The following is a 54,682-nucleotide window of genomic DNA, read 5'->3' on the forward strand; positions in this document are numbered from 1 at the left end:
CCCATGCTCTCCATGATGGACATCCTCCCGGGGCAGAACCCCTGATCTCGAATGTCCGTCAAAGCGAATCAAGCCCAACGTCAACCGGAGCCGGGCTGGCTCGAAGCCTCACTTCATCACCGATAGGCACAGCACCCCACTCTCGGTTCCTGCTGACCGGCGGCAACCACAACGACGTCACCCAGCTGCTGCCTCTGCTCGACGCGATCCCGCCGGTCCGCGGTCGGGTTGGCTGTCCCCGCTGCAAGTCCGATTCGCTCTTCGCCGACCGTGGCTACGATCACACAGCTACCGCCACCAAGCCCCTAATCTAGGCATCGTGCTCGCAATCGCCCGTCGCGGCACACGCCATGGCGCGGGCCTGGTGAGGGGCCCCAACAACGCGTGGTCCACCTCTGACCTATGGGCCACAACAGCACAGCCAGCAGGGCCACGCCGTGCATGGCGGCTGAAGCAGCCAGGGCAGTCGGCCGCGGCTTCCACAACGGCTCACGGCTGCCCTACGTCATCATGACCCGTGCCCGCCACCAAGCACGCCTCGTCGTCCCGGGCAACTCCCACCTCTGTGGGCACCCCTCGTCGCCGCCCTGAAGTAGCCTTCCCCCGCAAACAGGCCCTCCCCGCTGCCGCACCCCAGCCGCGTGGCCAGCGCGCCGGATAGGCGCAGCAGCTTGTACAGCCAGGCCGACGCGCAGAGGAAGAGGAGAGGGACAGCGTGCACAACGACCCCGACTCCGTCGCGTCGTTGCTGCGAGCGAGGTACAGGCGACGACTGCCCTCCCGTCTCGCCGAGCTGACCGGACCGGAGCGCGGGAGGGTGGAGCTGCCGCTGCACATCGCGTGGTCGGGACTGCGGACCCTCGATCTGGACCTGTCCCGCCAGCGTATGAGCCTGTACCGGACCGTGCTCGCCGAAGGCATGCGGGACGGCCTGTGCCGCTTCCTCAATCGGGACATCCTGCTTGAGCTGTGGCCGGTGATCCACAGGCTCATCGGCAGGACCGTCAAGGACGTCTGGGAGGAGGCATTCCCCGAACTGCGGCCGTAGTCGCCGTAGTCGATGTTCCCCGGCTGCGCGGTGGCGCTCCTCGGCCGTCGGCTTGCGCTCCAGCCGGTGCTGGCCGTCGTCTGGCGCCGGTCGCGCCAGCCTGCATCCCCTGACGGGTTGTCACTATGCTGCGACTAGAGGGGACCGGCCCACAGAGGGGATCATCGGGGGATGCAGGATCCAGGCTGTCTTCCGGCGCCTGACGACACGGGCTCGGCGACCGAGGAGCGTTTCACCTACCAGGCGCAGGCCACGCTCCGTGGGGTGTTGGACATGCTGGCGGGTGGCGAGGTGCTCCATGTGACGTGCGAGCATTTAGAGGATGTCCTGGTCGCCCGGACCGGCAGCACGGTGGCGGGCGGCGTGGAGCTGTGGGACTTCCAGCAGATCAAGTCCCGTGAGAAGCAGGATAGTTGGACCTTGTCCAAGGTGCTCCGGAGCAAGGCTCTGGCAAGCCTTCTGCGCACCCATCGGGCCCTGCGGGGGCACAGGGACCTGCCGTACGTCCTGACGGTCGGGGTGGAGGGTCTGCTGAGTTCCGAGGCCGATGTGCGGGCAGTCGCGCAGGGACGGGGAGGCGACAGCACAGAGCGGCTGGGCAGGATCGCCAAGTACCTCGATGCGGACACTGCCGAGACTGCGGAGTTCCTGCGGCTGGTACGCATCGAGGAACTGCCGGACCGTTACGAGCTGGAGCGCCGCAACCGCGATGTGCTCTTCGAGCTGGCCCCGCATCTACGGGTCGGGGAAGTCGAGGCCATACACACGGATCTCCTCAACCGGGTCAGGCTCGCGATGGGCGGGCGCCTGGGGCCACGTTGGCAGGCGCTGGTGACACAGCTTGATGTGCCGGAGACGGTCCTGCGCAAGCGCCTGACGCCGCAGAAGCTCCGCGATGTTGCGCTGCGTCTGACCCTCCCGGATCTGGCCGACTACGTGCGCGCGAGCCGGCTCGCGGCACAGACACATCCTTATCCCGAGGCCGGGCAGGCGGGCATGCCGTCGCTGAGTTCCGTCTACGTGCCGCAGCGCCTGCACCTAATCACCTCGCAGAACGGGCAACAGCACGGCAGTCCCGTAGATCAGTCTCCCGGCGATGTTGCCGATGCCTCCGCGGTTTTGGGACGCGCACCCGTGTGTCTGGTGCTTGCCGGCCCGGGCGGTGGGAAGTCCAGCCTCCTGCGCGCGGTGCAGGCCGGCTCGGCCGAACGCTGGCTGGCCCGCGAGGACCAGCGGCTGCTCGGGGTGACCGTGGCCGCCACAGCGCTGCTCGGCTCTCCCCTGCCAAGTGCTCTTGCGGCAGCGGCAACCAGACAGCTGGCCGCTTTCGCACTGCAGCGGACGCTGTCCGACGAACTCTTCCTCCACAGGCCCGCCCCGGGCGTCTGCTGGCTCGTGCTGGTCGACGGACTCGATGAGATCACCGACCGGGACGACAGGCAGAGCCTCCTGCGCACCCTGGCCACCTTCGCCGCCGGGCCCGACCCCCTGTACCGGTTCGTCGTGGCCACCCGGCCGCTTCCCGGGAAGGATCTCCGCATCCTGGGTCATGACGTGCCCCGCTACCAGGTGGCGCCCTTCTCCCGCAGTGAACTGTCCAGCGCGGCCCAGCGCATCCTGGACGGCCTGGGTGTGCCCGATTCCCGGGAGGCGGCGGGCCGGTTCGTCCGCGTGCTGGACGAGGCGCACCTGACCGGTTTCGCCCGTACTCCGCTCATGGCGACGATGTTGTGCCAGCTGTATGCCGCCGATCCCGGACAGTCGCTGCCGGCCACGCGGGGGGCTCTGTACGCGAGGTTCACCGACCTGCTGCACCGCCGGATGAGCGGCAGGGGCCTGTCGGGGGTGCGGAGCCAGGCCGAAGCCGCCCTTGCGCGTTTCGGCCCCACGGCCGTGTCACGGGCCCATGACCTGCTCGATCAACTGCCGGACATGATCGACAGCCTAGCGTTCGGACATCGCAGCGGCAGCGTAACGTCCTGGGTCGATGCGCTGGCCGCCCTGGACAGCGCGCGGCGCCCCCGCGCCGTTCCGGAGGACGACTGGAACGGTTTCCTGGCCTCGGTCCTGGGGCGCAGCGGGCTGCTCACCCGCTCCGGGGACGGTTTCGCCTTCCTCCACCAGACCCTTCAGGAGTACTGCGCTGCCCGCCACCTCGCGCGCACCCCTTCTGCCCATGCCCGTGAGCTCAACCGGCTGCTCGGCCCGTGGGAGGAGGACTGGGGGTCGACCCCGTGGGGTGCGCCGTTGGACACCGCCTCCTACATCGGGTTCCTCATCGACCCCGGGACCGCCCCGCCCACCGATCCCGCCACCTCCCTTGAGGCCTTGGCGATGCGCGACAACATCCGCGGATGCCTGCTGATCGCCACCCAGCTGTCTCTGGGCACCCTGCTCGCCGACACGTGGCAACCCCTGGTCCAGACGGCCGCACAGGCCATGGCAACAGCGAGCGCAGATCCCGACAGCGACGCCACCTCACGTGTCTGGGCGGCGAGCGTGCTGGCGGAACTGGACCTCCAGGAGGGCACCACCGCACTCGAAACACTGGTGGACGATCGGCTCCTGGACGAGGAGTTCAACGAGGACCCTCACAGCCCGGACTTCAGCGACCGTCTCCTGGCTGCCAGGTCCTTGCTGGAACTGGACCCGGTGCGTGGGAAAGACGCCTGCCACCGGCTCGTCCGCGACTCCCACCTGTACGACTCCGTCCGGGTACGAGCCGCTGAAGTACTCCTGACTGCCGGGGACGAACGCGCCCGCCCGGCCCTGGAGTACCTCGCCGAAGCGGACATCCATTTCGACGACCGCCTCGACGCGGCGAACCGGCTCGCCCCCCTGGATCCTGATGCGGCAGTTCGCGCACTGCACTCACTGATCGGCGACTACCGGGGCGACCCGGACTGGCTCGACTGGTGCAAGACTGCCGCCCAAGCATTGGCCGATCTGGGCGACCCGCGCGGCCAGCAGATCGCCGGAGAGCTCTCAACCGGCCTCTGACACCCGCACCGGCTCCGAGAGCACCTCCTGCCAGGAGAGTTCGTGTTCGTCCATGTCCAGGACGTCGACGTGTACGAGGGTGGACAGCCTCATTCTGCGTGAGGTGAGGGAGTGTCAGGTACCGCTCGAATCGGGAATGCGCACCCCGGCGCTCAAGGAGGAATCGAACAGCTCCGGTACCGACCGTGATGACGTCCCGGTAAGTACCGGCGCCGGAGGCGGGGCACCGCCTGCCAACGAGTCTCGTCGGCGCCGCCTGCAGAGCCTGTGACGCGTTGCCCGATCCGGGGCCTTCCCCGTTCACGAGGCACAGGGCTGGGGCCGGGCTGTCGGCTTCTGGTTGGACGAAGGATCAGAGGTGGACGGTCGACGCGGCGATCCCTCGAGGGCTGCCGAAGACAATGGTTGGCTGGCTGCCCTGACCGTGGGCGTCGGGCGGGAGCACCGCGAGTGCACTGATGGGGGCTGCGGTGATCAGCCGCAGTATCTCTTCGCCGGTCTGGCAGTCCCATGCCCGGATGGTGGTGTCGTCCGTGCTGGCGCTGAGCAGCAGGGGCTGGGAGTGGGCCGGGTGGTGCAGGACGGTCAGGGCGGTCACTTTCCCTCGGTGGCCTTGCAGAACAGGCAGAGCTTCCCTGCGTGGTGTGGCGGGGTTCCACAGTCTGATGACGCCGTCGGCGCCGCCGGTTGCAAGGAACGGGTGTGGTGCGGCGGGGAGGGTGATGAAGGCCAGGCTGTGCGTACCGCCGATGCGCTGGGGCAGGCGGGCGTGGGCTGGTTGGCCGGGGTGCAGCAGGCGGACGGTGCGGGTGGCCACCGCCAGTAGGGGTGATTCGCCGGCGGGTGCTGCGGCCAGGGCACGGATAGTGCCGTCGGTGTGCAGTGTGTCCCTGTATGGGGCGTACTCGTCGTCGAGGGTGTAGTAGACGAGACAGGAGTTGCTGAACCCCGCGGCCAGGACAGGGGGTTGGGACGGTGCGGTCGGCAGGAAGAGCAGGGTGCGTGCATGGCTGCGGCGGGTGGGGTCGAACGGTGTCTGCAGGACATGGTGGTCGCCCTCTTCGGTGAGGATGCGAAGGCTTCCGTCGCTGTAGCCGACGGCAAGGGGCGTGGGGCGGTGGCGGGAGGCGTTCTCCGGGGCGGCCAGGGCGGTGATGTGGTGGCCGGGTCGGTCGGGGCCGTCGTGCGGGTAGGACGTCGTGCGCCCGGTTGTGGGAGAGATCTCTGTGAGGGTGTTCGCGTCGTAGCCGGTGATGAGGCGGGGCGGGCCGGTCTGTTGCGGGAGGAGGGCGACATGGTCGGCGTGCCGGTCGGCGCTCCGGTTGTCGTGGGTGTCGTCGCGGGCGGGATCCCAGAGCCGGATGGTTCCGTCCATGGAACCGGATACGACGAATGGTTCCCTGCCCACCCGCAGGACGGCCAGGCCCCGGATGGCCTTGGTGTGTTCGGCGGGCAGTGTGTAGAGCTGTTCTCCGTCGTCGGGGTCGACCAGGGTGATGCTTCCGTCGACACCGCTGCCGAGGAGCAGCAGCCCGTTGTAGGCGAGGTCGGGGAAGTGGGCCATCGAGGCCACGGACCGGCGGATGGGGGCATGGGGTTGTGGTCGTCTGGTGACCGGGTCGAAGATCCGCACGCCTTTGCCGGAACGGGAGGCGATGGCAAGACGAGGCTGGCCGTGCCGGTCGGTGAATGCCTGCAGCGCCGAGGTGCCCATGCCCATGCCGGGCAGCTGGCCGGCGCTCTCGAGGTTGTATGCGTCCAGCAGCGGGATGTGTGAGCCGTCTTCTCCGATGGCCAGCAGCGTCTGGCCGTCGGGCAGCGTGATGGTCTCCAGGGCGTGGACGGTGGCGGGACGGCGTTCAAGCGTGCGAGGGCGTTCGCGCACGATGGCTCCGGTGTAGGGGTCCATCGTGAGCACGCCCTGCGGCGTCGCAACGGCCAGCACGGTGCCCCGGTCCGGTCCGGTGAAGGATGCGATGGCTCTGATGCGGCCGTCCAGCAGGCTCCAGATGCGTCCGGTCTCCGGGTCACACCGCCACAGGCCGGCATCGCTGCCCACCACAAGGAGCGGGGTTTTCCTCCGGCGTGTGCTCAGGACGGTCATGGCGCGGACATAGGGGCCGAGGTTGGTGAAGGGTGCACCGAAGGGGACTCCGGTGCGGGCATCCCACATGGTGACGGAGCCGTCGACGTGACCGGCGGCCACGATGGTCGATCGGTCCGCGCTGCGGAAGGTGACGAGCTGGCAGACGCCGCTGGGGGTGCCCGCGAGGATGTTGTTGGGCGGGCGGAGCCGGTTCCAGCGGGGTACCAGTGACGGCGGCCGGGGCAGGGTGTCGGGGCGCGGCACGGGTTGAGCACTGTCCGCCTGTTCGGCCAGTGCCAGGCTGTCGGCCCGTGCGGCGGGCGGGGCGTCGGCCAGGAACGGCTCGATGCGGGACCATGCGGCCAGGCGCCGAGTGCCGGCCTGAGCGGTGACGGGAAGTCCCAGGGCGCCGCGGATGCGGCCGTGGGATTCGAAGGGCAGGAACGAGGCGGGGATGTGCGCGTCGTCGAGGACACCGCCCGCCTCGGCGTGGGCGATCAGGTGACGGCGCAGGTAGGGATGCGGCGGCTGCTGGGGTGCGGCCGCGAGGAGACGGGAAAAGGCCAGGGTCAGATGGGCGTGTACCTGGGTGCTGCCGGTGTCGGGGGTATCGTCGAAACCGGGCAGGGTCTGCTCGATGAGCAGGGTCTGGGGGGGCGGTGCGCAGGGTTTCGCTGACGCGTTCGTGGATGGGCCGGTAGACGGTTCGGCCGTCTTCGACGGCGGTCGTCAGGTATCCGGTGAGGCGGCTGTTGCGTACCAGCCGGATCGTCGCTTCCGGGCTGTCGCAGCCGGGTTCGATGCCGTGGACGGCGGCCGGCCACACGGTCGCCCAGGGCAGTCCGGCGCCCAGTGCGAACGCCGTGGCGCGCAGGACGGCCAGGAGGTCCTCGGGCCTGGTGCGGGTGTGCTGGGCGACGTCCGCGAGGTCCTGCCGCAGCAGTTCCTGGGTGCCCTCGCGCAGTTGGCGGCGCCATGGGGCGTCGGACGGCGCGGGCAGGAAGGCGCGGGCGTGCAGTTGCTGGGCGGCCAGCCGGGCGTCCAGGAAGGAAGGGGTGACTTCCTGTGCGACGGCGGCGGCGACGGCGGCAATGGGCTGGTTGCTGCGGTGGACCAGCCGGGATCCCGTGGCGGGTTCGGCGTGCAGCAGGGCTGCGGTGTAGGCGGCGATGTCCTCTTGCGCACTGTCATCGTCGGTGCGCAGTGGGGCGGTTGCGTCGGTGGCCTGCCGGAGCAGGTCGAGGAGGCCCCGTTCGGCGTGTGTGTCCCTGACCGGCAGGGTGTGGCGGGAGGGGGGTGGTGAGCTGCGGATGCCGAGGATGAGGCGGACCGCGTTTTGGCCGTCGCCGCGCAGGGCGGCGAGGGGGCCCAGGACGTCGGTGATGATGCGGCGGGGGGTCTTCGCTTCGTCAATACCGTCGACGACCACGGTGAGCGGCCGGCCGGTGCGGGCCAGCGTGGTGCGGGCATGGCCGCGCAGCAGCTCGGAGGCGTCCGTGCTGGCCGGCACGGGCTGGCCGGTGAGTGCCCGGTAGAGCGCGGCGGACAGTTCCTGCGGGTCGGTGTTGCGGGCCAGCACCGCGGCGTCGATGGCGCCGATGGGCACCCGCAGTTCCTCTGGGATCGCTGCCAGGTAGGGGCGGTAGACGGGGTTGTCGCAGAAGCGTGGGTCGCTGAGGGTGACCAGGCGGGCGAGCAGCGCGCTTTTGCCGGAGCCAGCCTGCCCGGTGACGATGAGCGTGCTGTCGCTGCCGGAGAGAAAGGCATTCATGCGGGTGACGAGTGCGGTGCGGCCGGTGAAGTACCAGCCCGCGTCGCCGGACATCTGGCCGCTGGCCCTGGTGATCCAGTAGTCGTCGACGTCGGGCCGTGTCCATCCCAGTTGGCTGCGGGCGTCTTCCAGCAGGGTGGTATCGGTGTGGCCGGGGTTGGGCAGGCAGGGGCTCAGCTCACGGGCGGCGAGACGGCGGCTGACGCTGCGAGGCGGCCACAGGACGTGAATGTCGGCCATCTGCGCTGGATCCCACACCGTGTCCAGGATGGTGTGGAAGTCTTCCCAGCTCAGATGGGAGCGGGCGTAGCCGTTGGCCTCGTCGGCGCAATGGGCGTGGACGGCCGCCAGGGCTGAGGCGAAGGCGCGCAGGCGGGGGGTGCTGTCTTCGTTGCCTGCGGCCAGGACGACCAGCGAGCTCAGGGCATGCCGGTCGGGGTGCAAGGCCTTGAGGGTGCGGTCGAGTTCTTCGGCGAGGCGACCGGAGAAGCAGGAGTCGACCATGACCAGCACGTGCTCGGCCGGAGAGTCGAGGGCCGCGGCGATGAGTTCGGCTGTAGGGAACGCGGTAGCCAGGGGCCGGTCGGTGTGGGTGTCGGGCAGACGGAGGAAGTGCTGCGGTCCCGCAGGGGCCAGGCCGTGGCCGGTGAGGTAGATGACGAGGGCTTCGTCATCCGCTGCGCCGATGAGGTCCTTGTCGATGAGGAACGTTCTCAGGTCATGAACGCTTTGCAGTGGTTTGGGCGGGTGGGAGGGTGTGAAGCGGCGCTGGTCGTCCAGGCGAGAGCTGTTCCACCAGTCCTCGACGACGGCGACCTGGGCGTCGATCCCCTCGCGGAAGGCCCTGCGTTTGGCCGGGGTGCCGTCGTCGTAGTCGCTGACGGCGATCACGAGGAGGCGGCGCTCGGAGGTGGCGGGGGCGTGCTCGTCGGTCATGACCAGGTGGCGGTGACGGCGCGGGCGACGGGGAGGGTGCGCAGGTACTTGACGGCGGCATGCGGATCGAGGCGGCCGTTGTCGACCTCGATGTCCCTGACCTGGTCCGCCGACAGGGCCAGGCCCGCGGCGCCGGTGACGGCATCGTCCGGGTCGAACACGTTGATCCACCGCAGGTGGGGTGCGATCTGCGTCAGCCGCCCGTCGGTGATGCCCATGCCCCGCTGGACGGTGGGGATGGCCAGGGGCGAGCCGCAGGTGACGAAGGTGTGCACGGCCGCACCCGCCGTGCCGGGCGCAGCGATCTCACCGTGGCGGAGGAGGTCGTAGGCGATCACGCTGCCCAGGGAGTGGCCGATCAGGACCGTGGTGTGCCCGTCGGCGCTCTCCAGGACGTGTTTGCGGACCAGGCCGGCCAGGTCCGGTTCGGTCAGGTAGGTGTGGACCTCGCGCAGGGACAGAATGAGTTTGCTGGCCCGGCCGCCGGGCTTGCGCCGGTCGTAGGCGATCGCACGCCGGGTGATGCTCGGCGGCACCTTGGGCAGTCCGAGGGTCGTGGGGTCGACCTGCGCGGCGTAGGCGCGTTCCTGCGGGGTGAGCAGGTCGTCCAAGGCCTGGACGATGAAAGCCTCCTCGTCCGCGGTGAACGGCGTCACCTCGTCAGGGAATGCTTCCCTCGTGCTCAGCCCGCCCCCGTCATCGACCAGGAGGGCCGACCAGTGCGGCACCTTCAGCACCGGCGCCAGCATGCCCTCCGCCATGGGCGTCGCGCCGCCGTGGAGAAGTTTCACACCGCGATCGAGGGCACCGCGCCAGCTCTTGGTCAGCTCCCGCTGTGATGTCTTGCCCTGCCCGATCCCGTGCACCCCGAGCACATGCTGCTGCCCCACCCGCTCCCCCACCCTCTCCCCGTGGCCTACTGTGCCGAGAGGACACTCTACGGGTGCGACCGCATCCCAACCGGAGCACCAGCCCCTCCCGCATGGGGAGTTAAAGCACGCGCGGCTTCGTAGAGTGTGTAGTCCTCCCCCGCCAACGAGCCCCACGCGCCGACTACCACCCCCAGCCGGCGGACCAGCGCACAGGTCCGGCGCACCCACTCGTGTAAACCCAGAGCCGGCGCACCAAGGAAGATGAACCCTGTACACGACGACCCCAGCTCCATCGCAGCGCTGCTGCGAGCGAGGTGTCGACGACGTCTACCCGCCAGCCTGAACGAGCTGGTCGGACCCGAGCACGGGATGGTGGACCTGCCGCTGCACATCGCGTGGTCCGGACTGCGCACCCTCGATCTCGACCTGCCGCGCCAGCGCATGAGCCTGCACAGAACGTCCTCGCCGAAGGCACGCGTGACGACCTCTGCCGCTTCCTCACCGGGACATCCTGCTTGAGCTGTGGCCAGTGCTCCACAGGCTCATCAGCAGGGCCGTCAAGGACGTCTGGGAGGAGACATTCCCTGAACCGCGTCCATGATCACCTTCCGGGGCGCTCCCCCAGCACGCCGCAGTAGGCGTTCTCACCACAACTGCGGCAGGCGCACCCAACCTGCAGGACCACAGGTCAAACAGCTCGAGCAAGGTCCAGAAACCGTCGCAGTCCATCTGCGGCACCGCAGGATCAACGGCGCAACAACGGTGCGACCTCACAACGCTGCGCTTCGCGCGGGGCCGGTCCCTTCGCCTCTGCCCCGGGTCCGCGGCCGCCACTGCTTCCGCACTCGCGGCGATGGACCTCGCACCCTCTCCCGCACTCGCGGCGTAGTGCCACGTCCACGTCCGTCTCATCCCGGAACGGCGTGCAGACCTGTTCCCCGCGCTTACGTCATGCCCCTTACCGCCTGACACGGGCCGTACGTTGAGGAACGGCCGCCTTGGCAGGGTGATGGTCGTGCCGGTCGGCCCTCGTTGTTCCGCGTGTCGCTCGCACGAGGCCGTCTAGCGAAGGAGGGCCGCCTTCACGGCGAGTGCCCTGGACAGGATCTCCAGCGTGTGTCCGTCCGCGGCCTGATCCGGTCGGCCGAACACCTGGATCGCCTCGTCGACGGCCGTCAGCGCTCGCTCGGTGTCGGTTCTCGCGGTAGCGCGGATCACCGCGAACACGTACTGGGCCCAGGCGTGCGGCACCAGGTCGCCGCGGGCGGCCAGCGCGCCCAGCGCCATCGCGGCCTCTTCACTGTATGTCAGGGCGTCGTCGACGCGGCCCAGTGCCTGTTCGAGGGGTGCCATGCGGGCAAGGGCCGTCGCGTGCTGCCGGAGCAGGCGGCAGGTCATCGCGGTGCTGAGCGGGAGGCGTCCTTCTGTGGCGGCCGACAGCAGTCGCCGGTGGCCCGCGGCGTGTTCCTCGTAGAGGACGGCGGCCTCCTCCAGGCGGCCGTCGCGAACCAGGGCGGCCGCCTGCCGGTCGACGAGCAAGGCCGCGAGGTCCACCACTTCGCCGGGCTGCGGAGACAAGGCCGGGATGCCCAGGTCCATGGCGGCCGCCACCAGGGGATGGACGCCTCCCGGCCCGGACCCCGTTTCGGGTTCGGGCTCGGGCTCGGACGGAGGTGGCGGAGCCTGGCGGGCTTGGCCGAGCCGCCACCATCGGTGGGCGTCGGTGAGCCGACCGTGCCGCATCCGATGGTCCGCCAGGGACCTGGGGGCCTCGGCGTGTCCGGCCTCGGCTGCGCGTTCGAAACAGGCTCCGGCCTCATCGGACCGGCCCTGCTCCTCCAGCAGCAGCCCCAGCCGGTGATCGCCGTCAGGATCGCCTGCCTCGGCCGCGGTGCGGAACCAGTGTTCGGCGGCGGTCAGATCGCCGTCGCTCCACAGGGTCGCGCCCAGGGACGTCATGGCGTTCGTCGCGCCGGCCTCGGCGCCCCGGCGGAACCAGGAGCGCGCCATGTCCCGGTCACCCTGCTTCCAGTGCAGTACGCCCAGATTGAGGCAACCCTCCACGTTGCCGGCGGCGACGGCTCTGGTCCACCAGGTCCTGGCGTCAGCCGTCCTCCCGTCCTGCCAGCACATGTTCCCGAGGTTGAACATGGCCTGGGGCAGCCCTGCCTCGGCCGCGCGCCGATAGCGTTCCTCCGCCTTCGCGGTGTGCCCGGCCCTGGCCAGGCGGACTCCTTCGTTGTAGGAGTCCACTGCCTCGGTGCCGGGTTCGCTCCAGGGTTCGGCGGCGGTGTCCGGCCGGTCCCTGTCAGCGAGGACCTGGAGGTTGTGCCTGGCCGTGTGCAGAGCCGTCCGGTGCCCGTCATCGGTCAGGACCAGATGCTCGTAGAGCGCGATGGCCTCGCGCAGGGATGCCGCGGCGTCGTCCCGGTGCGCGAGCGCGAGGACTGCTCCCTGGCTCGCCAGCGTGTTCGCCAGCAGGGCCTCGTGGGCGACGCGGTCGGCCCGCCACAGCCGCCTGGCCAGTTTCACGGCCTCTTCGGCCCCGGTGACCGCCTCCTCGTACTCGTCGACGTCGGCCAGTCGGCCCGCGTAGTTCAGCAAAGAGGTGGCGAGGTCGGCGGTGTGCGCCCGCGGATTGAGCGCGACCAGGTCGCGGCGGATCCGTACGGCCTCCTCGGCGGCCCGGACTGCCTCACTGCTGTGCCCGAGGCGCTGCCTCGCGGTTCCCAGATTGGTGAGGGCGCGCGCCAGGCCGGGCAGGTGCGTCTGCGGAGCAGCAGCCACGAGTTCGCGGTAGGCGGCCACGCTTTCGTTGAGTTCCCGCGACGCGGCCTCGTTCCAGCCGACCGCCAGCAGCCGGGTGCCCAGGCCGCAGAGCGCGAACGCGAGACGCGGCGGGTCCGCCAGATCGCCTCCCGCCAGCTCGTGGTAGCGCGCGACGGACTCCTCGGCGGCCTCCACCGCGTCGCCGCGTTGCCCGGTGTTCTGCAACTGGTTGCCGTAGTTGGCCAGCGCCAAGGCCAGCTGAGGACGGGCCGCACGCCGCTCTTGCGCAACCTGCTCGCGCAGCAGTTCGGTGGCCCGCCGGGTGAAGCCGACGGCCTCCTTGTGCCGTCCGAGGTCCGACAGGTAGCCGCCGATGTCCATCAGACACAGCGCCACATCGGTCCCGTAGGTCTGCGGGTCGAGTTCGTTGAGCCGGTGCAGGGCGGCGAGAGCCTTGTGGTTGCTGCGGACGGCCTCTTCCTTGCGGCCGGAGCGGGCCAGCCGCACGCCGAGCCGGGCGTACCAGGACGCGGCGTCCTGCAGACGGGTCGTGTCGTCCACCCGTTCGCGCACCAGCCGGTCGGTCAACGCCGCCGCGCCGACGTCGAGGCCGACCTGGCGCTGTTCGGGCAGCCGCATCTCGACGTCGAGCAGCGCGTCGGTGTCGATGTACGTGGCGTGGCTGAGCGCGACCAGCGCCGCGCTGCCGGCCGTGACGGCGATCTCCGGCCGCGCCCGGATGAGGCTGCCGAGTTCCGCGCCGACGTGCGGCCAGCGGTCGGCGGCCGAGGCGAGCACCGTGACCGCCCGGTCCGCGAACGCGGGGACCGGCGCGTCAGGACGGTCGGCGCCGAGAAGAACACGTGCCACGGAGGCGGCCCACGGGTCCGGGTCGTAGCCGGAGATGTCGTGGCCGGGCATCAGTAGGGCGACGAAGTCCTCGGCCAGCCGGTCGGGACGGAGCGGCTCGAGGACCTTGGTGCGGTCCAGCGGCGGGTAACAGAACCGGTGGTCCGTCACGACCCTGTCCGCCGTCCCCAGCCCGAGGCGGCCCAGCCGTTCGACGCCCTCGACGTAGGAGGCCGTGCCGCTGAGCACCGCGGTGAACACGGCGCGGGCCATCACCGTGGGCGGGGTGTCGAACTCCTCGCCCGCCAGCCGCGCCCCGTACAGCCGCCGCCAACCCATGCGCTCGCGGTCCAGCAGGTACGCGGCGATGCCCTCGACGCTGTCCGGTACCGGGCTGCCGGGCCGGCCGACGGCAAGCGCCGTGACCAGAGCGGCCATGTGCAGCGTCAGTACCTGCCCGTAAGGCGGCTCCTGGAGCCCCGGCACGACGCCGGTGATCGGCCCGCTCACTCCCAGAACGGCACCGAACCGGTCACGTGCGGTCACGAACGCACGCTCACGGTCCTGCACACCGGCGGCGAACGCACCCAGCGGCAGATCCGTGACCGCGGCGCCGACCGACCGCAGCTCTCCGCGTACGGCGGCCCACCACTGCACGGTCCGGCCGATCAGCAGCACCCGCACGGCCGGATCGGCCAGCAGCGGGTCGCGCAGCAGTTCGACCAGTTCCGGGTGTGCCCAGCGGTCGGCGTAGTCGACGACGACCAGCAGCCTCTGGCTTTCGATGCCGGCGGGCTCCCGCTGAGGGCGATCGGGGCTGTCGCGGTGGCATGCCTGGACCACCTGCCACCCGGCCCCGGCGGACAGTTCCGCGAACCGCGCCGCGAGTCGTGTCTTGCCCTCCCCGCCGGGGCCGTGGAGCAGCAGGGCGGACATCGACGCGGTCGTGGCGTCGCGCCATTCGGCCAGCGCGGCCAGTTCCTCGTCCCGGCCGCTGAACGGGACGATCTGACTGCGCGCGTCGAGCAACTGGCTGGGCTGGTCGGCGAACCCGCCGGTGAACGCCTCGGCGTCCACCACCGGCGCGAAGGAGTATCTTTCGAGCCGGTAAGGGGGTCTGGAGCCGATGACGATCTGGGAGTCGATGATCGGGCCGGTGCTGGCCAGGCCGCCGGGGCCCGCATGGGCGCTCCCCGTCTCCGTCACGTGCACCGGGCCGGAGGTGCCGTCCCCTGCCGGTCCGCTGTATCCGGTGTTCGCGGTGGCATGTGGCCCGGCCGCCGTGGCGTCCCCGGTGCCAGTGACACTGACACTGACCGTCGTATCGGCCCCGGTTCCGGTTGCGGTGTCCTTGCGACGCTTCCCCGATCTGAACACGCGGCTCTCCTCCCCCTGGTCCCAGAGCGTCAGGCTGCGGCCGTCCGCCGGTCAGGAGGTGTACTCGATGCCGCTCACGGCCCGACTGCCGGCTCCGTCCGCCGTCGCGCTTCCCGTATTCCGTACCCGGGCCGAGCCGCCGCCTCGCCCCAACAGGCGCCTGATGCCCGACACGGCCGTTCCCCCGCCGGTCGCCCTCGCCTCACCGGTTCCTTCCGCTTGGTCTTCCGTCCGGCCCTCCGGGGACTGGAACAGGGCCCACACCAGGGCTGCGACACCGACCGCGGCCTGAACCGAGGCCCCTACCGCCTCTCCCCCGTCCGGACCGTTCAGTAACCAGACCAACGGCGTCGAAACGATCCCGGCCGCACCCAGCACGAGGACTGTGATCTTCCACCCCTGTGTCATACGACCCTCCCCCTCATCAACCGCTCGGCCTCCCTCAGAGGCTCCGCCGCGGAATGATGAAGTGACAGTACAAGCCTCGATCTGACGCATCAACGGCAAGGCATGATCTGGTCGTTTCCTGTCTCTGGCCGCTCACCGGCGACCGCGGCCGCCCCGCCGACGACCGAGGGCCGAGGGGCCAAGAAGCACGCGGGGCATGCCTCGGCTCGGCTCACGCCCACGCCCACGCCCACGCGGAATTGCTGCCGTCGCAGGCCAGTGACGCAGCGCCCAGCTGTCGACCCCGGCTTCCCACTCGTCGGCGCAGTACGTGGTCACTGAAGAGATGTCGGCTCCGGTCGAGCAGTTCACCCGCCTTCGGGTCGCCGACCCGTCCGTCCGGTGACGGAAGCCGGCGCCGCACTGATCGTCCGGCCCAGACGCGCAGCTTGACATCCGGGCCCACGAGCAGACCAATTGCCGCGTAGCGCCACGACGCCACCGCGCGTGTCGAGCAGCCGGAATGCGCCGACGCGGACGTGTCGCGGCCGCCGGCCGGACTCGGCCGGCGACCTGCGGGCCGCGTACGGGGAGCGGTTCCGGCCCGGCCACCTCGACGTCACCGACCTGCCCAAGGTCCGCGAGGTCGTGGACGCTGCCTTCACCGACCTCGGCCGGACCGACGTGGCAGTGAACAGTGCGGGCTACGGACTGTCCGGCGCCGCCGGGGAACTCAGCGACGGCCAAGTCCTGCACGGGATCAGTACCAACTTCCCGGACTCCGTCCGGATCGCCCGGGCCGCACTGGCGCACCTGCGCGCCCAGGGCGGGCGGCGGCCGGGTTATCGACAGCACAACGCAGCACCCCGCACCCTCAGGGGCGTACTCGGCAGCGACGCCTACCAGGCAGCCACCGCCGCCCGGACGGACGCCACCGACTGACCGCGCAGAACGAACCGCCGGGCTACTCCCTTCGTACCGGACAGCACCGGCGGCCCCAGCGCACCTCGATGCGTCCTCAGTCCTGCTGCTCGGCGGCACTCTTCAGCACGCTCGTCGCCGCCATGCTGTTGGGCCGGCCGGAGCAGACCGCCAAGTGCAGCAGGGCTGAGGCCATCACCATGCTGACCGGTTTCTGTACTGCGGCCAGGTAAGTCGCGGTGTTGTTGTCCGGTGGCCTCACCGGCCCAGTGAGCAGTTCCTCCGCCGTGAACGCCTCCCCGTACAGGCCCGCCCACGTAGCAATGACGCACCCGGCCACGCTCTCGCCGCCTCGGCTTCCGCCAAGGCGGCGAGAGCGTCGAAGACCATGTGGAGCGCGGGCCTGTCACAGGGCGTCCGGGATCGTGGAGCCTGACCAGGTTCAGCCGCCCTCGTCCGGGCTGCGCGCGGTCGCGGGGGATCTGCCGGCGCACGTACGGGGGGGGCGAGGCTGTGCCCGGCGACAGCGCGGCCTTCGGTGAGGACACCGTCGTTCACCGCGTGGGTGCCGGTGGACGCGGTGCGGAAGCTGCACTTCGTGGCAGGAGGCAGTGACGCCCCCGGTGGTCATGGCGACCGTGGCAGGGCCAGTTCTGACGACATTGGCCGGAAGTGCCGTTGATGGCATTGGTGCCGCACCACAACCCTGATGGCGATCCCTATGCCGGGACGTCGAACCGAGGGGGAAAGAACGTGCGCAAGACCGCGACAATCACCGCAGCCCTTGCCCTGGCCGTGGGCGGTGGACTGGCCATGGCGCCCAACGCCACCGCGGCCACCGCCTGTCCGTCCGGAGCCGTCTGCATCCGCGAGACGGACGGCAGCATCCTCAGCAAGAACATCTTCTACAGCTACGGCGCCCACAACCTGTCGAACGTGACCGGTTACCGCGTCATCGTGAACAGCCAGACCGGTGGTGCCGGCTTCCAGGTCTGCTACGAGTACAACGGCGGCAACTGCTCCGGCGTGGCCCGTGCCACGGGTGAGTACGCGCCGTACAACATGACGCCGATCAACTCCGTGGTCCTGGTGCCCTGACCAGAACCGGGCACACGTCGCCGGCGATCGCCGTCGCGCAGGAGGCGGCGGCCCGCAGTGCGGTCGCTGGGGCCGGTCCGGGATGTCTGGGTCGGGGTGAAGCACAGCTCGGTCCTGTTCCAGGCGGCCCCGGCTCAGACGCCGTCGCTTTGGTGAGTCGGTGGTGGCGGGTGAGGAGCGCGGGAACGTTCCTCACCGGGCGCCAGGATAGGGTGCACTCGTGGAACGGATCTTGGTGGTGGGTGTCACCGGTGCAGGCAAATCCACACTCGCTCACGCCTTGAGCAGTCATCTGGGCCTGTCGTACCACGAGATGGACGCACTCTACTTCAACGGCCCCAACTGGGCCATCAACGACAAGTTGACCGAAGACGTATCAAGACTCACCGCCGCGCCTCGCTGGATCATCGACTCTCTTGGTTATCCGGAAGTCCGTGACCTGCTGTGGGACCGGGCCGACACCGTGATTTGGCTTGACTATCCCAAACGCGTCATCATGCCCCGCGTACTGCGCCGGTCCATCCGGCGCACCGTCACACGCGAGGTCCTCTTCGGCGGCAACAGGGAAACCTGGACGGACTGGCTGAGCCGGGAACACCCCGTTTGGTGGGCCTGGTCCCAACACGGGGCCCGCAGCCGCGAAGTCGGGCGCCGTGTCCGCGATCCCCGCTTCGCGCCCCTCAGCACCTTCCGCTTCTGCCATCCCCGCGACACGGCGGCCTGGCTGGCATCCCTCTGACCCGGCGGGCCAAGCGCCTGAGCCCTGCTTCATCGACGGGCTGGCATCCTGCCGAACGGCGTTGATCTCGATCGTCACCCGGCGAGTCGGCGGTAGCAGATGAGGGCTGCGGCGATGCCGGTGAAGCGAGTAAGTGCTCGGACTTGTGCTCATAGCGCCGGTGCAGGCGGCGGAAGGCGCCCAGCCAGCTCACGGTGCGCTCGATGGTCCGCAGGTGTCGCCCCAGACGGGCCGAAGACTCGATGCCCCTGCGTGCGATGCACGGCACGATGCCTCGAGAACGAAGCCGACGACGCAGATGGTCGTAGTCGTAAGCATCAGAAGGTGGAGCGCGGCCCAGACCCGGGCCGCGCTCGCTCCACGACGCGAAACGCCGGTACACCGTCGTCCACGACGGGCCAAAGACCTCAGGGGTCTGCCACCAGGTACACCCGGAAGTGGCCACGAACAAGATGGCGGCCAGCGCCTCCCGGTCCCCGTACCGTCGCCTGCCCCCCTGCGGGCGGGGCGGCGCCGCCGGCACCACCCGCTGGAATGACACCCAGAACCTGTCCGGCACTAGGTGTATTTCCTTGTGAGGTTGGGGACGCGGCTGGCGGGTGGTTGGCCTTTCAGCGCGGTGTGTCCGCAGTGGTGATTGTAGGTGTGCAGCCATTGCGGGAACGCTTCGCGGCGCTCGGTTTCTGACCGGTAGGGGCGGGCGTAGGCCCATTCGTCCAGGAGGGTGCGGTTGAAGCGTTCGACCTTGCCGTTGGTCTGCGGCCGGTAGGGCCGGGTTCGTTTGTGGGTGATGCCGGCAGCTTCCAGCAGGTCGCGCCAGTCGCGTGAGCGGTAGCAGGAGCCGTTGTCGGTCAGTACGCGCTCGACGGTGATCCCGGCCTGGGCGTAGAACGCCTGGGCGCGGGCCCAGAAGGCGGTTTCGGTCTCTTTCTTCTCGCCTGCGTGGATCTCACTGTAGGCGAGGCGGGAGTGGTCGTCGACGGCGGTGTGGAGGTAGCTGTAGCCGGCGCCTGCGCGGGTCTTGCGTCCGGCCTGGCGGCCCAGCATTTTGTGTCCGCCGCCGTCGGGGATGTTGCCGAGCTTTTTGATGTCGACGTGGACCAGTTCGCCGGGACGTTCGCGTTCGTAGCGGCGTATGGTCCGGCCGGTGGCCCGGTCCAGGTGGGTGAGGCGGGCGAGCCGGTAGCGGGTCAGCACGCGGTGCACGGTGGAGGGCACCAGGTGCAGCAGGTGGGCGATGCGGGCGGGTCCCCAGCGGCGCAGGACGCGGACCTTGATGATCCGGCGTTCGGTGCGGGTCGGGGTGCGGCGCGGGCTGGTACGCGGACGGCTGGAGCGGTCGCGCATGCCGGCCTCGTCGGACTGTCGGTAGCGGCCCGCCCAGCGCTGGGCCGTGGTCGGCGAGACCTGGAAGCGTTCGGCGGCCCGTCGAAGGGGCCAGTTGCCCTCGACCACGCAGCGGGCCAGGCGCAGCCGTCCGGTCTCGGTCAGGGGTGCATTACGGTGGGGCACGAGGGCCTTTCTGTCAGGTGTAGATGTCGCAATCCACACCGAACCGGAAGGCCCTCACCCGTTCAAGATCCCTCAGTCGAGATCTGGCTCACCCGTCCACAACCTCCCGAGACAGAACAACTAGGGCGCGTATCGAGTCGTGATCGATCCGCGGGATTCGCCCTCCCAGCGAACGCTGATCACGGGGCAACGGGCAGTCGTACTGGATGCGCATGCCGGTCAGCCTGTGGGCAGACCGATCTGGTCGCGTTCGAGTACAGAGCGCAACTCCGAGAAGATCTGTGCGGCGGCCGGCCCCGAGGGACCGCCCAGGACGTCTGCGGTCAGCTCGGCCAGTGTTTTGGTGAAGGTCGCCTCCGCCGCCTCGACGAGTTGCAGGCCTCCGGCGGTCAGGTCCAGCAGTGACGAGCGGCGATCCGATGGATTGGTTCGCCGTACGACCCAGGCCTGCTTCTCCAGGCGGTCGATGCTTTTGCTGGTCGCGCCGATTCCGATGGCGAATTCGGTGGCGAGGTCCGCGACCCGGGACCCGGGGTGGTCGCGCAGGAAGCGCAGGAACTCGAACTGCGAGGTGACGATCCCGTGCCGCTCGCGAAGGCGGTCGTTCAGCGCGTTGTAGAGGCGTGTCTCGCAGCGGACGAGATCGGCGAAGAATCCCGGGAGGTCGATCGGGACGCGGCTTGACTTAGATGCCATGGCATATATCCTAACCTAGATGCCCAGGCATATAATTCTCTGGCATGCACTTGTGATGGAGGCGGCAATGAGCAGGCAGCAGCGCGCGGAAATCGACGCGATGATCCGACAGCCTCGGCCGGATGGTCCTCGGTCGGTGGAGGAGCTCCGCGCCGGGTTCAGGGCGATGATGGAGGCAATGATCGTCCCGGCTGGGATACGCACCCGGACTGCGACGCTCGGTGATCGGCCCGCGCTGCTCGTCGAGCCGACCGGCACTCCGATGGCCGGGACGATTCTCTACTTCCACGGCGGCTCTTACGTGGTCGGTTCACCGGAGACGGCGATGTCACTGACGGGGAACCTGGTGACCAAAACAGGGTTCAGGGCGTTCTCCCTGGATTACCGGCTTGCCCCTGAGTATCCGTTCCCAGCCGCGATCGAGGACGGACTGAGCGCCTACCGCGCACTTCTCGACAGCGGCGAAGACCCTTCGGCGATCGTGTTCGCCGGGGACTCCGCCGGTGGTGGCCTCACCGTCACCACCTGCCTCGCCGCCCGCGACGCGAGCCTGCCCATGCCCGCCGCAATCGTGGCGTTCTCCCCCGGACTCGACATGACCCGGACCGGCGAGAGCATGGACACCAAGGCGGGCATCGACCCGTTCTTCACGCGTGAGGGCCTGGAAAACACCGGGGCCATGTACCTTGCGGGACAGGATCTGCATCAGCCCATGCTCAGCCCCGCCACCCTCGCCGACCTGACCGGCTTCCCTCCGATGCTGCTGCAGGCGGGCACCAACGAAATACTCCTGGACGACTCCACACGCATGGCCACGCGCGCGAGGGAAGCCGGAGTGGACGTCATCCTGGACATCACCGCTGACGTTCCACATGTCTTCCAGGCGTTCGCCGGCGTCCTGGACGAAGCCGACGAGGCACTGGACCGCGCCGCTCTCTTCCTCAGTCAGCACATCCGCACCAGGGGCACTGCACGCACGTCGGCAGGCTGAAGCCCGCAGGCGGTCTCATGCGGACCACGGTCCGAATCCCAGGCACTGGCTCGCCGTTCCTATTCCTGCCGGCCGGCGCCCCACCTCGCCCCGAGGGCCGTTCAAGACCCCGGGAGCGCGTTCTCCGTGGGCAGTGGCTCACACCGGGATGCCAGATCTTCTTACGTGACGCGAGTGCAACTGACCAACGGGAATGGGAGTTCGTCGAGCTGTATCTGCCGATCGGCGGGTACGGCCCGTACCCCGAGCGGCTGCGACAACAGTTCGAGGGCGTGATCTGGCGGCGTCTTCGAAGCCCTGCTGGACGGACTGATCACAGAGGCCGTGAAGCGGGGCGAGGTGGACCTGTTCCTGGTCAGCGTCGACTCCATCACCGTGCGCGCTCACCACGACGCTGCCGGGATGCATGTGGGCCAGGACGTCATCACCGCACTGGACTCCGAAGGACAAAATGGACAGGAGGCCGGGATCGGACCCGAGCGGGAAGAGCGGCGACGCGTCCGACGGCGGCAGAAACTCCGCCTGAAGGCCGCGCTCCTTGGACGCTTCAGGGGCGAGCAGACCACCAAGGTCCACCTCGTCGCCGACCGGAAATTGCCGCCTTCTGGTGTTCGTCCCGGCCGCAGGCCAGGCCGCGGACAGCCCGCAGTTCATCCCCGTGCTCAAGAAAGCTACGGGGCCGCGGGCCCATCGGCCGCCCCCGCACCCGGCCGGGCGCTGTCGCCGGCGATAAGGCCTACTCGTCGCGCGGTAACCAGGCTCACCTGCGCAAACGCCACATCAAGGCCGTCATCCCGGAGAAGAAGGACCAGGCCGCCAACCAGAAGAAGAAGGGCTCCCGTGGTGGTCGGCCCGTCAGCCTCGCCGCGAACCTGTACAAGGAGCGCAACACTGTCGAGCGTCTGATCAACAAGCTCAAGGCCTGGCGAGGCATCGCCACTCGGTACGACAAGACCCCGGACAGCTACCTCACCGGCTTCACCTGCGCGTCTCGATGATCTGGATCAAAGACCTCACCCGGACCACCCATTGATCACGACTCGATACGCGTCCTTAAACGGTCCACGACGCTCACGGCAGAACACTACCGATCACACCAAATGCGATGACGTCTTATGCCCGAGGCACGTCGCCGATGCCCGGCCCAGGCTGGAGATCGGGGTGTCCGCGCGTGCTGGTGTCAGCCGCTGGACGGCCTCGGCTGTTTGCGCACGTGGAAGCGGAGCATCGTGACGGCGCCCGACCGGGTGGTGCTGAAAGGCTCCAGGTCGATCCTGCCTAGGCCCGGGGGCGAGAAGCGGACACCGTCGCCGAGCAGCACCGGCAGGACATACACCAGGATCTCGTCGACAAGCCCGCGCCGCAGGCACTGGGCGGCCACGTCGGCACCGAGGATCTCCACATTCCTGCCGCCCGCCGCGCTGCGTGCCGTGGCAACGGCTTCGTCGAGGTCACAGGTGAGGAACGTGACGGCAGGGTCCGGCTCGTCGGGAGGCATGTGGGTGAGGACGAACTGTGCTCCTCCGTCGTAGGTGGTGTCCTGGTCGGCCATACGCCCTGCGACGTCGTAGGTGCCGCGGCCGATGAGTATGGCGCCCGTGGCCGCCATGACCTCCGGGAACGTGTCCGCAGTCAGATACTCGAAGATCCATTCCATGGCGTGGTCAGGGCCGGCGATGAACCCGTCCAGCGACATCGCCCTATTGACGACCACTTTGCCGGTGCCGCTGCTCACATCACTCATGCGTCCTCTCCAAGGACTTCCAACGCCCGGAGCCGAAGCATAGTGCGGCCGGTGGGGAGGGCGGCGGCGGAAGGAGCGTGCGTGTCACCTGCCTGCTCGCACTGGTCCGCGCCGGAACGGGCGTTACCGCACTGCACGCGGACGGCGACGGGGCAGCGCGAGCGCGCGGGCGTCTGACCGGAGCGTACGTCCGCGGGTGAGTACCGCTCCGGAAGGTGCCAACCGTTCTGCCCGCAGCCGGGCTATCCGTCCCGGGGCCGGCGACTCCAGGCGGTCCTTACGGCAGTTGGCCGCCATCGCCTCCGCGAGCCGATCCCACGCTGGCGCAGGCCGGAAGCACACCGTCGACGGCCGCTTCATCAGCTGGGAAACCGACCAGGGCGACGCCGGCGTACAGTTCGACGCCTTCGCCGCCCAGCACCCCAGCTACCTCAGTACCTGGACCCTCTGGGCCGGCCCCCCAGCGTCAACCGGCCCACCTGGGCCATCCGCGTCTCCCCCTACACCCCCACCCCGCTCCTCGCCACCCTCACCGAAGACCTCGCCCACGGCACCGGCACCGGCACCCGCACGACACCGGCGGCACAGTCCACCCGGCTCGCTCATAAGCCACCCGGCCACCTTCTGCCCGGCATCAGCACCCGCGCAACCGGCCTACAGCTGTGACAGCGCCCGCACCGGGGCACGGACGCACTCGGCCCAAGAAGTCGCCGACTGCCTCCGCGCCAGACCACCCGGCCGCTTCCAGCGACGCCGACTGGACCGTACAGGTCGCACCGGTCTCCGCGGCTCGCGTGCCTCATCCCGGCGGCCGGAGGCTCAGGAACCAACCACGTTTGTGGGCGCGGTCCAGCCGGTAGCTCGGATCCACTCGACCAGGTCCAGCGTGGCCGGCTCGATCGAGCGCACCACCGCGAGGTCCGAAGGGTGTTCCGCCCCCTCCGCGAACTCGCGGAACATCGCCTTGTCGAGGTCGTTGGGAAGCACGCTCAACGGGAGGGCCTCGTATCGTGCCGGGAGCCCGGCGCGCGCGCCGAACGCCGCGGCGATCTGGGGGCCCGTCAGCTCGTCGCCGACGAGCTCGACGGCTCCGCCGGGCGCCTCCGCGGTGTCGAGCAGGAGCGCGGCGGCGACCCGGCCGATGTCCCTGACCGAGATCATTTTCAGGGGGACGTCCTCCGGCAGTGGCAGCCTCAGCACGATCTCCCCATGCTCCAGGCTCGGTGCCATCACGCTCGCGAAGTTCTCCATGAAGGCGGTCGCGCGAACCATCGAGGCCCTGAGGCCGGACTTCTTCAGGTACTCCTCGATCGAGTGCTTCGAGTCGTGGTGCGGCACACCCGACTCCCGGTCCGCTCCGAAGACCGAGTTGAACACGACGTGCGGGACGCCCGCTTCGACCGCCGCGTCGACGAGCGCGGTACCGATGCGGATCTCCGCCTCGACCTCTTCGAGGCTGTTCGCCTCCGGGGTCATGAAGTAGAACCCCTCGACCGTCGTCAGCGCGGCGGCCAGCGACGCCGGGTCGTCGGCCCGGACGGCCGCCAGCTCGACGCCGCGGGCGGCCAGCGCCTGAGCCCGGTCGGACTGCGGGTTGCGGACCAAAGCCCGTACCCGCGCCTTGTGGTCCAGCAGAGCGTCGACCACCGCCCCGCCCTGTTGTCCCGTCGCGCCGAAGACTGCGATCGTGCCGGTCGTCTGTGTGCTCATCGCTACCATCCTTCGCTAGTTCATGCCATGAACTAAATTAGTTCATGGCGTGAACGTCGTCAAGGTGCGGGTGTAGCGGGACCTCATGGCGGTGATGGGTCAGTTCGAGGTGGGCGAAGAGAGGTCCGAGGTGTCCACGATGGCGGTGGCCACGCGCTCAAAGTCGCGCTGGTCGTCGGCGTCGAGGTTCCTCGCGATCTCGGGCAGGCGCTTGGCGATCTCGGCGTAAACGGCCTCACCGAGCACCTTCCCCGTGGGCGTCGCACTGAGCATGACGACCCGTCGGTCCTGCGCCGAGCTTGCCCGGCCGACCAACTCGCGCCGCGCGGTGCGATCGACCAGCTGGCTCAATGCGTTCTTGGTCATACCCAACGACGCGGCGAGGTCAGCCATCTGCCGCGGCTCGTTCCTGACTGCGCAGAGCAGCGTGGCCTGCGAGGGGGTCAGGTCGAACTCGGCGCAGATCTCCGCGTACTTGCGTTGAATCACAACCGAGAGCCAGAAGAGCTTGTCGCCATAGTCCACGCCGACCTCCCCGGTCCGAAGACGAACGATCAGCCTACTCGTCGCGGGCCGGCAGTCTGTACTAGGCGGCCTTCCAGGCTCGGCCATTGGTATTCGTCCCACCATGTGAGTGATGACGGTACCGCGGGCCGTCTCCTGGCTGGTCCTGGCGTTGAGCCCCGCAGGCAAGGTGCACGAACTGCCGCTCACCGTCGCGTCAGGCCATCCTGGCCGGACAGGCGATACAGCTACGTCGCCAGAGGCAGTCGAAGGATAAACGGCCATCCGAGCCCCGAGCAGGACTCGCCCCCGTGCCCCGCGCGGGCACGGGGGGCACCTATCAACTGAACTCACAGTGACGCTCCCCCACATGGGCGCACATCCGAACGCGTGAGCGATCCTTCTCGTCTGGAGCTGCTGCGGTTCACCAGCCGGGTAAGCGAGCAGCAGGCGACGGCTGCGCTACGGCAGATCGACGGATGGACCGCGAAAGAGGAGCGGCGTGACGCGGAGCGCCGGCGCGGTGAGAAGATGCGCCAGCCGCCCCCGGAATGGCTGCTCCAGCACGGTCTGAACCCGAAGAACATCGACGCGGTGCACACGGGTGACCGCTGGGCGGTCGCCGGATCCGATCGCTGCCGTCCGGATACGGCGCTGGGCTTGCTGGAGTGGCCATCACGGGGGCTGCTGCCCGATCTTCCCGCACAGGAACCCGCCACCTGACCAGCCGCCGCCGCTGGTGGCCGATCCCCCGGCCCTGCACGGCCCACTCGAATCCGAAGCGTCTCACGCGATCGGCCGGCCACGAATACCGCGGCGGCACCGTCGATACGCGACTGCTGTTCCGAAGTGAAGACGAAGCCGTCGACCGGCCGGACGATGTCCGACTCCGCGGTGGCCTCGGCAACGCGCGAGGTCGCCGCCGGCCGTTCCGTCCCAACCGGGGGGATCCGGCGCAGCCCGCCAGTGCGTGGCTCGCGCATCCAATGCCGACCGCCTCGATCGACTCGCTGCCGGCGGGGCGAATTTCGCGGCGTTCTCCACCAGTTGCCCACCGCCCGCCTGGACGGTGGGGATGCGGCGCGCGCACGGGCAGGAGCCGGCCCGGACCGCGCCCGCGCGCGCTGAGTCCCTTGAACGGCCGCACCAGTCCCGGAAGTCCAGCGCGCTCAAGAGCGGAGGATCATGCATCGTGGGTGGAGCGGGGCATCGCCGGTAGGCTGCTCCGATGCGCACGATCGAGCTGTTGCTGGACGGGGCGGCCGATCTCGTCGTCCGGGACGCCTGGCGGCGGCTCGCGGAGGCGGGGCTGCCCAGCCAGGCACGCCACCGCTCACCGACCAACAGCCCGCACCTCACCCTGGCCGCGTGCCCGGAGCTGACCGCAGCGATCCGCTGGGAGCTCGCCGGGGTGGCGGCCGCCCTGCCGCTGCCGGTGCGGTTCACCGGCGTGGTCCGCTTCGAGCGGCCGACCTCGGTGCTGGCCTGGGCGCTCGAACTGGACGCCGCCCTGGCCGGCCTGCACGGGCGGGTGTGGGACGCGGTGGTCTCGGACAGCCCGCCCGGGACGCTCAACCCGCTGCACGACCCCACGCGCTGGAGCCCGCACATCACCCTCGGCCGTACGCGGCGGGCGGGTGCCTTCGCCGGGCGCCGGGTCGCCGCGCTGCTGCCGACACCGCCGGCCCCGGTCTGGCTCACCACCCTGCGCAGCTATGACACCGAGACCGGCGCCCTGGAGATGATCGGATGACTCACATGGGCTGCGGTGCCGCGGCGGCGCGGACGCCTACGATCGACGTGTGAGCAAGTGGAGCAGAAGCCTGACCGCGGCCGGCGTCACCGATCCCGGGGCGCGCCGGGACTACGAGGAGCAGCGGCGGCTGGTGGCGCGGTTCCGGCCGGCCTCCTACCTGGCCGTTCGTCTGCTGCTGCCGCGGCCGGTGTTGCCGCACGTGGTCGCGATGACGGCCGTGATGCACCACGGCGACAACCTCCTGGACACCGGTCCGCGACCGCACCGTGAGGCGGCGTGGGCTGCCTGGGAGCGGCGGGTGCGCGACGGGCTGACGGCCGGTACGAGTGACGACGCGCTGGTCCGCACGCTGTTGTTCACCGTCGCCGCCCGCCCCCGGCTCGGATGGGCGGTGGAGGAGTACCTGTCCACCGCGAGGGCCGAGCTGGAGTTCGCCGGCTTCGCGACGGAGGACGACTACCAGTCGTACGTGGACGCCTACTCCCTTCCGGCGTTCATGCTGGTGGCCGAGTTGCTGGGGCCGGACGGCGACGACGACGGGCGGTACCGGGCGGCGTGCCGGATGTTCATCGACGGCAGCCAGCGGCTCGACTTCGTCAACGATCTCGCCGAGGACCTGCGGGACGGGCGCCTGGGCATTGCGGCGAGCACGCTGGAGAAGTTCTCCGTCACGCCGGACGACCTGGCCGCGGGGCGCTCCCCCGCCGGCCTGCCGGAGTTGCTGGACGATCAGCTCGGTCTGGCCCGTGCCGCGCTCCTGGAGAGCAGGCGGCTGACGGGGCTGGTCCCGGCCGGCAGCCGACGGCTGGTGCGGGCCCTGATCGAGATCGAGCTGCTCACGGCGGACGCCGCACGCGAACGCGGACCGGCGCTCCTGCGCGCGGCGGCCGGTCCGCCGAAGACGGGGGCGGCGCGGACCCTGGTGCGTGCGCTGCTGGGCAGCGGCGGGTGACGGGCCGGTCGGTCGGGCCGGTCACTCGGCCGAGCCCGAGCCACCCGCCGATGTGTCACGCCGAGGTCAGTTCCGCCCGCTGCGCCCGGCGCCGGGCGGCCACTGCGGGACCGAGCGCGGGTACGGCGGCCAGCAGGTGTCTGGTGTACGGGTCCCGGGGTGATCGTGGACCTCGTCCGCGGGTCCGGTCTTGGCGATCCGGCCGTGGCGCATCACCGCGACACGGTCGCTGACCTGGCGGACCACGGCGAGGGCGTGGGCGATGAAGGCGAGCGCGAGCCCGAGTTCGCGCTGAAGTTCGCCGAGCAGGGCGGCGACCTGTGCCTGGGTGCGACGTCCGGCGCGGAGACCGGCACGTCGCAGACGATGACCCGGGGGCCGGCCGCCAGGGGCCGGGCGATGCCGACGCGTTGACGCTGGCCGCCGCTGAACTCGTGCGGGTAGCGGTCGTTGTGCCGCCGCTGCCAGGCCGACGCGTTCCAGCAGTTCCGTCACACCCCCGGTGACGTGCGGCTCGTCGCGCTCGCGCAGCGGTCGGCTGTCGACTCGCCGATGCTCCGGCGCGGGGTGAGGGAGGAGACCGGGCCCTGGAAGACCATCTGGACGGACGGGTCGACGCCCGTGGGCGGGTGCTCGCCGAAGCGGAGCTGCCCAGTCGTGGGCTCCAGCCCGCCCGACCAGCATCCGGCCGAGCATGGTCTTGCCGCTGCCGCTCTCGCCGACGATGCCAAGGGTCTCGCCGCGGCGGACGGTCAGGGACACGTCGTCCACGGCCGTACCGGGTCGACGCGGGGGACGGCGGCGAGCAGCGTGCGGGTGTAGGGCTGTGCGGGGGGCGTCAGTACGTCTCCGGCCGCACCTTGTTCGACCAGGCTGCCGTACCGTCGGCGCCGACGTGATCCTGGCCGATGTCCTCACCGACACCCGGCGCATCCTCGCCATCGTCGGCCTGGACCAGATCTTCACCATGCGCTCCGGCGTCGTCGATGAGGAGTAACGATTCCTGACAGCAGGAGGCTCCTGGACCTTCGGGGTTGACGGTGTGTCAGTTCGCGTTGAGGCCGACATTGAAAGCAAGCGATGTGCCTCAGAGCATGGCGTGCTCGATGTGGGAGAACGTATACGGGGCAGTCGGACCCGCGCCGCCTCACATCCGGGATCTCAGCACGTCGGCCTCACAGCCCGGCGCGAAGGGATCGAAGCCGTGCTCGGTCAGCCAGCGAACTGCCAGCAGGCTGCGCAAGGACCACCACGCCTGGATCACGTCGAGGTCGATGGCGGTGCCATAACCGGCGACGACGCCGTCGAGGTGCTCCTCGTGTCCGAGCGTGAAGGTGGCGAGGTCGTACAGGGCATCGCCCTGGCCCGCCTCGGACCAGTCGATGATGCCGGTGACCTCGTCGCCGTCGACGAAGACGTGCGCGATCTGCAGGTCGCCGTGCGTGAACGCCGGAGTCCACGGTCGCAGCGCGGCCTCGGCGACCTGGCGGTTGCGGGTGACCAGGTCGGCCGGCAGGACGCCGTTCGTCACGAGCGACTCGCACTCGTCGCCGAGTTCCGCCGCCAGCGCGGCGATGCTCCGCCCGGCCCGGCCCGCCCGGGGCGGCAGCGGCGCGTCGTGCAGCTTCCGGATGGCGGCGCCCGCCGCGGCCCACGCCGCCGGCGACCCGGTCGCCGGCCCGCCGAGGCGCCCTAGCGTGGTCCCCGGGAGTGCGGCGATCGCGAGCACGGGCGGCTTGCGCCACAGGACCTCTGGGGTCGGGACCGGCGCGCGGGACATCGCATCGACCTCGACGTCGGTGCGCGCCTGGTCGGCGTCCACCTTCAAGAACACGTCGCCGACGCGCAGCGTCGCACGCTCGGAATGAGAGACGACGACTTTGACCTCATCCATGGGCGACAGTGTCCCGCAGATGATCGCCGGCGTCGCCGGGTTTCCTGACGCAGCACCTGGCGGACGAACTCGGCCCGCACAGGGGCAACATGGTCTCCGTCCAGCCCGGCGCCACGCGGACCCGTGCCTGGCTGGACAACCTGGCGATCGGGCGGCCGCCACGGGGGTGATCCGGCGGAGGTGGAGGAGCGGACCGCCGCGTCCGTCTCCATCGGACGGGTCGTCGAACCGCGCGAGGTGGCGGCGGTGATCGCCTTCCTGGCCAGTCCCCTCAGAGTGGCGATCAACGGCGGCACGGGGGCGGAATGGGTGCCTCGCCGTCGCACCGGTGGACGTCACCCGTCGGCTACGGTCCGGGCGGCCGTGGTCGGGCCCCAGTAGCCGAGCAGCCAAGCAGCCGAGCCGGACGGTCGGATCGCTCCGCCTCAGTGCCTGGCCTGACCCGGAGCGGGCCGCACACGCTCCCTGACCTCTCCCCGACCGCCACCGGACCGCCACCGGTGACCTTCCTTCCCGCACCTGTCCGCCGCGCGGCGGCGCAGGTAGTCTGCCGGGGACGCTCGACCCTGTCCCGCTCATGACACTTCACAGTCTCCTCGCCCGTGGGGTGAGCCGCGGTCGACTCGTCAGCGGCCGCCCCCGGGGCCCGCACCGAGGCCGCGACACAGCCTCCCTCACCCAAGGAGCCCGTATGGCAGCACCGCTCAACCGTCGCGCCGTTCTCGCCGCCGGCGCGGGCGCCGCCGTCGGCCTGTCACTGCCCGGCGGCACCGTCCACGCCGACGACCGCACGCCGACCGGCGTGCGGTTCGCCCTCAACGCCCAGGTGCTCGACGGCGGCGAACAGGTCACCTCGGTCACCCTCAGGACCGCCCGGCTCGGCCCGATCGACCCGTCCCGGCTGACCACCGCCACCTTCGGCGTGCACGCCAGAGCCACCAGCCCGATCCCCGTCGGCGCCGATGACGTGATCTTCGGGGAGTACGACCTCGACCGCATGGTGACCGCCGTCCGGCTCGACCACCGCGGCGACATCGTGCTCGAACTGAGCCACGCCGAGGGGCAGAGCGGGGGCGGCACGCTGGGCTACCTCGCGGGCAGGGGCCGCAACTTGGTGCTCGACCTCACGTACACCATCACTCAGCACACGCCGATCACCCTGCGCGGCAACCGGCCCCTCACCATCGGCCACTTCGTGCAGAGCCCTCGGCTCTCGGACCCCGAGGTGGACGCGTTCAGCTCCCACGTCTCCGCCTCGGGCATGAAGTACCGGCTGTACTCACCCACCCGCCCCCGCTCCTCCCGACGGGGCGGACACCCGCTGATCGTCTGGCTGCACGGCGGGGGCGAGGGCGCGTCGCTGCCCGACGGCTACTACGACAACGAGACCACGCTGCGGGCCAACCGCGGCGCCCTGGGATTCGCCACCCCCGAGGCGCAGCGCGTCTTCGGCGGCGCGTACGTCCTCGCCCCGCAGAGCACCTCCGCCTGGATGCAGGACGGCCCCCGCTTCGCCCCGCTCATCCACGAGATCATCCGCGACGTCACGCGCGACAACCACGTCGACCCCGACCGCGTCTACGTCGCCGGCTGTAGCAACGGCGGCTACATGAGCCTGAAGATGACCACCGCCTACCCCACCCTGTTCGCCGCCTCCGTACCGGTCTGCGGAGTCGTCACGCCCCGCCGGCCCGGTGACGAACCGTTGATCCCCGACAGCGAACTGACGAGGATCAGCACACCCACCTGGCTCGTCGCCTCCCGGGACGACACCACGGTGGACCCGCAGGCCAACACCGTCCACGCGCACGAGTTGATACCCGGCTCGCTGATGACGCTGTACGACCAGGTCACCTGGAACAGCCACCGGTTCGACGGCCACTGGTCGTGGATCTACGTCGCCCGCAACGACCCCGCCATCGGCGGGACGCACGTCTGGCAGTGGATGGCAGCCCGGCACAGGCACTGACAGCGGCACGCCCGGGCAGGGCCGTACTCCTCCAGCCCAGGACAGTCCCGCACAAGACACGTGTGCTGCCTCTCAAGGTCTCCCCGTATGGGTGAATGTGGTGATGGCCCGGCACGTCATCGGCGCTCCACCCAGCAGGCTTTGGTGGCCGGGACCGGTTGAGGGGACGAGGGGTGGGGGTGTGGCGGTTGCAGGACCAGGCTTCCTTACGTGATCGGGCACGCTATGTGTTCGACCGGACGCTGGCGCGCAGCACGGGGGCCCTGCTCGGCTGGCTCGCCCTGGGCTGCCTGGCGGTCGTCGTCCCGGTCAGTGCCCTGTTGGTGTGGACCGATCCCGACGCACCGCGCTCGCTGTCCGACCGGCTGCTCGCCGTGTGGCGCACCAGCGCGGAGACCATGCGGCTGGGCGGGGTGACCGGCGCGCCGGTGCGGATGCTGCTGTCCGTGCTGCTCGGGCTGATCGCCCTGCTGTGCGTGTCGACGGTCGTCGGTGTCGTCACCACCGGTCTCGGGGACCGGCTCACCGAGCTGAGACGCGGTCGCTCCACGGTCCTGGAGCGTGGTCACGCGGTGGTACTGGGCTGGTCCGAGCATGTGTTCACCGTGGTCGGGGAGCTGATCGCGGCCGGCGGCGTCGGCGGGCGAGGCGTGGTCACCGTACTGGCCGACCTGGACTCGACCGACATGGAGCGGGCGCTGCGTGGCGCCCTGGGGCTCACCGACGGCGTGCGGCTGGTGTGCCGCACCGGGGCGCCGACCGATCCCGAAGCGCTGGCGCTGGTCGCTCCGCAGGCGGCGGGCACCGTGGTGGTCCTGCCCGACGAGGGGCCCGACGGCGACCTGGCCGTCGTCCGGGTGCTCCTCGCGCTGCGCGCGCTGCTCGGCGCCCGGCCCGGTCCGCCGGTGGTCGCCGCCGTCCGCGAGGAGCGCTACCGGTACGCCGCCGAGCTGGCCGCGGGGCCCGGCGGCACCGTGCTGGAGACCGACCGCGTCACCACGCAGCTGCTGGTCCAGACGGCGCGACAGCCGGGGCTCTCGGCCGCGCTGCGCGACTTGCTGGACTTCTCCGGCGCCGAGTTGCACCTGTTCGACGTCCCGGAGGCGGCCGGGCTCCCCTTCGACGAACTGGCGCTGCGCCGGCCGGAGACATGCGCGGTCGGTCTGCTGCGGACGGACGGCCGCGCCGTCCTCACCCCGGCGCCCGGCACGCTCGTACGGCCCGGTGACCGGCTGGTGGCCGTGGCCCACGACGGCCGCTCCGTGCCGCTCGACACCTGCCGGGCCCCCGTGGACGCCTCCGCCATGGCGCCCGGCCGGGCCTGGCCGAAGCGTCCGTCGCGGATGCTGCTGCTGGGCTGGAACCGGCGGGCACCCCTCCTCGTGGAGACCCTGCGCCGCACGGTCCGGCCGGGCTCGCGCCTCGACGTCGTCGCCGGACCGGAGACCGGCACCGCCGGGATCCGCGTCCCGCGTTCCCGGGGCGCCGCGGGCCTCCACGTCGAGCACCACGTCGGCGATCTCGACCGTCCGGACTCCCTCACCGGCGTGGACCTGGCCGACTACGACAGTGTGATCGTGCTCGGCGCCGACCACGACGGCGGCCCGGTCCGGCCGGACGACCGCACCCTGCTGACCCTGCTGATGCTGCGGTCCGTGGCGGCGGCCACCGGCCGCGCGCCCGCGGTGGTGGCCGAGTTGTGCGACATCCGCAGCCGGGCGGTGGTGCCCGCAGGCCCGGTCACCGACGCCGTCGTGCGCGGCGAGCTGACCGCTCTGCTGCTGGCACAGATCGCCCACCGTCCCGGCCTGACCGCTGTGTTCGAGGAGCTCTTCGACACCCGGGGCGGGGCGCTGGCGCTGCACCCGGCGCAGCGGTACGTGCTGCCCGGCCGTGAGGCGTCGTTCGCGACCGTCATGGCGGCGGCGCTGCGGCGCGGCGAGTGCGCGATCGGCTACCGCGCCGCTGCCGCTGCTGCCCCGCGCCCCGCCGACGGCCTGCGGCTGTGCCCCGGTGGCACGGACCGGCGTGTCTGGGCCGCCGGGGACGAGATCCTGGTGGTGACGGCCGGACCGGCGGCTCCCGGCGGCGGCCACCGCACGGCGCCCGCCGTACGATCGGAACCGGACGAGGGCGACGCGGCGGACCAGCGGGCCTCGGCCTGAGCCGACGTGCCACGCCCGCCCCGCCCACCCGGGCCCATCTCGGGCCGCGACCGCGGGACCGCGCGACCGTGATCGCCGATGCGCGGGAGCGGGAGCCGTTGCGGATCAGCAGCGGAGCCGGGACCACCCAGTGCCTGGGCGACCCGCTGCTCGTACTGGGTGAGGCGGCCCGCCTTCAGCCGCGCGGTGCCCGGTGGCGCGTGCAGGAGTCGCCTCGTCACCTGCCCGGTCGGTCCGGGTCGGTGTCCGGTCCGGGGGTGCCCTCCTCGACCTCTGCCAGCGCGGGGTCGAGGAGGCGGGAGAGGAAGTGCCGGGTGCGTTCGTGGCGCGGGGCGCCGATGACCTGGGCCGGGGTGCCGTCCTCGACGACGACGCCGCCGTCCATGAAGACCACCCGGTCGGCGACCTCGCGGGCGAAGGACATCTCGTGCGTCACCACCATCATGGTCATGCCCTCACGGGCGAGCGACCGCATCACCGCGAGGACGTCACCGACCAGTTCCGGGTCGAGTGCCGAGGTCGGCTCGTCGAACAGCATCACAGAGGGGCCCATGGACAGCGCGCGGGCGATGGCGACGCGCTGCTGCTGGCCGCCGGAGAGCGACGCCGGGTAGGCGCGCGCCTTCTCCGCCAGGCCGACCCGGTCCAGATTCTCGGCGGCGACCCGGCCGGCCGCCGCCTTGTCCCGGCGCAGCACCCGCCGCTGAGGGAGCGTCAGGTTCTCGGTCACCGTGAGGTGCGGGAAGAGGTTGAACTGCTGGAAGACCATGCCGATACGGCGGCGTGCGGCATCGATGTCGACGTCCGGGTCGGTGAGTTCGGTGCCGCCGACGAACACCTGCCCCCGGGTGGGTTCCTCCAGCAGGTTCACGCAGCGCAGCAACGTGGACTTGCCCGAGCCCGACGGGCCGATGACACACACCACCTCGCCCTGGCCGATCTCCAGGTCGATGCCGCGCAGCACCTCGTTGTCGCCGAACGCCTTGTGCAGGCCCTGGACGCGGATCTCCGGTCGGCTCATTTCACGGCCTCCTGGGCTTTCGCCTCCATGCGGCGTACCACGAAACCGAGCGGGATCGTCACCAGCAGGTAGCACAGGCCGGCGACGAGGATCGGCGTGGAGTTGGCGGTCGTACTGGCGAGGTCACGGCCGTACTTGGACAGTTCGCGCTCTTGCAGCGTGACACCGAGGAACAGCACCAGGGAGGAGTCCTTGAACAGCAGCACCAGTTCGTTGGTGAGCGGCGGCAGGATGATCCGGAAGGCCTGCGGAATGATGATCGAGACCATGGCACGGGCGGGTGAGAAGCCGAGTGAGCGCGCGGCCTCCATCTGCCCTTTGGGAACGGCCTGGATGCCCGCCCGAATCGTCTCGGCCATGTACGCCGCCGCGACCAGGCCGAGCGCCAGGGCGACCTTGCCGTAGGTGCCGCCGATGATCTCCGTCCCGGGGAAGGCAAGCGGAATGGCGACCCCGATGAAGATGAAGATCAGCAGGGCGGGCAGCCCCCGGAAGATCTCGATGTAGACGCCGGCCAGCCATCGGTAGGGGCCGACCGACGACAGCCGCATCAGCGCGATGACCATGCCGAGCGCGAGCCCGACCGCGAAGCCGGACACGGTGTACAGGACGGTGTTCTTCAGGGCCAGGGTGATGACCTCGGGGAACATCTCCCCCGCGATGCCGGCCTGGGCGAACTGGTTGCGCAGCCGACCCCAGTCCGCGGACAACGCGAAGCCCACCACGGCGGCGACGAACACGGCGTACTGCACACCGCGCGACAGACTCCGTTTCTGCCGCCGGCTCAGCCCCTTACGACGTGGCACGGTGTCGATGCCGGGGCCGGCGTCGCTCATGACTCGGACGGGGAGGCGGACGCCGCCTCGTACGGACCGATCCACTGCTCGTAGATCTTCTTGTACGTGCCGTCGGCCTTGGCATCGGTGATCGCCTTGTCGATGGCCTCGGTGAGCGCGGTGTTGCCCTTCTTCACGGCTATGCCGTACTGCTCACCGGTTTCCAGGTTGTCGACCATCGTGAAGGCGTCGGCGGTGGCCTTGTCCTTCAACCAGCCCTGCACCACCGGGTAGTCGATGACCACGGCCTTGACCTGGCCGGTGCGCAGACCGTTGAGGACGGCGTCGGAGGACTCGAAGGAGACCGGGTCGAAGCCCTCCTTCTTGACGTACTCCTCGCCGGTGGTCTGGGCCTGGGCGCCGAGCTTGACCTTCTTGGCCCTGATGTCGGCCAGCGACGTCACACCGGCCTTCTTGTCGACCAGCACGGCCTGCGTGGCGTCGAAGTAGGGGACCGAGAAGTCGAGGTTCTTCTCGCGTTCCTCGGTGATGGTCATGCCGGCCGCGGCCAGGTCGCACTCACCGGAGTTGAGGAAGGCGCCGGTCTTGAAGTTCTCGAACGGCGTGTCGAGGATCTCCTGCTTCACCTTGAGGGCATCGGCGACCAGGTCGATCAGTGCCACGTCGAAGCCCTGCACCTTGCCGTCGATCTCCGACTGGAACGGCGGGTACGGCAGATGGGTGCACGTGGTGAGCCGGCCGGCCTTGACCAGTTCCACTCCGCCGGCCGTGGTTTTCGAGGCGCCCCCGTCGTCGGTGGAGGTGCAGGCCGACACGAGCAGCAGCCCCGCCGCCGCGGTGGCGGCGGCGAAGACACGGGTGTGGCGCCCGGGGAGCGTGATCACGGGGAGCCTTCCTGTTGAGAAGCTGAGAGACGATGATCTCGGATCATAAGGTTATCTATGAGAAAGGCCAACGACGGCTTGTCACGGGAGTTGATCCGCGAGCAGGAGCGTCGCGACGCCAAGCCCTTCCCCGTCCCGGCTCACCTTCGTGGCGGACGATGTCGAGAAGACGTCACCGGCTACGTCCCAGGGGTACCAGCCCCTCCGGGGCGTGAAGAAGAAGGAGACACCAGCATGGCGATTCAGCGGATGGACAACGTCGGCATCGTGGTCGAGGACATGGAGGCCGCCATCGCGTTCTTCGTGGAACTCGGCATGGAACTGCAGGGCCGGACGGAGGTCGAGGGTCTCTTCGCCGACCAGTGCACCGGACTCGACGGCGTCCACTGCGACATCGCGATGCTCCGGACCCCGGACAGTCACAGCCGACTCGAGCTGGCGAAGTACCGCAGCCCCGCGGCGATCAGCACCGGACCGCGCGACCAGCCGCACAACATCCTGGGCACGCACCGCGTCATGTTCGCCGTCGACGACATCAAGGACACCGTCGCCCGGCTGCGCACGCACGGCGCCGAACTCGTCGGCCAGCTGGCGCAGTACGAGGACAGCTACCGGCTCTGCTACGTCCGTGGCCCCGAGGGCATCATCGTCGGCCTGGCCGAGCAGCTCGGCTGAAGGCCGGCGGCGGCGGAGCCGGTGCGCTGACGAGTTCTGCGGAGCCACCACCGTCCGGACCCGGTCCACCGTGCTCTTGGACGCGACGGCCGGCACAGCCTGGCGGAGTCCCGGTGCTCGCTCCGAGACGACCGGCGGGGGCCTCCCCGAGAGGATGCGGCGTGCCTGGCGATACGCTCGCACCGCACCGCACCACCCGAAGGACACCTTGTGCTCACGCCGTACGCCGCGCATTTCGACGCCCCAGCCGGATACCTGGACTTCGCCCGCTTCGGTCCGCCGTCACGGGACGCCGTGGACGCCACCGCGCGGGCCGTGGAAGCCTCGGCGCGGGCGACCCACGCGACCGTGGACGAGCTGATGCGGGCGGAGGAGGCCGCGCGGGACGCGGCAGCGCGGCTGGCGGGCGCGGACGCGGCGCACACCGTCCTGCTGCCCAACGCCTCGACCGGTCTGTTCCACGCGGCGTTCGGGCTGCCGCACGGAACCGTACTGGCGCCGCGCGGCGACTTCCCGTCGAACCAGTACCCGTGGCGGCGCGCGGCGGAACTGGGGCGGGCCGCGCCGCGCTGGCTGGAGCCGGCACCCGGCAGCGGTGTCACGCCCGACCTGGTGCGGGAGTCGCTGACGGACGAGGTCGTCGCGCTGTCGGTGAGCGCGGTGGACTTCCGCACCGGGTTCAAGGTGGATCTGGCCGCGCTGAGGGAGGTGATCGGCCCGGACCGGCTGCTAGTGGTGGACGCCATCCAGGCTTTCGGTGTGGCCGAGATGCCCTGGCAGGCGGCCGATGTCGTGATCGCGGGCGGGCAGAAGTGGCTGCGGGCGGGATGGTCGACCGGGTTCGCCACCCTGTCCGACCGGGCGCTGGAGGTGCTGCAACCGGTACTCACCGGGTGGACGGGCGTCCAGGACGTCGGTGTCTTCGACGGCATCGAGCACCCGCCCGCCCCGGACGCGCGCCGCTGGTCCATCACCAACCTCAGTCCGGTCACGGCCGCGTCCTTCGCAGCCGCGCTGGAACTGGTGGAGCGGTACGGAGTCGCGGCGATCGAGAGCGCGGTCGCCGCGCGGATCGCCGAACTCGCCGAGACCGTCGAGAAGTTCGGGGGCAGGGTGCTGTCTCCGGCCGATCCGGCACGGCGGGCGGGCATTCTCTCGTTCGCCGTGCCGGGGCACGATCCGGCGGCGGTGGCACGGGCGCTGCACAGGCACGGGGTGACGCCGACGGTACGGGCTGACTCGTTGCGCCTGTCACCGCACGCCTCGACACCGGCGGCGGCGGTGCAGCGGGTGGCGGCAGCACTGGCCTCGGTGCAGGCGTCCGACGAGAGGGCCGGCACGTAAGGAAGCCGGTGCGGAAGCCGAAGGCGCCACCGGAGCCGGGGCGGACAGCGGGTGCCGCCCGTCCCGGGGTGTGGAGGTACGCCGGGGGCCGGGCGGCCGCCCCGGCTGCACGCGTGGCGGTCGGCCGGTCCCGGCTCAGTAGATGCTCAGGCCGTACGCGGAGAGCCACTCGACCACCGGCTGGTAGTAGGTGAAGCCGCCCGAGGCGCAGTTCCCGCTGCTGCCGACGATGATGCCGAGAGCCGTGCCGCCGGTGAACGCCGGGCCGCCGGCGTCCCCGGCTTCTGAGCAGACGTTCGACCGGAACAGACCGTACACGCTGCCGTCGCCGTAGTTGACGGTCACATTGACCGCCTGAACGGTTCCGCACCGGTACCCCGTGGTCCGTCCGACGTGGCAGACCTGCTGCCCGACGACGGGATTGGCCGCGGTGGTGATGTCGCGGGTACCGGTCCCGCCCAGCGAGACCTCGCCCGGGTAGGAGGACGTCGTGCTGGTGTACCGGATGGCCGCGTAGTCGTTGCCCGGATAGCTCACCCCGGCGGTGACACCGACGGCTACGGTCAGGGCGGAGTCGGCGTACCAGGTGCCGCCGGCGGCTTGGGCGGCGCACCGGCCGGACATCAGGGCGTACAGCGCGGAGCCGGACCGGGCGTTGAAGCCGACGGCGCAGCGGGTGGACGTACTGTAGAGCGGGTCGCCGCCGCGCACCACGGCGCTTGCCCGTGCCTCTCCCCGCTCCCCCGCCCGGGCGTCCGGTCCGAGGGCGGCGGACCAGCCGAACAGCAGGGCGAGGACGAGGACCGCCCGCAGGGCGGCTCTGCGGAAACTGACGGAACGTGCAGGGTTCACCGTGACCTCCTACGGCCTGTGCCCGCCATTGTGAGGCTCGCGGCCGCGGACGGTGAGTCCGGAAACCGCCAGTCCTGAGGCGCCGCCGAAACCTGATGCCCCACCCCCACTCCCTTCACACGCACCGGTAATACGAACGTACGAGTCAAGGGTGACAGATGGCCATTTGGTCGGTCCGGTCCGCCTTCGCGCTGCCACACTTCTGCCAGCGAGGACTGGGCCGGGGCGGTGAAGCGGGGTGGGTGTGACCGAGCAGTGGGCGGCCGATCATGCCGTTCCGGACGAGTCGGGGGTGGGCATCAAGGATCAGGGACAGCACGGCGGAGGACCCGTTCGTGCGGTGCCTCGGCACGTGGCCTGCGTGATGGACGGCAACGGCCGCTGGGCGCAGCGGCGTTCACTCCCCCGCACGGCCGGGCACCGGGCGGCCGAGACCACCGTCATCGATGTCATCGAGGCGGCCCGCGCCTGCGGCGTGCAGTGGCTCAGCCTGTACGCCTTCAGCACCGAGAACTGGAACCGTCCCGAGCCCGAGGTCGAGTACCTGATGCGGCTGGTGCGCCGGGTCGTGCGCAAGCACGCGCCGTTGCTGCTGGCCCGTGGCATCCGGTGCCGCTTCCTCGGCGTCACCGATCCGCGCATTCCCCGCCAACTGGCCCAGGACTTCGACGACCTGACGACACTGACCGCCGGCAACCGGGGAATGACGCTGACCGTCGCCTTCGACCACGGCGGGCGCCGGGACATCGTCGAGGCCGCGAGGTCGCTGATCCGCAGCGGGACGAGTGCCGAAGAGCTGACCGAGCAGCTCTTCGCGAAGCACCTGCCGTTTCCCGACACCCCCGACGTGGATCTGGTCATCCGCACCTCCGGCGAGCAGCGCATCTCCAATTTCATGCTCTGGCACGTCGCCTACGCCGAATGGGTCTTCCCCAAGGTGCTCTGGCCGGACTTCCGCGCCCCCGACTTCCTCGCCTGCCTGGACACCTACCGGCGCCGCGACCGCCGCTTCGGCGGCGTGCCACCCACGACCGACGGAGACCCATCATGACGTCCGCCCCCACTGAAACGGCCGACGAGGCACCCCTGTTCGGGCCGGCCTCGCAGTTCAATACCTTTTTCGACGACCCGCGCTGGGCGCTCGCCCTGATCCGCGCCACGGTGCTGGAAGCCGCCCACCCGCAGGTCGGCGCCGCCCTCATCGACAACTCCACCTTCGTCGCCCATCCCTGGCGCCGGCTGCGCAACACGTTCGTCAGCATGCGGCGCATGTTCGGCACCGACCTGTCGGTGCGGGAACGGGAAGCCGCCCGGCTCAACCGGCTGCACGCCCGGATGAGCGGTTCCGACTCCCGTGGCCGTGCCTACGACGCGATGGACCGGGCGACCCGGGCCTGGGTGGTCGCCACGCTCTTCGAGAGCGCCGTCACGATGTGCCGGCTGAGCGGCCAGCCGCTCGGCCAGGACACGATGGAGCGGATGTACGCCGAGTACCGTGCGTACCTCGCCGCGCTCGACGGGGACGCAGCCGAGCTGCCGGAGGAACTGAAGGACTTCTGGCGGTACTTCGACGGCGTCGTCGAGAACGAACTGGAGAACACCGAGGCGGCCCGCATCATCCTCTACCGGCTCTTCGACCACCTGCCCGCCCCGGCGCTGCTCAAGGGCGCGCCCACCCTGTGGGCGGCCGGGCGGGCGGTCGTCGGTCCGCTCCTCGGCGTGATCACCGTCGCCTCCCTCCCGGAGGCGTACCGGCGCCGGGCCGGCCTGCCGGAGATGCCCGGCGCCTCGACCCTGATGCAGGGTGCCTACCTCACCGCCGGGCTGGCCCGCTTCCTGCCGCAGGGCTGGCTCAACGCCGAGACCGTCATCGAAACCCTCTCCCTGTCACCCGACAGCGACGACCTCCGCGTCCCGGTCATGACGGCTGTGCGGTCCCGGATGAAGCGTGCGTCGGCTCTGCTCCGTCTCCTCGCGCCGCCACCGGCCGGTGACCCGGCCCCGACGACTTCGCCGGGGCCGGGAGGCGGCCGGCGTTCGGCCGAGGAGTTCTTCCGGGAGGTGCTGGACCAGACCGGTGACGGCCACCTCGACTGGCCCGACCTCGCCGCCATGGCACGCGAGCTGGCCACCCGCCTCGACCTCGACGAACCCGAGGAGACCCGGCTCTACGACGCCTTCGCCGCCTGGTGGCGCGAACTCCAGGCCGCCCTCGACACGGACGGTGACGGCCGGGTCAGCGCCGCCGAGTACGCCGCCGCCGTGCCCTCCCTGGCCGGCCCCGCGCTCATCCGCGTCGCCGAGGTCCTCTTCGACGCCACCGACAAGGACGGCAACGCGAGCATCGACGCGGCCGAGTACCGGACGCTGTTCCGCACCGCCTTCCACCGCGACCTCACCACGGCGGACGGCGCCTACGGCCGCAGCGCCTTCGTGGGCGACTTCCTCTCCTTCATGTCAGGACGCCGTTCGGGCACTCCGTACGACCCCCTCCTCGCCGACGCCTGAGGCGGGCCGGGCGGCACGCCGGCGCGGGAGGAGCCGAGCCAGGTGGCTGCGACGGGTCCGACGCCGCACGCGTGTCCGTCAGCGCGCTCGGTGGCTGTCAGCAGGTTCAGTGACATCTCCCCCGTTCCCCCCGCACGTGCGGGCACCGCGGGTGAAGGTGATCGCCTTGTCGGACTTCGTCGGGGACGGTAACAGGGAGGTACGGTGCGGGTGGCGCTGACCGGGGCCACGGGTTTCCTCGGACTCCGGCTCCTGGACGAACTGCTGCGCCGCCACCGGTCGGTCACGGTGCTCGCGCGCGGTGCGCCGGACCAGGTGCTGGAGCGCCTCACCAGGGGCCTCGACCGGTTCGCCGCCCCTCACACGACCGCCGGCCTCGCCGCCCGGGTGCACGTGGTGCCGGTCCGGCTCACCGAGGAGAACCTCGGGCTGACCGGCAGCGCCCACCGGGAACTGGCGGACGCGCTGGACGTCGTCTGGCACTGCGCCGGGAACACCACCCTCGACGGCGACCCGGCCGTACTGCGCCGGGTGAACGTCGAGGGCACCCGGCAGGTGCTCGCCCTGGCCGGAGCGGGCCGCCGGCTGCCCGCCGTGTTCCATGTCTCCACCGCGTTCGTGGCCGGGGCGCGCCGCACCGGGACGGTGTACGAGGACGAACTGACCGACGCCTACGGCTTCGAGGGCAGCTACGAGCGGTCCAAGTACGAGGCGGAGCGGCTGGTGCACGCCTGGGCGCGCGCCACCGGCCGGCCGGCGGTGGTCTTCCGGCCCAGCGTGCTGACCACCGGCCTGCCGCCCCACCCGGACCTGCCGGAACACCCGCTGCTGAACATCGAGCGAGCGCTGACCGAGATCGGGCGGGAGCACTTCGGGCCCGGCCGGGGACCGGAACTGCTCCTGCCCGGCCAGAGCCGGTTCCGGCTCGCGGGCCGGCCGGACGGGCAGCTCAACCTGACGCCGGTGGAGCGGGCCGCCGCCGTGATGGCCCGGCTCGCCGAGCTGCCGCGGGGCGAGGGAGTCCAGACGTACCACGTCGTGCACGGGCGGGACACCCCCGTCGACGTACTGCGCGCCCTGGTGGAGCGGCTCGCAGGGGTGCCGGTGGCGATCGTGCCGGAGCTGCCCGACCCCACACCGCACGAGTCGCTCACCGACTACGTCGGCGGCGTGTTCCGCTACCTGCGCCAGCGCCGCCGCTACGACGACTCCCGGGTACGGGCCGCGCTCGGACCACCGGACGTGCCGCAGGACATCGGCGTCGAGTACCTGATGGCGGGACTCCGGCCACCCGATACCGGCCGTCCCCCGATGACCCGACGGCCCCCGCCCCACCTCCCCGACCCCCGACCGGAAGGAACCCACCGGTGACCACGGTTCAGTCCGGGCCGTCCGGCGTCGAGGCGGACGCGCCCCCGGTGTACTGGCGGCCCGGCGCCGAAGCGGCCGCGTTCGACCCGTCCGGCATCGCCGCCCTGACGGCCCGCGTCCGGGAGCCCGTGCACGTCGTACGCAGCGGGCACGGCGACCGGGCAGCAGGTTACGGACTGGCCGTGGGCGGGTCCCTCGGCCCCGGCGCGGGCCACCCGCTGGTCGGGCTGGTTCCGCCGCTCTACCCGGAGTGGCTCGGCGACCGCGGCTTCGCCGAGGCGCACGGCACCCGGTTCCCGTACATGGCCGGGGAGATGGCGAACGGGATCGCGACCACCCGGATGGTGCTGGCGCTGGCCAGGGCCCGGCTGCTGGGGTTCTTCGGCGCGGCCGGACTGGGCGTCGACCGGGTGGAACGGGCGGTGGTGGAGCTGACCGCGGCCCTGGGCACCGCGCCCAACTGGGGCGTCAACCTGATCCACTCCCCCGCCGAACCCCGGCTGGAGTGGCAGGTCGCCGACCTGCTGCTGCGCCACCGGGTGCGCCGGATCTCCGCCTCCGCGTTCATGGAGCTGACACCCGCCGTGGTGCGCTGCGCGGCCGCCGGACTGCGGCTGGACGGCGACGGGCGGGTGGTCCGCGACACCCACGTGTTCGCCAAGGTGTCCCGGCGCGAGGTCGCGGAACGGTTCATGTCACCCGCTCCCCAGGCGCTGGTGGACGCCCTGGTCCGGGACGGCGGGCTCACCGCCGAGCAGGGCCGGCTGGCCCGCCGGGTCCCGGTCGCCGAGGACGTGACCGTCGAGGCGGACAGCGGCGGCCACACCGACAACCGGCCCCTTACGGTGATCCTGCCCGAACTGCTCGCGCTGCGCGACGCGCTGGCGGCCAGGTACGGGTACACCCGGCCGGTCCGGGTCGGTGCCGCCGGCGGTCTCGGCACCCCCGGCGCGGTGGCCGGCGCGTTCGCCCTCGGCGCGGCCTACGTGGTGACCGGCTCGGTCAACCAGCTGGCCGTCGAGTCCGGGGTGTCCGCGCACGCGCGGGAACTGCTGGCCGGCGCCGGTGTCACCGACGTGGCGATGGCCCCGGCCGCGGACATGTTCGAACAGGGGGTACGGGTACAGGTGCTGGCCAGGAACACCCTGTTCGCGGCGCGCGCCGGGCGGCTGTACGACACCTACCGGCGATATCGCTCCCTGGAGGAGATTCCCGCCGACACCCGCCGGCGGCTGGAACGCGAGGTGTTCGGCGCTGGCCTGGACGAGGTGTGGGCGGACACCGAACGGTTCTGGCGGCTGCGCGATCCCGGACAGCTGGACCGGGCCGCACGCGACCCCAGGCACCGGATGGCCCTGGTGTTCCGGTGGTACGTGGGCAACTCCAGTCGGTGGGCGATCGAGGGCCGCCCGGAGCGCCGCACCGACTACCAGCTGTGGGCCGGTCCCTCGCTCGGCGCGTTCAACGACTGGGCCCGGGGCAGCCTGCTGGCCGACCCGGCCCGGTGCACCGTCACCCAGATCGCGCTGAACCTGCTGGAGGGCGCGGCCGTGGCGACCCGCGCGCACCAGCTGCGCATCTGCGGTGTCCCCGTAGCCGACGCCGCCCTGTCCTTCCGTCCCCGCGAACTGGCCTGACCGGCTGTGGAGTGTGTCGCGCAGATGAGTGCAGAACGTGTCAGCGCCCCATGTGTCCAGGTCCCGGTCGCGGTGGTCGGGCTCGCCGCGTACACCCCCGGCGCAGGGGACGTCGCCGGGTTCTGGCGCAACGTCCTCGCCGGCCGGGACCTGATGTCCGACGTCCCGCCGGAACGCTGGTCGCCGGCCGACCACTACGACCCGGACCTGTCCGCCCCGGACAAGACGTACGTCCGCCGGGGCGCGTTCCTGCCCGACCTGGCGTTCGACCCGATGGCGTACGGCGTCCCGCCGAACGACCTGCCGGCCACCGACACCGCGCAGCTGCTGGCCATGATGGCCGCCGGTGACCTGCTGGCCGACTGCGGCCTGGCGGAGATGACCGCCGCGCAGCGCGAACGGGTCGGTGTGGTGCTGGGCAGCAGCGGTCTGGCGCTGGGCTTCGAGGTCTCCGCCCGGCTCACCCGGCCGGTGTGGCGCCGCGAACTCCTGGCCGCCGGCCTCGCCCCGGACCGGACCGAGGAGATCTGCGACCGGATCAGCGCGAACTTCCCCACCTGGACCGAGGCCACCTTCCCCGGTCTGCTGGGCAACGTGGTGGCCGGCCGGGTCTCCCACCGGTACGACCTGCACGGCGTCAACCACGTCACCGACGCCGCCTGCGCCTCCTCGCTGGCCGCGCTCTCCACCGGGCTGGGCGAACTCGCCCTCGGCTCGTGCGACCTGGTGGTCTGCGGCGGGGTGGACGTGCTGAACGACATCACCATGTACGTCTGCTTCTCCAGGACCCCGGCGCTCTCCCCGACCGAGGACTGCCGGCCGTTCGCGGCCGACGCCGACGGCACCATGCTCGGCGAGGCCGTGGTCATGTTCGCCCTCAAACGGCTGACCGACGCCGAACGCGACGGGGACCGGATCTACGCGGTGGTCCGCGGCCTGGGCGCGTCCGCGGACGGCCGGAGCACCGCCGTGTACGCGCCGCTGGCCGCGGGTCAGGAGCGGGCGCTGCGCCGGGCCTACGCCGCGGCCGGGTACGGCCCGGACAGTGTGGAGCTGGTCGAGGCGCACGGCACCGGCACCAGGGCCGGGGACGCCGCCGAGTTCGCGGCGCTGCGCGCGGTGTTCGGGGACGCCGGCCGGCCCCAGCGGCAGTGGTGTGCGCTGGGGTCGGCCAAGTCGCAGTTCGGGCACACCAAGTCCGCCGCGGGCGCCACCGGGATGCTGAAGGCGGTGCTGGCCCTGCACCACCGGGTGCTGCCGCCGACTATCAAGGTGACGCGTCCGAACCCCGAACTCGGCGTCGCGGACTCGCCGTTCTACCTGAACACCGCCACCCGGCCCTGGATCAGCCCCGGTGACCGGCCGCGCCGGGCCGGCGTGTCCAGTTTCGGGTTCGGCGGCACCAACTTCCACGTCACGCTGGAGGAGTACGTCCCCGGCGGTGGCGGCGGACGGCCGGCCCGGCTGCTCGCGGCGGCCGGCTGCGAACTGCTGCTGTTCAGCGCCGCCACCCCCGGTGAGCTGGCCGCACTGATCCGCCGGCCCCGGCCGGAAGGGCCGCTGGCGGCGACCGCGCGGGAGCGCCACGCGGCGTTCCGGGCCGGGCACGGGGCGCGACTGGCCGTGGTCGCCGACGACGCCACCGATCTGGCCGGGCGACTGGACGCGCTGGCCGACCGGATCGAGACCGGTGCGCCGTTCTGCGCACCGCGGGCGCACTTCGCCACCGGCGACGCCGACCCCGGCCGCGTCGGCTTCCTCTTCCCCGGCCAGGGCGCGCAGTACGTGGGCATGGGCGCGGAACTCGCCGTCCACCACAGGCCGGCCCGGGACGCCTGGGACGCGGTCGCGGCGGTCCTGCCGATGCACCGGGAGGTGTTCCCGCCCCCGGTGTTCGACGACGCGGACCGGGCCGCCCAGGAGGCCGCGCTGACCGCCACCGAGGTGGCGCAGCCGGCGCTCGCCGCGCACGGTCTTGCCCTGCTGGCCGTGCTGGCCGGGCTGAACCTGACACCGGACTGCGTCGCGGGCCACAGCTTCGGCGAACTCACCGCACTGCACGCGGCGGGCTGCTTCGACGCGGCCACACTGGTCCGGCTGGCCCGGCGGCGGGGAGAACTGATGCGGGACGCGGCCACCGTTCCCGGCGGCATGGTCGCGGTCAACGCCCCGCTGGAACAGGTCGAGCCGGTGGTGGCCGAGGTGGACGGCGTATGGGTCGCCAACCACAACGCGCCCCGGCAGGTCGTCCTGGCCGGCACGGACGACGCGCTGCGCGCCGTGACGGACCGGTTCGCCGGGGACGGGGTGCTCGCCCGCCGGCTGAACGCCGCCGCCGCGTTCCACAGTCCGTCGGTCGCCACCGCCACCGCGCCGCTGACCCGCTTCCTGTCCGACGTCGCGGTGCGCCCGCCGACGCTCCCGGTGTACGGGGGCGCCGACGCGGCCCCCTACCCGGCCGACCCGGCCGCCGTACGCGGCCGGATCGCCGCCCAGCTGACCGCGCCGGTGCGGTTCCGGGACGTGGTGGAGGCGATGTACGCGGCCGGGGTACGCACCTTCGTCGAGGTCGGCCCCGGCACCACCCTGACCGGGCTGACCGGAGCGGTCCTCGGCGACCGCGCGCACGACGCGATCAGCCTGGACCGGCCCGGACAGCACGCGCTGGCCGCGTTCTACGACGGGCTGGGGCGGGCCGCGGTGCGCGGGGTGCCCATGGACCTGTCCGCGCTGTGGGAGGGGCACGGCCCGGTCCCCGAGTCAGGTACCGATCACGCCGATGCTCACGGCCAGGAGAAGAAACCGCGGATGACGATCATGATCAATGGCGGCAACGTCCGTGCGGCGGGCGGGACTTCGGCGGGGGCGGCGCCGTCCGGGCCCGCGGTGGCCACGGCTCCCTCGGCTGCCTCGGCTCCCTTGCAACCGGTTGTTCCTCCGGCTTCTGAAGATCCTCCGGCTCCTACAGTTTCTCCGGCGCCTGAAGTTTCTCCGGCTTCCGTGGTTCCTGCCGTCTCCGCGCCTTCCTCGGACTGGCTGTCGCTCCTGGCCGAGGCGCAGCGGCAGAGCGCGGAGGCGCACGCCACCTACCAGCGGGTGACCGCGGAGAACCACCAGCTCTACCTGCGGACCGCGCACGCCTCGATGGAGGCCCTGCTCGGCGCGGCCGGTGTCCGTGCCGTCACCGAAGACGAGGCCGGTCCGCTGCCCGGGCCGGTCACCGAGCCGGTTGCCGTCGGCGGCCCTTCGGCACGTGTGGTCACCGGACCGCCACCGCCCCGCGCACCGCTCGAAGCGGAGTCCGCGGGTACCGCGCCGACCGTGATGGCACCGCCTCCCGCCGTGCACCCGACGCCGGTGCCGGCTCCTTCGGCGCCGTCCGCGCTGCCGCTGGACGCCGAGTCGATCGGCGCGCTGTTGCTTCAGGTGGTCGCCGAACGCACCGGGTACCCGGCGGACATCATCAACCCGGACATGGAGCTGGAGACCGACCTGGGCATCGACTCGATCAAGAAGGTCGAGATCCTGTCGCGGATCCGCGAGCGCGTCGGTGAACTGCCCGCCGCCGACCTGTCCGAGCTGGCCTCGCTCCGTACCCTGCGGGAGATCTCGGACAAGGTGGCCGAGATGGCGGACCGGGCGGGGAGCACCACTGAGACGGTGGAGTCCCAGGTGGAGTCCGAGGTGGAGTTCGCGGTGGCCGCCGCCCCGGAGGCGTCCGCCCCGGTCCGGCGGGCGTTGCGTGCCGTGCCCTCGGCGCCGGCCGGGCTGGCCCTGGCGGGGCTGCGCGACCGGGAGGTCCTCGTCCTCGACGACTCGACCCAGGTGGCGGCGCTGCTGGTCCGGGAGCTGGCGGCGTACGACGTACCGGCCCGGGTCGTGACGGACGTCCCGTCCGACGCCCGCTCCGTGGTGCTGCTGGGCCAGGGCGACGACCCGCTGGCCGCCTTCGCGGTGGCCCGGGAACTGGCCGACCGGCTGCGCGCGGACGGCGGTGTACTGGTCACCGTGCAGGACACCGGGGGCGACTTCGGGCTGAGCGGAGGCGGTGACCACCCGGTTCGCGGCGCGCTGGCCGCCCTGGCCCGGACCGCCGCCCTGGAGTGGCCCTCGGCCGCCGTGAAGGCGATCGACTGCGCGCGGGCCGGACGCGGCGACCAGGAGGTGGCGTCCGCGATCGCCGCCGAACTGATCGGGGGCGGACCGGCGGTGACGGTCGGGCTGCCGGCCGACGGAAGCCGGACGGTTCCCCTGCCCGGTCCCGCCGCATCGGGCCCGCCCCTGCCCCGGATCACCGCCGACTCGGTGGTCGTGGTCACCGGGGGCGGCCGCGGTGTCACCGCCGAGGCGGTCCGCGCACTCGCCGCCGCCCACCGGCCCAAACTCGTCCTGCTCGGGCGTACCGCGCTGACCGAGGAACCCCCGGGACTGGCCGGGGCCGCCGACGAGGGGGAGCTGGTGCGGGCGCTCGCCGCGAGCGGCCCGGACGCCGGCGGACCCGCCGAACTCGCCGCCGAGGCACGGCGGGTGCTGGCGGTACGGGAGATCCGGCAGACGCTGCACGCGCTGCGCCAGAGCGGTTCGACGGCGCGTTATGTGAGCGTGGACATCCGGGACGAACCCGCGCTGCGGGCCGCCCTGGCCCAGGTGCGCCGGGACTGGGGGCCGGTCACCGCGGTGGTGCACGGCGCCGGGGTGATCGCGGACCGGCTGATCGGCGCGAAGAGCGACGAGCAGTTCAGCCGGGTGTGGTCCACCAAGGTGACGGGGCTGCGCGCGCTGCTGGCCGCCACCGACGGTGATCCGCTGGAGATGCTGGTGGCCTTCAGCTCGGTGTCCGGGGTGTTCGGCAGTCCCGGACAGGCCGACTACGCGATGGCCAACACCGCCGTCGACCACCTGCTCTCCGCGTACGCGGCGGCGCACCCGGGCTGTCTGACCCGCTCGGTGGCATGGGGGCCCTGGGACGGTGGCATGGTCACCCGGACGCTCGCGCAGCGGTTCCGTGCCGCCGGCATCGGGCTGATCGAACCGGCCGCCGGCGCGCGGGCGTTCGTGGCCGAACTCGCCGACCCCGCGGGTCCCGCGCGGGTGCTGCTCACCGCCGGGGGCCCGGCCTTCGACACCGGTCCGGCCGGGCCGGGGCCGGCCGCCGAAGTGACGCCCGCGCGGCCCGCGTACGCGCTCCTGGACGACCACCGGATCGACGGCACGGCGGTGGTCCCGGTCGCCGTCCTGGTGCACTGGTTCACCGCACTGGCCCGGTCCTGGCGGCCGGACGCCGGCCCGGTGGTCCTGTACGACCTGCGGGTACGCCGCCGGATCGAGTTGCCGGAACAAGAGCCGAGGCTGCTGCTGCACGGCCGGCCGAGCCCGGCGGAGCCCGCACGGCCGGGTGGCCTCGCCGTCGAACTGAGCGCCGCCGGCACGTCGTACGCCGGTGCCGTGGCCGTCGCCGGCCGGTGCCCGGCCCCGGGCCACTGGGCGGCCGCGGACCCGCTCGGACTCGAACCGGTGCCGGAACCGTACGACGGGCGGGTCCTCTTCCACGGTCCGGCGTTCCAGGTCCTCGACCAGGTCCGGCTGTGCGCCGAGGGCGGCCGGGCCGCGCTGCGCGTCCGGGACACCGGGCCCTGGCAGGCCGTGCCCTGGGTGGTCGACGTCGCGGCGCTGGACGGCGCGCTCCAGCTCGCCGTCGGCTGGGCGTCGCGGAGCGCCACGGGGGCCGCGCTGCCGATGTCCGTACGCGAGTGCCGGATCCACCGGGCCGGCGGGGACTGGGGCGCCGCTCAGATCGTCGTGACGGCACGGCGGGCCGACCAGGTGTCCGCCGAGTGCGACGCGGCCGTACTGGCCGAGGACGGCACGGCGCTGGCCGAACTGCTCGGGGTGGAGCTGATCCACCGGCCCGACCTGACCGAGGGATGAGCCACCGATGCGCCCACCGGAACCGGTGTCCCCGCTCCTGCCCTCGCCCGCGCCCGCCCCGTCCTCGGTGCGGGAGGGCGCGGCGCACGTCGAGCCGGTCGCGATCGTCGGGCGGGGCTGCGTGCTGCCCGGTGCGCTGGATCCGGAGGCGTTCTGGGCCGGTGTCGTCGCCGGCCGGTCCGCGCTGTCGGCGGTGCCCGACGAGCGCTGGGACGTACCCCCGTCCAGGGTGCTGGGCGCACCCGGCGACCCGGACCGGATCTGGACCGACACCGGGGGTTACGTCCACGGCTTCGACGAGGTGTTCGACCCTACGGGGTTCGCGCTGGCCGCGGCCGACATCACCTCGCTGGACCGGGCGTTCCGCTGGGTGCTGCACGCCGGCCGGCAGGCGCTGCGCGAAGCCCGCGCGGGCCGGGGCGACTTGGCCCGCGCCGGTCTCGTCCTGGGCAACCTGGCCTACCCGACCACGGCCATGGCCCGGTTCGCCGAACACGTCTGGCTGTCCGGGCAGGACCGGCCAGGGTTCCCGGACGGGCCCCGGCCCGACGCCCGCAACCGGTTCGGCGGCGGGCTCCCCGCCCATCTGGCCGCCCGCGCGCTCGGTCTCGGCGCCGGCGGCTACGCCCTGGACGCCGCCTGCGCCTCCTCGCTGTACGCCGTCAAGGCGGGCTGCGACCGGCTGCGGGACGGCAGCGCCGACCTGATCCTCGCCGGAGCGGTGGCCGCCGCCGACAACCTCTTCATCCACCAGGGGTTCTGCGCGCTGACCGCGCTGAGCCGGTCCGGCCGCAGCCGCCCCTTCCACCGGGACGCGGACGGGCTGGTGCCCGCGGAGGGCGCGGTCCTGTTCGCCCTGGCCCGGCTGCGGGACGCGATTGCCCGGGACATGCCGGTCCTGGGGGTGATCCGGGGCATCGGACTGAGCAACGACGGGACCGGCGGCGGCCTGCTGGCCCCGGACCGGGCCGGCCAGGAACGCGCCGTGCGCGCCGCCTACCGCGCGGCCGGGGTCGCACCGCGGACGGTGTCGCTGGTCGAGTGCCACGCGCCGGGCACGCCCGGCGGGGACCTGGCCGAGGCGCTGGTGCTGCGCGAGGTGTTCGCCGACGCGGCCGACGTGCCGATCGGGTCGGTCAAGTCCAACCTGGGACACCCGCTGACGGCGGCGGGCGGCGCCGGGCTGCTCAAGGTGCTCGGCGCGCTCGGCGCCGGAATCCAGCCGCCCACCCTGCACGCCGACGCGCCCCTGGACGTGCTCGCGGGAACCCCGCTGCGGCTGCTGCGCGCGGCCGAGGAGTGGCCGGGGCCACGGCGGGCCGCGGTCAGCGCGTTCGGGTTCGGCGGAGCCAACGCGCACTTGGTGGTCGACGCCTGGGAGCCCGGCCGCGCCGTGTCCGTCCCGGCGCCCGGCCCGGCCGGGTCCCGGCCGGACCGGCGGGCGGCGGTCGCGATCGTGGCCATCGGCGCCAGGGCCGGGAGCGGCACCGGGTACCGGGACCTGTGCCACGCCGTCCTGAACGGGGTGCCCGACCGCGGCGCCCGGTCCTCGATCGAGGTCGCGGCGAGCGGGCTGCGTTTCCCCCCGGCCGACCTCACCGAGACGCTGCCGCAGCAGGTCCTCGTGCTGGAGGCCGCCCGGGAGGCCGCCGCCAGCACCCGGCTGCCGTCCGACCGGACCATGGTCCTGCTGGGCATGGGCCCCGACCCGGAGGCCGCGCGGTGCCTCTCCCGCTGGCGCGCGCCCGGCTGGACCACCCGCCGCGGCGGGCCCGCTCCGACGCCCGACTGGCCCGACGCGGTCCGCGCTCCGGTGGTTCCCGCGACCGTGTCCGGCACGATGCCCAACCTCGTCGCCCACCGGATCAACGTGCAGCTGGGCCTGCGCGGCCCCGGTCACGTCGTCTGCGCCGAGGAGGCGTCCGGCCTGGTCGCCCTCGAACTGGGCGCCCGGGCGCTGCGTACCGGGGAGGCCGACGCGGTGCTGGCCGGCGCGGTCGACCTCTCCCACGAGCCGGTGCACCGGGCGGCGCTGCGGGCCCTGGGCGATCACCGGCCCGGCGGGGACGTGGCCGTGGTCCTGGTGCTGAAGCGCCTCGCCGACGCCGAACGCGACGGCGACCAGGTGATCGCGCTGCTGGGCGGGGACGGCGACCCGGAGACGCCGGTGGACCTGCTGGACGGGGACGGCGACCCGAAGACGCCGGTGGACCTGCTGGACGGGGACGGCGACCCGAAGACGCCGGTGGACCTGCTGGTCGGGGACGGCCCCAACACTCCCGCTCCCGTCCCCCGGTACGACCACGGTGGCCTGTTCGGCGTAGCGCATGCCGCGCACGGCGCGCTCGCGGTGGCGGTGGCGGCGATCGCGGTCCGGCATCAGGCGGTGCCCCGGCCGGGCGCGGCCGCCCTCCCGGCCGACACGCCGCTCACCGCCCGTGCCCGGGTGACGGTGCTGGGCGCCCCGCCGGTCTCGGTGCGGCTGCGTCCGGCGGGCCCGCTCGCCGCCTGGTCCCCGGTGGCGCCCCGCGCGCATGTCTTCTCCGGTGCCGACCGTGCCGAGGTCCTGTCCGCGCTGGCCGCCGGCCGGGAGTCCGGGGCCGGTCCGGCACGGCTCGTGGTCGTGGTGGACCAGGTCGCCGAGTCCCTGCCCGCACGGCTGGCGCAGGCCCGCCGCTGGCTGGCCGACGGCGGGCCGCGCCCGGACCGGATCGCCTACCGGGACGCTCCCGTGGGCGGGGAGACGGCTTTCGTCTTCCCCAGCGGCCAGGCCGGTTACCCGGGCTGCGGGGCGGAGCTGCGGCTCGCCCTGCGCAGTCGCGACACCGAGGCGGACGCCGCACCCGCCGGCCCGCCCGTGGCACCTCCGGGTCCGGTCGGCGCCGGCGGCCTCGTACCGGTCATGGCCCGAATCCGGACCACCACGGAACTCTCCGCACTGCACAGCGAAGTCACCCGGGGACTGCTCGGACTGCGGCCGGACGCGGCGATCGGCTTCTCCTCCGGTGAGTCCACCGCGCTGATCGTGCTGGGCGTCTGGTCCGACGCGGCCCGGATGTACGAGGAGGTGTCCGCGAGCGAGGTGTTCCGCGCCGAGCTGGCCGGGGAGTTCCGCGCCGCGCACCGCTTCTGGCGCCGGCACGGGGTCGAGGAGGGGACCTGGACCGAGTACCTGGTGCACGCGGCCCCCACCGAGGTGCGCGCCGCCCTGGCCGGCGAGCCGCTGGCCCACCTGCTCGCGGTGGACACCCCCGACACCTGTGTGATCGGCGGACTGGAGGCGGCCTGCCGGCGGGTGCTGACCCGGGTCGGCCCCGGACTCGCGCTGTCCGACGGGTACCGGATGGTGGCGCACGCCCCCGCGGCGGCCGAGGCCGCGGCCGGGTTCCGCGCGCTGCACCGCCGCCCGGTCGGCCCGCCGCCGGGGATCCGCTTCTACAGCGCGGCCACCGGCGGGCCGTACCCGGTCGACGACCCGGCCGGCGTCGCCGACGCCCTGCTCACCCAGCTGACCGGCACCCTGGACTACCCGCAGGTGATCGAGCGGGCGTGGGCGGACGGCGTCCGGGTGTTCGTCGAACACGGCCCGCAGGCGCACCGCACCCGGTCGATCCAGCGGATCCTGGCCGGCCGTGAACACGTGGCCGTGGCGCTCGACGCGCCGGACGGGAGCCTGGCGCGACTGTGCGACGCGGTGGCCGAACTGACCGCCGCCGGGGTCTGTCCGGATCCCGCGCCGTTGTTCGACCGGCTCACGGCGGCCGCGTACCTGCCGCCGGATCCCGGGGCGTCGGTCACGGTGGCGGCGCACCCTCCCGCCATCCGGCTGCCCGAAGCCGGCCCGTCGCGACGGCAGGTGATGGAGCCCGCGCCGTTCCTGCCCCCGCCGCCGGTACCGGCCGGGGGGGGGGGGGGGGGG

The 54,682-nt window shown here is 71.9% G+C and carries 34 protein-coding genes and 4 pseudogenes; 22 read left to right on the forward strand and 16 right to left on the reverse strand.

Features of this window, described 5'->3' with window-relative positions; translation table 11 throughout:
• Window positions 1–79: 79 nt before the first annotated feature.
• The 3 genes and pseudogenes from ACTT8P_RS20315 to ACTT8P_RS20325 all read left to right on the forward strand — a co-directional run.
• A pseudogene (locus tag ACTT8P_RS20315) lies at window positions 80–364 on the forward strand (transposase); the annotation flags it as partial.
• Window positions 365–715: 351 nt separating this feature from the next.
• Window positions 716–1,048 carry a hypothetical protein gene (locus tag ACTT8P_RS20320; protein WP_442833101.1) on the forward strand — a complete coding sequence of 111 codons (333 nt, stop codon included), beginning with the start codon at window positions 716–718 and terminating at the stop codon, window positions 1,046–1,048.
• Window positions 1,049–1,219: 171 nt separating this feature from the next.
• A complete protein-coding gene (locus tag ACTT8P_RS20325) occupies window positions 1,220–4,048 on the forward strand; it encodes a dsDNA nuclease domain-containing protein (RefSeq protein WP_442833102.1) in 2,829 nt (942 codons plus the stop codon).
• 352 nt (window positions 4,049–4,400) lie between these two features.
• Here ACTT8P_RS20325 and ACTT8P_RS20330 read toward each other — a convergent pair whose 3' ends face one another.
• The 3 genes from ACTT8P_RS20330 to ACTT8P_RS20340 are packed head-to-tail and all read right to left on the reverse strand — an operon-like array spanning window position 4,401 to window position 9,731.
• Window positions 4,401–6,152: a WD40 repeat domain-containing protein gene (locus tag ACTT8P_RS20330; protein ID WP_442833103.1), complete on the reverse strand. Its 1,752-nt coding sequence runs from the start codon at window positions 6,150–6,152 to the stop codon at window positions 4,401–4,403.
• Complete coding sequence (locus tag ACTT8P_RS20335; RefSeq protein ID WP_442833104.1) at window positions 6,076–8,841, reverse strand: AAA family ATPase; 2,766 nt, start codon at window positions 8,839–8,841, stop codon at window positions 6,076–6,078. The genes ACTT8P_RS20330 and ACTT8P_RS20335 overlap by 77 nt, the downstream gene beginning before the upstream one ends.
• Window positions 8,838–9,731: an endopeptidase gene (locus ACTT8P_RS20340; RefSeq protein WP_442833105.1), complete on the reverse strand. Its 894-nt coding sequence runs from the start codon at window positions 9,729–9,731 to the stop codon at window positions 8,838–8,840. The genes ACTT8P_RS20335 and ACTT8P_RS20340 overlap by 4 nt, the downstream gene beginning before the upstream one ends.
• A 243-nt stretch (window positions 9,732–9,974) precedes the next feature.
• Between ACTT8P_RS20340 and ACTT8P_RS20345 the strand changes: the two are divergent.
• Window positions 9,975–10,314: pseudogene (locus tag ACTT8P_RS20345) on the forward strand (hypothetical protein).
• Window positions 10,315–10,775: 461 nt separating this feature from the next.
• On the opposite strand, the gene ACTT8P_RS20350 reads toward ACTT8P_RS20345, so the two are convergent.
• Window positions 10,776–14,537 carry a tetratricopeptide repeat protein gene (locus ACTT8P_RS20350; RefSeq protein ID WP_442833106.1) on the reverse strand — a complete coding sequence of 1,254 codons (3,762 nt, stop codon included), beginning with the start codon at window positions 14,535–14,537 and terminating at the stop codon, window positions 10,776–10,778.
• A 1,065-nt stretch (window positions 14,538–15,602) separates the two neighbouring features.
• Here ACTT8P_RS20350 and ACTT8P_RS20355 point away from each other — a divergent pair.
• The 3 genes from ACTT8P_RS20355 to ACTT8P_RS20365 all read left to right on the forward strand — a co-directional run bounded on the left by ACTT8P_RS20355 (window position 15,603) and on the right by ACTT8P_RS20365 (window position 17,853).
• Window positions 15,603–16,037 carry an SDR family oxidoreductase gene (locus tag ACTT8P_RS20355; protein WP_442833107.1) on the forward strand — a complete coding sequence of 145 codons (435 nt, stop codon included), beginning with the start codon at window positions 15,603–15,605 and terminating at the stop codon, window positions 16,035–16,037.
• Between the two features lie 732 nt (window positions 16,038–16,769).
• Window positions 16,770–17,114: a hypothetical protein gene (locus ACTT8P_RS20360; protein ID WP_442833108.1), complete on the forward strand. Its 345-nt coding sequence runs from the start codon at window positions 16,770–16,772 to the stop codon at window positions 17,112–17,114.
• A 220-nt stretch (window positions 17,115–17,334) separates the two neighbouring features.
• Window positions 17,335–17,853 carry an adenylate kinase gene (locus ACTT8P_RS20365; RefSeq protein ID WP_442833109.1) on the forward strand — a complete coding sequence of 173 codons (519 nt, stop codon included), beginning with the start codon at window positions 17,335–17,337 and terminating at the stop codon, window positions 17,851–17,853.
• Here ACTT8P_RS20365 and ACTT8P_RS20370 read toward each other — a convergent pair.
• The 3 genes from ACTT8P_RS20370 to ACTT8P_RS20380 form a co-directional block, all read right to left on the reverse strand.
• Window positions 17,795–18,508 (reverse strand): transposase, encoded by a 714-nt coding sequence (locus ACTT8P_RS20370; protein ID WP_442833110.1) that lies wholly within the window; start codon window positions 18,506–18,508, stop codon window positions 17,795–17,797. The genes ACTT8P_RS20365 and ACTT8P_RS20370 overlap by 59 nt on opposite strands.
• Window positions 18,412–19,365, reverse strand: coding sequence for an IS481 family transposase (locus ACTT8P_RS20375; RefSeq protein WP_442833111.1), 954 nt, complete (start codon window positions 19,363–19,365; stop codon window positions 18,412–18,414). The genes ACTT8P_RS20370 and ACTT8P_RS20375 overlap by 97 nt, the downstream gene beginning before the upstream one ends.
• A gap of 219 nt (window positions 19,366–19,584) precedes the next feature.
• Window positions 19,585–20,061: a MarR family winged helix-turn-helix transcriptional regulator gene (locus ACTT8P_RS20380; RefSeq protein WP_442833112.1), complete on the reverse strand. Its 477-nt coding sequence runs from the start codon at window positions 20,059–20,061 to the stop codon at window positions 19,585–19,587.
• 67 nt (window positions 20,062–20,128) lie between these two features.
• Here ACTT8P_RS20380 and ACTT8P_RS20385 point away from each other — a divergent pair, with 67 nt between their 5' ends.
• Window positions 20,129–21,052, forward strand: a complete 924-nt coding sequence (locus tag ACTT8P_RS20385) for an alpha/beta hydrolase (protein WP_442833113.1) — start codon at window positions 20,129–20,131, stop codon at window positions 21,050–21,052.
• A 165-nt stretch (window positions 21,053–21,217) separates the two neighbouring features.
• Window positions 21,218–22,085 (forward strand): annotated as a pseudogene (locus ACTT8P_RS20390) (IS5 family transposase).
• Window positions 22,086–22,232: 147 nt separating this feature from the next.
• On the opposite strand, the gene ACTT8P_RS20395 reads toward ACTT8P_RS20390, so the two are convergent.
• The 3 genes from ACTT8P_RS20395 to ACTT8P_RS20405 all read right to left on the reverse strand — a co-directional run bounded on the left by ACTT8P_RS20395 (window position 22,233) and on the right by ACTT8P_RS20405 (window position 25,031).
• Window positions 22,233–22,796: a dihydrofolate reductase family protein gene (locus tag ACTT8P_RS20395; protein ID WP_442833114.1), complete on the reverse strand. Its 564-nt coding sequence runs from the start codon at window positions 22,794–22,796 to the stop codon at window positions 22,233–22,235.
• A gap of 819 nt (window positions 22,797–23,615) precedes the next feature.
• On the reverse strand, window positions 23,616–24,506 hold the full coding sequence (locus ACTT8P_RS20400) for an NmrA/HSCARG family protein (protein ID WP_442833115.1): 891 nt from the start codon (window positions 24,504–24,506) through the stop codon (window positions 23,616–23,618).
• A 99-nt stretch (window positions 24,507–24,605) separates the two neighbouring features.
• A complete protein-coding gene (locus tag ACTT8P_RS20405) occupies window positions 24,606–25,031 on the reverse strand; it encodes a MarR family winged helix-turn-helix transcriptional regulator (RefSeq protein WP_442833116.1) in 426 nt (141 codons plus the stop codon).
• 369 nt (window positions 25,032–25,400) lie between these two features.
• Here ACTT8P_RS20405 and ACTT8P_RS20410 point away from each other — a divergent pair, with 369 nt between their 5' ends.
• The 3 genes from ACTT8P_RS20410 to ACTT8P_RS20420 all read left to right on the forward strand — a co-directional run bounded on the left by ACTT8P_RS20410 (window position 25,401) and on the right by ACTT8P_RS20420 (window position 27,718).
• A complete protein-coding gene (locus ACTT8P_RS20410) occupies window positions 25,401–25,733 on the forward strand; it encodes a DUF6233 domain-containing protein (RefSeq protein WP_442833117.1) in 333 nt (110 codons plus the stop codon).
• A gap of 505 nt (window positions 25,734–26,238) precedes the next feature.
• Entirely contained in the window at window positions 26,239–26,763 is a 525-nt protein-coding gene (locus ACTT8P_RS20415) for a 2'-5' RNA ligase family protein (protein ID WP_442833118.1), read from the forward strand.
• 49 nt (window positions 26,764–26,812) lie between these two features.
• On the forward strand, window positions 26,813–27,718 hold the full coding sequence (locus ACTT8P_RS20420) for a squalene/phytoene synthase family protein (protein ID WP_442833119.1): 906 nt from the start codon (window positions 26,813–26,815) through the stop codon (window positions 27,716–27,718).
• Between the two features lie 55 nt (window positions 27,719–27,773).
• On the opposite strand, the pseudogene ACTT8P_RS20425 reads toward ACTT8P_RS20420, so the two are convergent.
• A pseudogene (locus ACTT8P_RS20425) lies at window positions 27,774–28,602 on the reverse strand (ATP-binding cassette domain-containing protein); the annotation flags it as partial.
• A 263-nt stretch (window positions 28,603–28,865) separates the two neighbouring features.
• Window positions 28,866–29,612, reverse strand: a complete 747-nt coding sequence (locus ACTT8P_RS20430) for a phosphotransferase family protein (RefSeq protein ID WP_442833120.1) — start codon at window positions 29,610–29,612, stop codon at window positions 28,866–28,868.
• Between the two features lie 691 nt (window positions 29,613–30,303).
• Here ACTT8P_RS20430 and ACTT8P_RS20435 point away from each other — a divergent pair.
• Together ACTT8P_RS20435 and ACTT8P_RS20440 are read left to right on the forward strand one after the other, a co-directional pair.
• Window positions 30,304–31,581, forward strand: coding sequence for a prolyl oligopeptidase family serine peptidase (locus ACTT8P_RS20435; protein ID WP_442833121.1), 1,278 nt, complete (start codon window positions 30,304–30,306; stop codon window positions 31,579–31,581).
• Between the two features lie 227 nt (window positions 31,582–31,808).
• A complete protein-coding gene (locus ACTT8P_RS20440; RefSeq protein ID WP_442833122.1) occupies window positions 31,809–33,746 on the forward strand; it encodes a CASTOR/POLLUX-related putative ion channel in 1,938 nt (645 codons plus the stop codon).
• Between the two features lie 217 nt (window positions 33,747–33,963).
• Here the strand turns inward: ACTT8P_RS20440 and ACTT8P_RS20445 are convergent, their stop codons facing one another.
• Genes ACTT8P_RS20445 through ACTT8P_RS20455 form a run of 3 tightly spaced genes read right to left on the reverse strand, consistent with a single transcriptional unit; the run spans window position 33,964 to window position 36,448 of the window.
• The gene (locus ACTT8P_RS20445; protein ID WP_442833123.1) at window positions 33,964–34,767 is read right to left on the reverse strand and encodes an amino acid ABC transporter ATP-binding protein; all 804 of its coding nucleotides are present in this window, start codon (window positions 34,765–34,767) and stop codon (window positions 33,964–33,966) included.
• On the reverse strand, window positions 34,764–35,603 hold the full coding sequence (locus ACTT8P_RS20450; RefSeq protein WP_442833124.1) for an amino acid ABC transporter permease: 840 nt from the start codon (window positions 35,601–35,603) through the stop codon (window positions 34,764–34,766). The genes ACTT8P_RS20445 and ACTT8P_RS20450 overlap by 4 nt, the downstream gene beginning before the upstream one ends.
• Window positions 35,600–36,448 (reverse strand): ABC transporter substrate-binding protein, encoded by an 849-nt coding sequence (locus ACTT8P_RS20455; protein ID WP_442833125.1) that lies wholly within the window; start codon window positions 36,446–36,448, stop codon window positions 35,600–35,602. The genes ACTT8P_RS20450 and ACTT8P_RS20455 overlap by 4 nt, the downstream gene beginning before the upstream one ends.
• A gap of 234 nt (window positions 36,449–36,682) precedes the next feature.
• On the opposite strand from ACTT8P_RS20455, the gene ACTT8P_RS20460 reads away from it, so the two are divergent.
• Together ACTT8P_RS20460 and ACTT8P_RS20465 are read left to right on the forward strand one after the other, a co-directional pair.
• On the forward strand, window positions 36,683–37,123 hold the full coding sequence (locus ACTT8P_RS20460) for a VOC family protein (RefSeq protein ID WP_442833126.1): 441 nt from the start codon (window positions 36,683–36,685) through the stop codon (window positions 37,121–37,123).
• A gap of 210 nt (window positions 37,124–37,333) precedes the next feature.
• Entirely contained in the window at window positions 37,334–38,467 is a 1,134-nt protein-coding gene (locus ACTT8P_RS20465) for an aminotransferase class V-fold PLP-dependent enzyme (RefSeq protein ID WP_442833127.1), read from the forward strand.
• A gap of 135 nt (window positions 38,468–38,602) precedes the next feature.
• Here the strand turns inward: ACTT8P_RS20465 and ACTT8P_RS20470 are convergent, their stop codons facing one another.
• Entirely contained in the window at window positions 38,603–39,319 is a 717-nt protein-coding gene (locus ACTT8P_RS20470) for a S1 family peptidase (RefSeq protein WP_442833128.1), read from the reverse strand.
• 340 nt (window positions 39,320–39,659) lie between these two features.
• Between ACTT8P_RS20470 and uppS the strand changes: the two genes are divergently transcribed.
• From uppS to ACTT8P_RS20500, 6 genes are all read left to right on the forward strand, one after another.
• On the forward strand, window positions 39,660–40,370 hold the full coding sequence (uppS, locus tag ACTT8P_RS20475; RefSeq protein WP_442833129.1) for a polyprenyl diphosphate synthase: 711 nt from the start codon (window positions 39,660–39,662) through the stop codon (window positions 40,368–40,370).
• Complete coding sequence (locus ACTT8P_RS20480) at window positions 40,367–41,827, forward strand: oxygenase MpaB family protein (RefSeq protein WP_442833130.1); 1,461 nt, start codon at window positions 40,367–40,369, stop codon at window positions 41,825–41,827. Before uppS ends, ACTT8P_RS20480 begins: the two co-directional genes overlap by 4 nt.
• A 210-nt stretch (window positions 41,828–42,037) precedes the next feature.
• A complete protein-coding gene (locus ACTT8P_RS20485) occupies window positions 42,038–43,198 on the forward strand; it encodes an SDR family oxidoreductase (protein WP_442833131.1) in 1,161 nt (386 codons plus the stop codon).
• A gap of 47 nt (window positions 43,199–43,245) precedes the next feature.
• Entirely contained in the window at window positions 43,246–44,835 is a 1,590-nt protein-coding gene (locus ACTT8P_RS20490) for a PfaD family polyunsaturated fatty acid/polyketide biosynthesis protein (protein WP_442833134.1), read from the forward strand.
• Between the two features lie 24 nt (window positions 44,836–44,859).
• Complete coding sequence (locus ACTT8P_RS20495) at window positions 44,860–50,763, forward strand: SDR family NAD(P)-dependent oxidoreductase (RefSeq protein WP_442833132.1); 5,904 nt, start codon at window positions 44,860–44,862, stop codon at window positions 50,761–50,763.
• 7 nt (window positions 50,764–50,770) lie between these two features.
• Window positions 50,771–54,682, forward strand: a 3,912-nt coding sequence (locus tag ACTT8P_RS20500) for a beta-ketoacyl synthase N-terminal-like domain-containing protein (protein WP_442833133.1), incomplete at its 3' end; no start/stop codon positions are given.

Source organism: Streptomyces sp. JW3, from assembly GCF_052216785.1.
In the GTDB taxonomy this organism is placed as follows: Bacteria; Actinomycetota; Actinomycetes; order Streptomycetales; family Streptomycetaceae; genus Streptomyces.

Coding starts and splice junctions, on each gene's coding strand:
- ACTT8P_RS20445 (WP_442833123.1), bottom strand. CDS start 34,767: ATGAGCCGACCGGAGATCCGCGTCCAGGGCCTGCACAAGGCGTTCGGC.
- ACTT8P_RS20370 (WP_442833110.1), bottom strand. CDS start 18,508: ATGGCTGCACACCTACAATCACCACTGCGGACACACCGCGCTGAAAGG.
- ACTT8P_RS20495 (WP_442833132.1), top strand. CDS start 44,860: ATGAGTGCAGAACGTGTCAGCGCCCCATGTGTCCAGGTCCCGGTCGCG.
- ACTT8P_RS20435 (WP_442833121.1), top strand. CDS start 30,304: ATGGCAGCACCGCTCAACCGTCGCGCCGTTCTCGCCGCCGGCGCGGGC.
- ACTT8P_RS20335 (WP_442833104.1), bottom strand. CDS start 8,841: ATGACCGACGAGCACGCCCCCGCCACCTCCGAGCGCCGCCTCCTCGTG.
- ACTT8P_RS20395 (WP_442833114.1), bottom strand. CDS start 22,796: ATGAGTGATGTGAGCAGCGGCACCGGCAAAGTGGTCGTCAATAGGGCG.
- ACTT8P_RS20325 (WP_442833102.1), top strand. CDS start 1,220: ATGCAGGATCCAGGCTGTCTTCCGGCGCCTGACGACACGGGCTCGGCG.
- ACTT8P_RS20330 (WP_442833103.1), bottom strand. CDS start 6,152: ATGACCGTCCTGAGCACACGCCGGAGGAAAACCCCGCTCCTTGTGGTG.
- ACTT8P_RS20385 (WP_442833113.1), top strand. CDS start 20,129: ATGAGCAGGCAGCAGCGCGCGGAAATCGACGCGATGATCCGACAGCCT.
- ACTT8P_RS20430 (WP_442833120.1), bottom strand. CDS start 29,612: ATGGATGAGGTCAAAGTCGTCGTCTCTCATTCCGAGCGTGCGACGCTG.
- ACTT8P_RS20480 (WP_442833130.1), top strand. CDS start 40,367: ATGACGTCCGCCCCCACTGAAACGGCCGACGAGGCACCCCTGTTCGGG.
- ACTT8P_RS20450 (WP_442833124.1), bottom strand. CDS start 35,603: ATGAGCGACGCCGGCCCCGGCATCGACACCGTGCCACGTCGTAAGGGG.
- ACTT8P_RS20415 (WP_442833118.1), top strand. CDS start 26,239: ATGCGCACGATCGAGCTGTTGCTGGACGGGGCGGCCGATCTCGTCGTC.
- ACTT8P_RS20460 (WP_442833126.1), top strand. CDS start 36,683: ATGGCGATTCAGCGGATGGACAACGTCGGCATCGTGGTCGAGGACATG.
- ACTT8P_RS20380 (WP_442833112.1), bottom strand. CDS start 20,061: ATGGCATCTAAGTCAAGCCGCGTCCCGATCGACCTCCCGGGATTCTTC.
- ACTT8P_RS20400 (WP_442833115.1), bottom strand. CDS start 24,506: ATGAGCACACAGACGACCGGCACGATCGCAGTCTTCGGCGCGACGGGA.